The organism is Litchfieldia stipae (genome assembly GCF_014837155.1).
Classification (GTDB): domain Bacteria; phylum Bacillota; class Bacilli; order Bacillales; family Bacillaceae_L; genus Litchfieldia.
On the sequence record NZ_JACYHA010000001.1, the window covers coordinates 288,358 to 346,028 of the forward strand.

Consider the following 57,671-nt stretch of genomic DNA (forward strand, 5'->3'; position numbering starts at 1 on the left):
GCTAATGTACCTGAATATTGGCCAGATTTTGCAGTGCCCTCACTAACCACTCCCTCTAGCATCCTTGTCATATACCACGCTGTTTGTTTTGAGAAGACATCCTTTTCCTCAAGGGATGGTTTTCCAATTAACTTCTGATTTCTATCAACAATTTTTGAAATGACATGTGGCTGAACGATTTGTCCGTTTGCGGCAAATGCGCGGTAAGCTTTCGCCATATCAAGCGGAGATATTCCTTCTTCAAGTCCTCCTAAAGCAATTGAAAGTCCATTATCTGGGATCGTAATCCCTGATTTTGAAAGATATTTCTTCCCAGTATCAATACCTAATTGATCTAGCATCCAAACAGCTGGAGCATTGGAGGATTCGAGAAGAGCATCGTACATCGAAATTTTCTCTTTATAGATGTTGTTATAATTTTTCGGCTCATACTCTCCATAAGATAGTTTCTGATCAACTAACATTGAATATGGCTCAAATTTATCTTCTTCAAGAGCTGGACCATATACTGCTAATGGCTTCAAGGTGGAACCTGGCTGGCGATTGACCAATACCCGATTTAAACCCTTTTGCACATAATTCCTACCGCCTATTGCAGCAAGTACTCCCCCTGTTTTATTATCTAATAATACGAAAGCACCTTCAGCATGCTCATCTGTACCAGGAAAGTATGAAGAATCTTGAAAAAGCTGGTATGCTATGTCTTGAACTTCTCGATTAAGTGGCACGGTAATGGTATATCCACCCCTAAGCAGTTCTTCATTTGATAATCCGTAGACAGATTTAGCCTCATCAAACACCATATCAGTATAAGTCAATAACGCAGGATCTGCAGATTGCTGATGGACATCTAACTGAACCGTTTTCCCTTGATATCTTACGGTTTCCTCAGGAGTAACATATCCGCGAGTCTGCATTAGGTTAAGAATAAGATCACGGCGTTCCTTTGCCTTTGTCATGTTAGCGATTGGAGAATAGGTTGATGGTGCTTTAGGGATTCCTGCTAACAATGCTCCTTCATCAACCGTTAATTGATTAACGTCCTTGTTAAAATACAGCTTTGATGCAGATTGTATCCCATAAGCTCCATGCCCAAAGTAAATCTGATTTAAATACATCTCTAACAGTTTACTTTTGCTATATTTTTTTTCAAGGTTAATGGCAATGATTACTTCCTTCGTTTTCCGTAACCAAGTCTTATCATTAGTTAGGAAGACATTCTTAGCTAACTGCTGAGTGATTGTACTTCCACCCTCAACCTTACTTCCTGCAATAATGTCTTTATACAGCGCTCTGAAAACCGCCCTCACATCTATCCCATGATGCTGATAGAATCTTGTATCTTCAACAGCTACGAACGCATTCTGTACATGTTCAGGAACATCATCAATTGAAACAATCTCTCTATTTTCGAGATACAGCTTCGAGATTAACTGCCCCTTTTCATCTACAAGCCTTGTTGCTGAATTCATCACAAGCTTCTTTTCATCTATTACGTAATCCCCAGCATATAGGATGAGAATATAACCAAATAAGCTTAGTAAGATGGTAAATACAATTGCTGCACTAGAAAGTAATAGCTTCTTTTTCATAGTACATGCACCTCCCTTTCATTCGCTGTCCAAATCACTGTGATATCTGTTTCTACGAAATTACAATAGAGGTTGTTTCATAATCATATAGTAAATTCGACAAATTTTGTAGTCTTTTATCTCCTATAGATATTATGACTGTTAAACTTTCACAGTATGTATGATTAAATCAATTATTGTCTAATATTTCCTTAGTGAGAGCTGGTATAATAAATTAAAAATATAAGGAGTGTTAATATGAAGGTTTATATGACACAAGGGACTCCAGAGTATTTAATAAAGCTTGTAAATACCCATCCCAATGAAGCCATCTTTATTTTCCAAAATGATGAACGAGGATTGCTTATCCATGAAACGAGTGGACCTACTCTGTTCAGTGAACCGCGAACATATGAAGTGGTTGATTCAGTTGGAGAACTTATAAATGAGGCATTCGTTGTCTGTAATAATATACCTGTTACTGATGAAGGAAGACCCGTTTTTGAATATCGCTTTAAAAACAGAGCTGGTTCAATTGAAAAAGAACCGGGATTTATCGCCATACGTGTTCTACGTCCACTGAATAGTGATACCTATATTATTATGACTCTCTGGGAGAATGAAGAAGATTTTAAAAAATGGAAGCAATCTAAGGCATTTGAACATGCACATAAACAAAAAAAGACACCGAAAGAAGCTAGCATTGAAAAAACTCATTACCCACGCCCATCGTATGTAACCACTTTTTCAACATATATTGAAGAAAATTAAAATAATCATAGAAAACGGAGGGAATACCCTCCGTTCTTTTTTTCGACAATCTTCGTGACTATTTCCAAGGAAATGCCACATTCTGTATAGAAGTGATTTCGTCCATTTTTCAAGTTTTATGTTGTTAGTTTGTGAATATAATTCAGTGAAGACCCATAGTAAGAACATTTAATTGAGAGGAGGATATTAGTTGGTAAAAACAATTGAGCCATCATTTGTTGCTGAATGCGTGTCAACTTCTGTATCAAAGAAACACATATATGGTGCTGTATTATGTGTTGAAAGTGGGGACAATAATTTATCACTCCTATACGGAGCTGGGAATCTAACTAAAAATAAACCTTATTTTATTGCAAGTGTAACTAAATTATATGTAACAACTGTAATACTTAAATTAAGATCAGAAGGCCACTTACAATTAGACAATAAAATCTCCGAATATTTTTCAGATGAAACCCTACACGAACTCCACATATATAAGGGTAAAGACTACTCCAAAGATATAACTATCAAACATTTAATGTCCAATACGTCTGGAATACCTGACTACTTTTCCTCTGATGCGGTGAAGGAATTAGTGGCAGGAAAAGATCAAAGTTGGGGCTTTGATAGAGTAATAGAAAGTGCCAAACAAAAAAATCGTAAATTTGCACCTGGAAAAAAGACTCAATACTCTGATACAAATTTTCAACTTTTAGGTAGAATTATTGAAACAATAATAAAAAAAGATATCCATACGGTTTTCAAAGAATATATTTTTAACGAACTGAATTTAGTGGATACGTACTTATTTGAGGATGTGGATGACACTCAACCTGCCACTATGTATTATAAAGACAAGGAACTCCATCTACCCAAATATATGTCATCTATTGGACCAGAAGGCGGTATTGTATCAACTGCGAAGGAATCTATGGTATTTTTAAAGGCATTTTTTAATGGACATTTCTTTCCGAAAGAATATTTCATAGAACTTAAAGATTGGAAACTCCTATTTGGCCCAGGATTATTCTTTTATGGGGTTGGAATTGCAAATCAACCTATATCTATAAAAGAATTAAAAAGTGGTTTGATAGGGCATTGGGGGCAAACAGGAGCTTTTTCATTTTACCATCCAGGGACTGACCTATATTTTACAGGAACGACTAATCAATTTTTTGGGCAAAATGCCGCAGCGGGGATGATGTTAAAATTAATCAAAAATAAGAAGTGAAGAGTATATATCTAATTTGGATTAATCAGACCAAGACGCTTCCCAGCCGCTCTTCAGAACATAAATCCTTGCTAAATATAACAGCGGAAGGTGATAACACCTTCCGCTATGCTTTTTATTTTAATCGCTGTTCAATTACAGCAGTTGGAAAATAATCCCCATATTCATTTGTTTCTTTCTCCGAATGATTCATACTTATTGTACCTACATCTACAAATTCAACAGTCAAGGTTTCCCAATCATCACGTTTTAACAACTCGTCTGACAGCTGGCTATACCTATTTACTGCTAAAACATCAGCTTCAAACAACTCACCTGGAGCGATTTCTATCATTGCTTTAATTTCTCCATTTTCTACTTCTACACTTATTAATTTATCTTGTGCCCCAAGAGATGTATAATCAATCATTTCTTTAGCTTCCTCTAGACTGATACTCGTTTGTAGTTCCATAATTTCTTTATCTTGATCAGTCGTATCATTACAACCTGATACAACCATACTAAGAAAAAGCAAAACAAATATTCTCTTAAACATTGATTTCCTCCTACAAAATACATTGTAGGTATATTCTCTTATATTTCAATAGCTTAATCAATGAATAGTAGAGATGATACAATAAATTCTTATCCCCAAACCTTCACATAATTTTCACCTTTTTGAAATTGAGCGATTGGCCCCAATACACTCCTTGCTTCTCGTTGATTACCCAGAAAATCGATATCCAGAATTAATTCACTTCCATCTGGGTTCTCAAATTCCGCATCAACTATACGTACTCTTTTTAACGTTTTTGTGGATGGAATGTCTCCAAGTAATCTCTCAAAATCTTCGGGTAGATTAAGATGGAGATATACTTCATTTCCAGACTCCACAATTTTAATTTGCGGATTAAATTGATCTGCTTCGAGTTTCTCGTTTTCTCTTGCGAATGGTTTCGCACCATTGAAGTACGCATTACGGTTTATATACACTGGCTGTTCTACTTTATTAAAGGACTGATGATCTCCATCTTCTTGATGTACAGTCTCGATATATTCCTCAAGAGATGTTGGATAACCATTATAGTGAGAGGTACCAACATTTTCTAGATTCACATCACCAATAAAGATATTGTTATAGAATCGATCATCTCCCCCGTATACTGGAGCAAAACCAGCCACTTCTGTACTATGCGGCACATGATATGGCGTTGCACGATCAAGCATTTTACGATGAACCATTTTTCCGCGAATGATATTGTTAATATAAGCTCCACCTTGTGCATGGTTATCTAGCGCATAGTCTGCGGTTAATATATTATGATCAACAATATATGGACCACTGCTCACCTCGACAAACAAGTCACGGTTATTCCGATAATACAAATTTCTGCTTACTCTTGTACCTTGTGTCTGCCAATCTAGCCAAGTTCCTAACGAACAATCATGAATACGATTATCATGAATTTGCACATCAATTGCTGCATGCAACTTAATACCAGCTATCTCATGGCCATAGAACTCCCGCTTTAAAGCAATGTTATAAATATGATTATTATAAATTTCACTAAATACACAACCTAGGTGACCAACAATACCATTTTGACCACAATCATAAATCGTATTATTACGAATAATATGGGAGCCGATTTTTTCTTTACTCCATCCTATTTGTCTAGCAGAAAAGACGGATTCTAATTGATATTGATAGCCTGGCTTATCTTTACGGATCGTACGATAATTATGACCTGTCGAAGCCTCCTTACCAATACTAATCGCACTACATTTTGCATCATGGATAATGTTGTCCTCGATAATCCAGCCTTTACTCCAATGAGGCCCGATGAGTCCTGGCTGATCAGCTGTTGGTGGAGTCCAAGGAGTAGCTGCTTGAGCCATTTCAAAGCCTCTTACCGTAATATAATTAATGCCAACTTGTTCTGGATAAAAACACGCTTTTCGTACATTGATTTCAACTAATTCCTCATTAGGATTAGCGTCATGAAAATTTGCATAGATGGTCGTATACTTTTCATCTACTTCCGCATACCAAACGTATTTCGTTTGTTCTTGGTTTGATACAGGTACAACCGTATTCGTCCAATGATCTAACACCTGCATTTTCACTTCAGGATTTTTCAACTGTTCAAAGGTTTCAGCCTCATAAAAAGACATACCATTTAAATAAACATCACCAAGATGTCTTCCAGGATTATACACAACCCAGTCACCGAAAATCTCTTCTTTGTATGGATTAAATTCACCGAAAAACGTATTAGCTAATTTGACTTCCCAAATCGTTCCGTCTACTTGTTTCCAATCTTGAATTTGCTCTGAGCCTTTGATTACTACCTTTTCACCTACAGCTGCTTGATATGTAACTCTTCTATACTCACTTAATCCCGAATGCTTTGGTTTTACCCATTCACGATATTCTCCCTCATGGACAATAATTGTATCTCCTGCGACCGCAACAGAAGCGGCTTTATTGATCGTCAAGAACGGATTCTCTTTCGTTCCTTCAGCAGTATCAGAGCCATTCTTTGCAACATGATATTCAAAAGTCATTTTAGTTCCTCCTTCATATAATCACAGCTAGCTTTATTATAGGAGTAAAACTAAAGCTATTTCTATTCAAAACATAGTATAATGTAAGACAATATTGGTGTTTATTTTCAGGAGGGTGAAACTTATGTTTTTTTTCGAGCATCATGGTGTTGAGGAAAAAGAATCTTTTCAAACTTTTAAATCAGTTAATCAAACCTTTCCTTTACACTTTCACCGTGCTTACGAGCTTATCTTCGTCAATGAGGGAGAATTGATTGTTACGATTGACCATAAAGAGTATATAATGCACCAAAATGACATCGCTTTCATTTTTAATAATCAAATGCATGAGTTTAAAACATTGAATCAGTCCGATATTACAATTGTTATCTTTTCACCTGAATTAATTGGGCATTTTTTTATGAAATATAAGGGCTATGTTCCTGAAAATAATGTTATTCACATAAATGATATCCCCAATTTAACTATACTAGATTCGATATATCGTCAAAAAAGCTTTCTATATGATATTTGTGGAAGACTCGTCGATCATACATCATTCATTCCAGTAGAGCATTCATCTAAAACAAAAGTCTTACATAAAATTCTACTTTATGTTGATCAAAATTATAGTGAGGATTGCACACTAAAGGTAATTTCTAAACAATTACAATACGATTATGCTTACTTGTCAAAACTCTTTATTCAGATGGCAAACATGAGTTTCACTGAATACTTGAATCATTATCGAATATCACAGGCTTGTTATCTATTAAAAAATAGTCAGCAATCTATTAGTGAAATTGCATTAAATTGTGGTTATAATAACCTGCGATCGTTCAATCGTAATTTTAAAAGAGTAACTAACCACTCACCTAGTGGATTTAGAGAATTATCGTAATACATAGCTTACAGTGCGCCTGCATCACAATAACTAATACAAAATTAAATGAATCTCTTTTCCTTCCTTACCTACCTGACCCCCAAATACAGAATCTTATTTCCGTATTTTTATATAAACTACAGAAGGAGAGGAAGTTATGATTAAACGAACATTGAAGCTTGACCATGAAGAAATTGATAAACTCCTTGAATTCATTGATAAAGATCGATTTAAGGATATAAAATGGACATTTGTAACTGAAGAGGAAATGGAATCTTTATTAGATAACCCTCACGCATTATGAACGAACATCGCATACATGTAATACTTACTAATGATTTTCTCATGAAAACAATACCTAAATATCTTCATTTGGCTGAAGGTGAGTTCAAAAGCTCTCTTTCAGCCTTTTCTTTTCTAATCGTTATAGGGAGTATTTTTATAGTACCAGCTATTAATACTTGGTATTATTGTGAAAATTCAGTATAATATTAGTATTCCAGCTATTAGAAGGGACTGAAGAGTATATGGAAAGGAAAGTGGCTTTTGTAACAGATAGCACTGTATATTTATCAAAGGAGCTACAAGAACATCCTGATGTATATGTGGTACCTATTGTAGTAATATCAGAGGGGCGTGAGTACGAGGATGGGATTGACTTATCATCTGAACAGTTATATGACATCATCCGTAACAACAAAGAAGTCCCTAAAACATCGCAGCCATCAGTCGGACGATTTGTTCAATTATATGAACAACTACAAAAAGAGTATGATTATGTGATTTCAATTCATGTCTCGAGTAAATTAAGTGGCACTGTATCAAGTGCAGCTGCTGCAACAAATCATGTTGATTTAGAGATTGAAATCATTGATTCCCTTTCTATTTCATACGGAATGAGTGAACTTATTCTTAAAGGCATACAATTAATTGAACAAAATCTAGAAATAAAGGATGTAGTTACCCAACTAAAAAAACAAGTAGCAACCTGCAATAATTTTGTTTTAATTAGCCAATTAGAGCAATTATATAAGGGTGGAAGAATGTCAGGGGCACAATTTTTACTTGGTAATCTCCTTCAAATAAGACCAATTCTTACGATTAACCCTGAAGGAGAGCTTGGATTATTTGATCGTGTTCGATCAGAAAAGAAAGCGTTATCAAAAATAATCGAATTATTAAAACAATCTTGTGAAGAGCATCATGTGAAACAAATTGGCATCATGCACGGCCAATTTCTAGAAAAGGCAATGGAAATAAAGCAAAAAATAGAAGAAGTAATTCCAGAAATTCATATTGTTATAGGAGAGGTTAGCTCCTCCATTGCTGTTCATGCAGGAGAAGGAGCAATCGCTCTATTTTGGTATCAGGAATAGCTTAATGAAAACAAAAAGCGCAGGCTCAATTAAACTGAACCTGCGCCTTATCATTTCTAAAATAAATTCTCTATAAACACTCTTATGACATCTGCTCCACCAATAAATGTCCCTAGAGAGCTACCAATGTTCGCTAAAACAACAATTAACAGAATGCGACTCACCTTGTTTCTCCAAAATCCTTTTACACTAAATACATCCTCTGAAATGGTTTCAAAGTCCTTCACACTTGGTCTACGGATATAAGCCTGTGTTAGTCCAGCAAACCACCCCGCTGCTAGAAGTGGATTTAAAGACGTAATTGGCGCCGCCAAAAAGGCTGTAAGTATCGTAAGTGGATGCCCCATCGCAATTGCCGCTCCTATTGCAGATAAAGAGCCATTCCATAATATCCAGCTAATGGTTTGAGAAAGACCAGCAGATGGATTAGCAATAAATGTATAAGCAATAATCGCTAAAATCAGAACTGGAATACTCCACCCAATAATCTTAGGAAGCTTTGATTTAGGAGGTAACGTTGTTAAGCTAGCAATATCTTGTTCTTTTTTGATTTCTTCTTTAATCCCTGGTACATGAGCTGCCCCTAACACGGCAACTATTTTCTCCCCTGGTGCATGTTTAATTTTATGAGCTAGGTACTGGTCTCGCTCATCAATTAAAGGTGTTTTTAAACGCGGAAATGTTTCCGTGAATTCATTTAGCAGTGAGTTAATCATGTCCTGGTTTTTCATTTTTTCTAATTCTTCTTCTGAAATAGTTTCTTTACTAAATATGCTAGCAACAACCTGACTCAAAAGGATTGCCTTTCCCTTCAGTCCAATACTACCCCAGATTCTTGCAAATGTAATTTGAATATTTCGGTCAGCTAAGACAAGCTTCGCGCCTGTTTCCTTTGCTGATTCAATTCCCTGGATCATTTCTTGTCCAGCTTTGATATCTAATTGATTAGCCATTCGGTTTTGAAAGGAAGAAATGGCCAAATTGATTAACAGCAATGAAGCCTTTTTCTGTTTAATCACCTGAATAATATCCATGTCCTTCCACTTACTACCTTCAATAATCGACTGGTACCTTTGTTGATCTAATTCAACACAAACAGAATCAGGTCTTTCCGCTTCAATCACTTCTTTAACCTGTTCTGCACTATGTTTTGATACATGCGCAGTTCCAATAAGTATATACTCTTTTCCATCTAACTGAATTCTCGTAATGTTTTCCTCAACCATAGATACCTTCCTTTAATAGGCCAACATGCCATCTATTAAAACAATCATCATCAAATACTTTTTCATTTGTCTATTATAGCATGAACCATCATGTGAATGGACGACTATTATGATTTGTTCCTGGCTAATCCTTGCTTCAACATATTGATTTCCATTCTATAGTTGTTCAAGGCTTCCTCGTTGGACAAATCTTTTGCGAATCTCTCTACGAAATTTCGAAAAGTGACAGATGAGATAATTTGAATCACATAATATAATTCTTTCTCTTCATTTATATTTAAAGTATCTTTATTGATATAAGAGCTGATTTCCTGAAAGCTCCTACTTGCACTATGATGATCCCTAAAAATACCAGAAAACTTGTCTTCAACCTTGTAGGTCATATTCAAGAAGATATTCCTCAACAAGTAGAAGTTCTCTTCTTCTTCGATGATTAATGTAAACACTTCTATCATCGTTTCAAATAAATCCCCTTGATGCTTTTTCAATATGGTGACAAATTGGTTATTCAAATCAAATACAAATTCACTTATTAAAAAGTAATAGGCATCTTCCTTGTCCTCAAAGTATTGATAAAAACTCCCACGAGGTATTTTTGCTTGCTTGACGATATTGCTTATAGATGCTTCATAAAAAGGAACTCGAGAGAACTCTTTCTTTGCTGCTTGAATTAGTTTTTGTTTCTTATCGTCAGGTAAATTATGGAATGTTATTTTCGGCAAGATTGACACCTCCTACTTAAATGATTTATTTCATATTTAACTTATCAGTGTTTAGGTTTAAGAACATACTTGGAAGATTGAGCTTCATGTTATCAATTAGTAGCTCACCAAAACTCTCTTCATTACCTAATTCTGCTTTCAACGTGTTCATTTCCTTATGAATTTTCTCCATTTTTATATCAAGTAATGCCGCGGATTCTGCTGCTTCCTTCAATTCATCCTTCATACTCTTAGGTATTTCTTTGTTGTATTTATAATAGATTTTGTGTTCAAGACTCGCCCAAAAATCCATGGCAATTGTACGAATTTGAATTTCCACATAGATTTGCTCTTCTCGGTCTGACATGAAGATAGGAATTTCAATAATTAAATGGAGACTTCGATATCCATTAGGTTTTGGATTTTTAATATAGTCCTTGCATTCAATCACCTTGATGTCCTTCTGCTTCTCAAGCATATTTTTAATCTCGTAAATATCAGAAATAAATGAGCAGTTGATCCGAATCCCAGCAATATCTCTGACATTTTCTTTGATTGATGGTAATGAAAGGCCATATCCCTTTTTTTGAACCTTTTTCAAAATACTTTCTGGTGTTTTAAGACGTGAACTGACGTGTTCAATTGGACTATAGTCATGGATAAACTCAAACTCTTGTTTTAATATATCAATTTTTGTATTCACTTCATCAAGGGCAAATTTATAGGCCATCATGAATCTGATTAGCTCTTTTTTTAGTTCTTTAATATTCAATAATGGATTTGATTGTAGATTTTTCACTTCGACGGTTCTCCTTTGTCTAAATCAGTGATTTAGATATTATGAACAAATTGTGACAACGTGTCACCTTACACTTTTAATACTATATGACAATGTGTCATCTGTCAAGATTCCCCCGTTATTTCAGTAATCAACAAATCGTTTTATATTTAGAGTCAGACTACCTATCGTACAAAAAAAAACCTACCTTTTATGTATTCTGAAAAGGTAGGACCAAATATGTAATTTATAGAATAGGTGATAACAGTCTAGAAATCGCTTCTTTGAATTTTATGAGATATGAGCGCTTCCGATAGCGTTCTATTGTTAACTTCGAGCATACTTGTCTGTCTTTCTCAAATAATTCATAAAGCTGAGTAGCAACCTTCTGATCGTAAACGGTCGCATTCACTTCAAAATTCAATTTAAAGCTACGTGTATCAATATTTGTGGTTCCGACTGAAGCTACTTCTTGATCAACCACAATGGTTTTCGCATGCAAAAATCCTTTTTCATAAAGTAAAATTTTTGCACCATATGATAATAATTCACCAGCATATGCCCATGTAGCCCAATAGACAAACGGATGATCTGGCTTATTGGGAATCATAATATGTACATCAACGCCAGACAATAAAGCAATTTTGCAGGCATCCATAAAGCTTGAATCTGGTATGAAATATGGCGTTTGGATATATACACTTTTTTTAGCGGACAGAATTAATTTGATATACATATTCTTAAGGTGCTCTGTTTCTGAATGTGGTCCACTTGCAACAATTTGCACTGGACTCATACCTTTACTCTTCTCTGACTGAAAAGAGAATTGCTTAATATTTACCTTTTGTTGTTTCGTTGCTTGATTCCAATCCAGAATAAATCTTCCTTGAATCTCATTAACGGCACCACCCATTATTTTAAAATGAGTGTCTCTCCAATAACCAAATTTTCTTTTTAGACCTAAATACTCATCCCCAACGTTAAAACCACCAATATAGGCGATCTTTCCATCAATGATACAAAGCTTGCGATGGTTACGATTGTTTATCCGAAAATTCACTAATTTAAGAAACGAAGGAAAAAACACTCCTACCTCTCCATCATGAGCTCTGAGCTCTTTAAAGAACGAACGTGAAATGGTTCTAGATCCAAAACCATCATAGAGAATGCGTACTTTCACACCTTCTTTTGCTTTTTTGACAATTGCATCTCTCAACTTTTTCCCTAAAGAATCGCGTTTAATTATATAGTATTGAATATTAATTTCTTTTTTTGCTTGACTAATATCATCAAACAAAGAATTAAATTTGTCATGTCCATCATTGAAAATCACAATATCGTTATCCATTGAGACTAGTGAATTTGATGAACTTAAATTCAACTGGATTAAATCAGAATATTTATTGATTAATTCGTGATCACTTAATTTATTATCTTTTAATTCTTCCAATTGTTTATCGACAACAGATTGGAGATAGGCGCTTTCCTCACTTGATAATTTGTAGAAGTTCTTCTTTTTTAATTGCCTGCCAAGAAAAATGTATGCAACAAACCCAAGTAATGGAACAAAATAGATAATCATTAACCAAGCCCAAGTGGAGCCAATTGCTCTCCTTTCAAAAAAAACAACAACTGCAGCTAGCAAAATATTACCAAACGTAATAATCGAAATAATCATTGTAATTAAGTTACTTAGCTCCATACATACATCCTCTCGAACTCCATTTTAAAATCACTTATATCTTGATATTATATTACCACTAATTCATTGAAATAGACTAACAGTCCACACAAAAAACCCTACAAGATGAAATATCCTGTAGGGTTTTCAGATTTAATTTTCTACGACTTCTTTACGGTTTTTCTTAAATAACTTAGATAAAACTTCATATACGATTGGCACAACAATTAATGTTAATAATGTTGAGCTTGTTAATCCACCGATTACGGTAATACCTAGTCCTTTTGATATTAAACCACCACCACCAGATCCAATTGCCAATGGCATGAGAGCACCGATGGTTGCAATAGCCGTCATTAAAATTGGGCGTAGACGAGTTGCCCCAGCTTCAAGAACTGCATCACGCATACTCATACCTTCACGTTCCATATGAATAATCCGGTCTACAAGGACAATAGCATTCGTTACTACGATACCAATTAACATTAATAATCCCATCATTACAGAAACTGAAATCGTTTCACCTGCAATTAATAACCCTACAAATGAACCAATTACTGCAAATGGTAGAGAGAATAGAATCGCAAATGGTGCAACCCCTTCACCAAATGTAACTACAAGAATGAAATACACGATTGCAATAGCGGCAAGCATCGCTACTCCTAACTGTGTGAAGGTTTCTGTCATATCAGCAGCAGCACCAGCCACACCAATTGTTACACCATTAGGTAAGTCTAACTTATCAATAGCTGAATCTACTTCTGAAGTTGCTTTAGAAATATCATCACCAATGATTGTACCTGAAACGGTTGCGTAGTATTCACCTTTACTACGTGCAAGTGTATTTAACGTTGTACCTTCTTCTACAGTAACCAAATCAGACAGTGGCATTGTCGTACCCATTGCAGTCGGTACCTGAGTTGCCAAAATATCTTCAATTGATTTAGGTTGTTCTTCCTGCTTTTGTTGAACGATAACTTCTAAAGTATTACCGTCCTTTTCAACAGAAGTTAATACTTCTTTTGTTCTATTAGGGCTTAACATCATCACAATTTGTCCTGTAGTTAAACCATATTGTAATAATTCATCTTGTTCTACTTTGAAGGTATATTCAACATAAGCCTCTTCAGCACTAGAAGAAATATCCTTTAAGCCTTCATTTTCATGCATAATGTCTTCTACCATATTTACAGCCTCGTTTAGCTTATCTAAATCTTCACTGTAAAATGTGTAGCTTACTTCATTCGTAGGCATTGACATTGACGTAAAGTTCTGGCTTTTCCACTCACCTGATTGGTTAATGGTAAAGACATACTCTTCAATTTCATCACGAACCTCCGCAAAATTATCCATTTCTGGGTCAAAGATGAGGTACATTAATGCACCATCGCCTCCACCACCCATCATAGCTGCCATTGGATCTCCACTGTCATTGACAGATAATTGAACAATATCAATATCTTCATGCTTTAATAGCTCTTCTTCAACAACTTCAATGTTTGATAATGTTTCTTCTGATAATTCACCAGTCGCTGGAGTATATGTTAAGTACATTACTTTTTCTTCTTCACTACCCATGAAGCTAAAGCCAATGAAAGGTGTTAACACCAAACTACCAGCAAGCAGTAGAACAGAAATAATGGATGTTATTACCTTGTGATTTAATGTCCATTCCAAAATTCCCTTATACCAATTAGCTAACTTGCCAACTTCTTTATGACTGCTTTCTGTCTTTTCACTATAGAGTTTCTTCTTAAATAAGTAGTGAGATAATGCTGGCACCACTGTTATCGCAACAAGTAAGGAAGCACCAAGTGCAAATGTCATTGTTAATGCAAATGGCATGAATAATTCTCCAACCATTCCACCAACAAAGATTAATGGAGCAAATACAGCTACCGTTACCAATGTTGACGAGAGAATTGGTTTGAACATTTCAATTGTCGCTTCACGAACAAGTGCACGACCAGTCAACTTCTCTTCTTTTAAATGCAATCGACGATAAATATTTTCAACGACGACAATTGAGTCATCAATTACCCGTCCTATTGCAACGGTTATCGCACCTAATGTCATGATATTTAATGTAATACCCATCCAATTTAATAACAGTAACGCCATGAAAATCGAAACTGGAATAGAGATGATGGATATAATCGTTGATTTGAAATCACGGAGGAATAATAGAATGATAAGTACTGCAATTAATCCACCAAATAATGCTTTTTCAATCATTGTTGTCACTGACTCTTCGATCGGTGCACCCTGGTCAAGTGTTACATCAATAATTAAATCATCCACTCTAGCCTGCTCATCTTCTATTAATTCTTTCACACTATTTACAACACTAACTGTATTTGCTTGTTGTCCTTTGACTATTTGAATAGCAATTGCATCTTTCCCATTAGTACGAGAGACAGATTGTACTTTTCCAACAACTTCAATTGTTGCAATCTCACTAAGCTTTACAAATGGTGTTGGATTCGTTTCTGACGGTGTAATTGGAATAAGCATATCCTTTAGTTCATCTGCTGTCATGAACTTACCATCAATCGCTACAGCTTGTTCCCCTTCTTCAAACTCATACATACCTAATGAAACTGATAGGTCACTTGCTTGAATCATTTGTTTGACAGAGTCCTCTGTTAAGCCAAGTTCAGCCATCTTGTCTTCGTTATATGTCAACTCAACTTCTTCAATATGCTGACCTGTGATTGTTGCTGATGCAACACCCTCAATTTTCTCTATTTTCGGAAGTATTACCTCTTCTACTGTTGAAGTTAATTCAACAATATCCTCGCCCTCACTACTTACACTTAATGCTACAACCGGCATCATGTTCATGCTTATTGCTGTAATGACTGGGCTCTGTGCTCCTTCTGGTAGAGTCACAGAATCTAAAGCAGCCTCTAGTGAACGCTTTGCCTCATCCATGTCTTCACCATACTCATATTCCACTTGAATACTCGACATGTTTGAATATGAATTTGAATAAACAGATTTAACACCTTCTAAACCTTCAACTGCTTTTTCTAATGGTATGGATACATCCTCCATCACTTGCTCTGGAGTAGCTCCAGGATATACATCCATAACCATTAAATATGGAATAGAAATATTAGGAATCGTTTCCATGTTCATTCGTGTACCTGAATAAATACCAGATACTGTTATAATAATTGTTAGCAACCAAACCGCTAGTTTATTCTTTAGTACAAAATTTACTATAGCCTTCACATTTACACCTACCCTAAATTATCTTGTTCAACTCAATTACTTATATTAATGACTAGTCAGTCAGTTGTCAATCATTAAATTCCGGTACACATTGACCACGTAGTCAATATATTAATAAAAATAAACAGATAAACACATTTTAATTCAAAAATGTGTTTTTACTCTGGAAACTTTGTCCACTCACTTTCACTTTACTTTCATAACATATATTGTGCATTACAAAGTTACAGCCTGCTCATTACTCCTCTGATAGGAAGCACAATCGCCAGGTGCTTCCTTTTTTTCTTAATTTGAACAAGAAAAAGACTGTTGAGAAAAACTCAACAGCCTCATTTGATTTAATCACTCAGCATCTGTACTACTAGCATCAGTCGTAACTGGTAATGATTTATTCGTATAATTGAATTCAGTACGATCTACTGGACTAAACTCTTCTGGTGTATAGAAACGCAATAAGTCTCCTTCAACAAGGCGATCAGAGTATCTTAATTTCATCTCTGCAAATTCTTTTAATCGGTGAGCCTCTTCCGTTTCTTCTAATTCTATGCCAGTTGTTGAATCAAAGAATTTCCCAGTTGTATAAGTTATCTCAGGTCCAACAAAGTCACCATTTCTAAATGGAATTAATTCATCATGATCCTCTGATAATAAATCTGTACCAAATTGTACATACTGTTTTGTATCTATACCTAACAAGTGCATTAAAGTTGGAAGTAGATCAATCTGACCACCATATTGATGCATCTTGCCACCTTCCATACCAGGCACACGGATAAATAAAGGAACACGTTGTAAACCTGCACTTTCAAACTCAGTAATCTCTTTGTCTAACACTTTTGACATCGCACGATTATGATTTGCTGAAATTCCATAATGATCACCATACATAATAATCATCGTATTATCATACAAACCAGATTCCTTAAGATAATCGAAGAATTGCTTTAACGCCTCATCCGCATAACGGGCAGTTTGGAAGTAGTTATCTACAGACCTATTACCAGTTGTATGTGGCTCTATCGTTGTCAACTCTTGATCCATTGAATAAGGATAATGGTGAGTAACAGTAATGAACTTTGTATAGAATGGCTGTGGTAATGATTCAAGTAATGGAATAGATTGTTCAAAGAACGGCTTATCCATTAAACCATACTCAGCAAGGTCATCTGGATTCATATCGTAATAACTAGCATCAAAGAAATGATTGAAACCAAATGATTTATAGATTTCATCACGATTCCAGAACGTTCCATTGTTACCATGGAACACGGCTGAAGTATATCCCTCTTGTCCTAAAATCGCCGGGGCTGCTTGATACGTATTCATCCCTTTTGTAGAGAATGCAGATCCTTGTGGCAGACCATATAATGAATTTTCTAAGATAAATTCCGCATCAGCAGTTTTCCCTTGTGCTGTCTGATGGAAAAAGTTATCGAAATACATTGTATTCTGCTCTCTAGTTAATGAATTTAAAAACGGTGTTACTTCTTCACCATGTAGCTCATAATCAATCAAGAATGACTGGATAGACTCAAGGTGTAGGTAAATAACATTCATTCCTTCAGCTGCTCCAAAGTATTCAGAATTAGGCGCTGCATAATTTGAACGAGTAAAGTTCATGACTTCAGTAACATCATTACTATCAGCCATTGCACGTTTTGCAGATGCTTTCGTACTTTGTACAGCATCATAAATTGTGTAGTTATACATACCCAAATATTTCACAATATAATTTCGATCAAAAGTTCTTGTTAATAATTGTGGGCGATCTGCTTCAGCTAATCCTAGGTTAACAGACATAATAAGAATACTAGAAATAAACACGGCAGCAACGTTTCTACGTTTTACTAGTGAAATAGATTCTTTTCTTAGTCCAACACCTAGCACAATAATAATTAAAATCATAGTATCTAAGAAGAAAAGGAAATCATAAGGCTTTAAGAGTGATGTGACACTACCACTTACATCAGAAAAGTTCTGAGTCTGAGTCAAAGTTGGTAATGTAATGAAATCACTGAAAAAGCGATAGTAGACACTATTGGCAAATAATAGAAAACTCATAAATATATTAATTGCAATGAGCCAAATATATTTTCTTTTACCTTTTGCTAGTAGAGCAAGTCCAAGGAAAAATAAAGACGAGCCAAGAGGATTTAAGAATAGTAAGAATTTCTGCATACTATTATCAATTCCTAAATTAAATTCGTTCAGCTGAACTAAATAGGTTTTTATCCATAGAAAAATCACAGCTAGAAAGAAAAGGCTCATAAAATTATTTTTCGTTTTTATTTTGTTATACAAATTTTTCATAATTTTACACCTCTCCATATTATAGTGTTAAGAATTTGTAAATAGAATCTAAAGTTTTTGTATAAATTGTGATGACTAAATAGATATTAACTGTTTCTATGAAAAAGTCAAGATGCGCACAATTACCAATTTTGTTCCAATCTCTTTATTACTCTAAATGTAAACACTTACAAAAATATTTTCATAATCACTATAAAATCTTAAAAAAAATAACTCTTTTAAAAAGAGTTATTCGAGTTATTTTGTATTTTTAATAGGAGTGACAACAGCATATAAACTTTCGGTTGGATCTGAGACATTAAATTCGATTACTTTATAGCCAGAGATGGTTACTAGACTCTCTTTGTCATTAGTTATCTTTACTTGAGTTTCACTCATTGCTTCTCATCCTTTCTATATTATGACCAAAGTCACTATATGCAAATTGAAACCAATCTGTGACAGTAACCTTATTATTTTTTAGTCAATAAAAAAAAGACCTGATAAAGGCCTTCTTAGATAAAGAAAGTAACAATAATCATTAATGAAAATACAATCATTAGGTAATTAATTGAGTAAACAAACATCCTTGTCGCCCATTTGTGGTCAGAAATTTTTCCGAATCCTTTTAGAGCTATAACCATCCATACAAGCGTAAGGATGATCGTTGCAGTTATAAAGAAGAACCCCAACTCCAAAAAGAAAAACGAAGAAGCTAAAAGTGGAATTAAATAAAGAAAGGATTGTATTTTTGTTCTTCTTATACCAGCTACAACAGGAAGCATTGGTACTCCTGCTGCGCGATATTCCTCCACTCTTCTCGTTGCAAGCGCATAAAAATGCGGAGGTTGCCAGAATAACATCATCAAAAATAAACCAATTGCGATTGGATGTGTTAAATCTCCTGAAATCGCACCCCAACCAATTAATGGCGGAACTGCACCAGATAAACATCCTACCTCAGTGTTCCAAACCGTCCTTCTCTTTGTTAGCATTGTATATGCAAACACATAAAAAATAAAACCAAGTAAACCCATCACACCAGCTATTGTTGAAACAGTAAATAAGATAATCAACCCTACAGTCGTAAATAAGATTCCTAGCCATAAGGCGTGCAGCGGGTGTACTGTACCATTTACAGTTGGTCGTTCTAGCGTCCTAGACATTTTCGAATCAATGTCCCGATCATAATAATTATTTATTGCACATGCTCCACCAATCACAAGGCCAGCACCAATTAAAGTGAAAATAGCTGTCAAAATGTGATCAAGAAACATCAATTTATTTACATAAAGAGCTAAATAAAAACCTACAAACACCATAAATACATTGGAATTAATAATTCCTGTTTTTATTAGTTTGCTAAAGGCTGCCCAAGAAATCCTTTCACTTGTCACTATTGTTTTGTTGATAGAGCTATTCATATCACTCATACAGACTCTCCTTTAGTAGTAGTAAATAAGAAAATACTCGTGTCTTGTTGTCTATACCTCTAAATGTAGAAACAAGTGAATCATGAATATTACCCTAGTACATTGTACCTCAAACATATGATAACATCCTAGTTCTATCTATTGAATGACAAACTTTTGTCACATTTAAACTCCAAAATAAGGTAGCTTATTTAACTATACTAATTAAAATAGGTAGCACAATAAACGAAGCAATTGTACTCCAAAGAATCGTTTTTGAAACAAGTTTTGGTGAAGCATTAAATTCCTCTGCTAACACAACCGCATTTACAGCAACCGGCATACAAGCCAAAATAAATAACACGGTGAAAAGAGAACCCTGAATTTGTAGGATTGATAAACAAATCCATGCCATTATAGGGGCAATGATTAATCGAATGGTCAAGCCCGTCCAAAATGCTAGCTGAACCTTTGATTCTAATCTGTCCGTCTTCACCTTCATCATTTGTGCACCTAATATCGCCAACACAACAGGAGCATATGCACCTGCAATCATTGACATTCCTGATTCAAGTCCACTTGGCAGCTGTATATGAAACCCTTTTAGAATTAGAGCAGTCATAGCAGCATAAATAGCTGGTAGGGAAAACACTTTTTTTATCGCACCTTTAATGGTAAATTCGGATCTGGCTGCGAAATAGATTCCAATTGTATTGACAATAATCATTTGAAGGATGACGTACACTGATGCCTTTTCCAAGCCAACTTGACCTAATGTTAACAAAATAAGCGGAAGTCCATAATTGACACTGTTTGTAAAAGTAGAAATCAGTGTCATTCCTGCCCCTTCAGCTGGAGACAGCCTTAACGCCTTACTTAATAGTACAGCTACTCCCCAAAGTAGTAACAGATTAAGAATGGAGAATGCAACTGTTTTATATACATCATCCATTACTATATCTACTTTATATAACGTATCAAAAATAAGACCAGGAATTAAATAATACAATAGTAGAGTTTGTAGGGGCTTTGTATCTAGGTTTTTATAACGAGTTAAAACGGCACCGACAATTACTGGAATTGAAAGGGGAATAATTGCTTGCAATAGAATCGAAATCACAGATTGAAACACATATAGGACCTTCTTTCAAAATAGATTCATAGAGTCATATTTATTCTAACAAAAATAAGATGATTTCGAAAATTATACGAATTCACCTCAAATAGTCCTATGGATCACAATCACTATGTGATTATAGGACTATCATAAAAATTATGAATGAGCTATGAATAAGTTATTTCTAGATCGGTCATTATATCTTTTCATCTTTAGCAAATCGACAAACAGAATATCTCCTTTTTCAAGTGGACCAATTTCTTTGTATTTCTCATCATTCAATTCAACTTCAAAAAATTCTCCTGTATCCAGCCTTTTAAGTTCAATTCTCATAATTGCACCAATTGTATATACATGATAGACCTCTGATTTCACTTCATCATGCTTCAGTTGATTTTTACTTACACTAATTTCATGTGGGCGTATATAACTTTCAACCTGATTATTCTCATCCCCTTTAAACGTATTTACTCTTCCTAAGAAGCTGTAGACGAACGCGTTAACTGGGTGTTGATATATTTCCTCAGGAGAACCAATTTGCTCAACCCTTCCCTTATTCATCACTACGACCGTATCAGCCATTTCTAAGGCTTCCTCCTGGTCATGTGTGACAAAGACTGTCGTTATATTCAACCTCTCATGAACTTCCCTTAACCAATGACGTAATTCTTGACGTACCTTAGCATCTAACGCTCCAAATGGTTCATCTAGTAACAATACTTCTGGTTCAACTGCAAGTGCTCTAGCCAAAGCAATCCTCTGCCTTTGTCCTCCAGATAATTGAGAGGGGTAACGATCGGCAAGCTCTTCTAGCTGAACAAATGATAATAATTCACGTACCTTCGCTTCTATTTGCCCATTCGATGGTCGGATTTTCCTAGGACGCACTCTTAATCCAAATGCAATGTTTTCAAAGATGTTCATATGCTTAAATAATGCGTAATGTTGAAATACAAACCCCACCTTTCGATCCTTCACTGATTTATTTGTTGAATCCATCTCCTTAAAAAAGATCTTGCCATGATCAACCTGTTCTAGTCCTGCTATCATTCGTAAGAGTGTTGTCTTTCCAGATCCAGAAGGTCCTAAAAGAGCAACAAACTCTCCTGTAGGAATGTCTAAATTAATTTGATCGACTGCAGCAAATGAACCGAAAGACTTTGATACATTTTTTATGGTAATACTCATGTCACTAAACCCCTTCTATATTAATTAACTTGCTCTAAGTTTGTCAGTTTTCCATTCAACAACACTTTTCAGGATCAATGTAACAAGTGCCAACATAGCTAAAATGGATGCAACAGCAAAAGATGCTGTAAAATTATATTCGTTATAGAGGATTTCTACATGCAACGGAATCGTATTTGTTAAACCTCTAATATGGCCTGATACAACGGATACGGCACCAAATTCTCCCATAGCTCGTGCATTACAAAGAATGACACCATATAAAAGTCCCCATTTAATATTTGGGAGTGTCACTCGAAAGAACATTTGCCACCCATTTGCACCCAAGGTCATTGCTGCTTGCTCTTCCTCTGTCCCTTGCTCCTGCATAATTGGAATCAGTTCTCTTGCTACAAATGGAAATGTGATAAAGGTCGTCGCAAGAATGATTCCTGGTATAGCAAATATAATCTTAATATCATTTGCAGCCAGAATAGGTCCTAATAGACCATGAGCACCAAATAATAGAACAAAGATTAGCCCAGATATCACAGGTGAAATGGCAAATGGCAGATCGATTAACGTAATTAAGATATTTTTTCCTTTGAAATCAAACTTGGTAATCGCCCATGCCGCCATAACACCAAAAATTGTATTTAAGGGAACGGCAACAGCTGCGGTTATTAATGTTAACTTTATGGCAGATAAGGCGTCCTTCTCCACTAGTGATAAATAATACACCTCTACCCCTTTTTTAAATCCTTCTATAAAAACCGCAAGTAAGGGAAGAACCAAAAACACTCCTAAGAAAAGCAATGCAATAACGATTAATCCCCACTTTCTAAGTGAAGCAAAGTTCATTAGCTTATTTTTAACAGATGTTATTTCTGTTTTAATTTCTACCATTTCGCATTTCCCCCTCTACCCTACTTGATGTTTTTTTGCATGCTTCCACTGTATGAAGTTAATCATAAACAACAAAATTAAAGAAAAGACCAACATGACAGATGCAATGGCAGCAGCACCTGCATAATCGAACTGCTCTAATTTTGTGATGATGAGCAATGGGACAATCTCTGTTTTCATCGGCATATTTCCAGATATAAATACGACTGACCCATATTCCCCAAGTGCCCGCGCAAAGGCTAGCGCAAAGCCTGTTATTACCGCTGGAAGTATTGCTGGAAAGATAATTTTGAAGAAAATTTGAACTGAAGTTGCACCAAGAGTCGATGCTGCTTCTTCATATTGAATATCTATATCCTGCAAAACAGGTTGCACCGTTCTAACGACAAAAGGAAGTCCAATAAATGTTAATGCAATAATAATCCCCAGCTGTGAATAGGCAATCTTAATTCCTAACGGTTCAAAATATTGACCAATCCAGCCATTAGGAGCATAAATAGCTGTTAGTGCAATTCCTGCTACGGCAGTAGGTAAAGCAAAAGGTAAATCCACTAAAGCATCAATTAGCTTTTTTCCAACAAACTGATATCTGACAAGAACCCAAGCGATTAAAGTTCCAAAAATCGCATTAATTAATGCTGCCACAAAGGAAGTAATGAATGTCACCTTATATGAAGCAATAACCCGATCAGCAGTTACAATCTTAATAAAGTCATCCCAGCTTAATGAAACTGTTTTTAAAAACAGGATGGCTAATGGAATGAGCACAACCAAGCTCAAGTAAGCAATCGTATACCCCATAGATAAGCCGAATCCTGGTAATAGACGATGTTTTTTTGTTTTTCTTAACACGTGCGCCCCTCCCCTTGCCTCACTCTTACGGTTGATAAATCTCATCAAATATCCCACCATCACTGAAATGTGTTTGTTGTGCGTTAGTCCATCCACCAAACACTTCATCAATTGTAAATAGGTTAATTTCTGGGAAGCTCTCTTTATATTTTTCTACTATTTCTGGTAATCTAGGACGATAATAATGTTTTGCTGCAAGCTCTTGCCCTTCCTCACTATATAAAAAATCTAAATATGCCTTTGCTACCTCTGCTGTACCATGTTTTTCCGCAAATTGATCCACAACAGTAACTGGTGGTTCAGCAAGTATACTTTTCGATGGAACGACAATTTCAAATTTATCTTTTCCTAATTCATTGATGGCAAGAAATGCTTCATTTTCCCAAGCTAATAACACATCTCCAATGCCTCGCTCAACAAAAGTTGTTGTTGAACCTCTCGCACCTGAATCTAACACAGGAACATTCTTAAATATACGTTTAACAAACTCTTTTGCCTTCTCTTCATCCCCATTGTTCTCCTCTAGTGCATATCCCCAAGCGGCTAGATAGTTCCACCTTGCTCCACCTGATGTTTTAGGATTTGGAGTAATGACAGATACGTCTTCTTTTATAAGATCATCCCAATCCTTTATTCCTTTTGGATTTCCTTTGCGTACTAGAAAAACAATCGTTGAGGTATATGGTGAACTATTATCCGTAAGTCTTTCCTGCCAATCTGTGGCTAGTATACCCGCTTCACTAATTGAATCAATATCATAGGCAAGTGCTAACGTCACAACATCTGCCTCAAGGCCATCAATAACAGACCTTGCCTGTTTTCCAGAGCCACCATGTGATTGATTGATTATTACTTCTTGACCATATTGTTCTAACCAATGCTTAGCAAAGCTTTTATTGTATTCATCATAAAATTCTCGTGTTGGGTCATACGAAACATTTAATAGTTCAATTGTATCTTTTGTAGTCGTTTTAACTTCACCATCTGTTTCTGTCGATTGATTTGCACATCCTAAAGTTCCCAATAGTAATACAAGTGTGAGTAATGTACCAAGAGCTTTTTTCATCATTCCTTCTCCCCTTTTCGTATTTTTTTGGGTCTTTTAAAAAATTAAAAGACCCCATAGTTTTTGTACATGAATGTACGAAAAAAACTAATAGGGCCTTCGGCTGTCCGATCGGCAATATTCAACTAATAATATATAAGTCATTTCTTTTTTACGGTCTTACTATGTTCAATGTTTTTCTGTAATGGAAATCGATGCTTCTCGACTTTTTCAATTTGTGTAATTTGCGAATCGTGAATCGTTATATGAACCGTCCCATATTCCAAGCTTTCTATTGAACTAATAATCTTTTCAAGCACTTCATGATCTATTCGTGGTTTTGATGACAAGTAAATCCTCTCCTTCTACTAAACTAATCCTATTTTCAAGTAAATCCTCAAGTGATGTACGCTCGAGAACATAAGCAATTGTATCTCGAACTAATGACCAAAGTGGTTTTAGTTGACAACCTTCCTCCAGCGGACATGCTTCATATTTGGTAATAGACGCACACCCCATAGGTGAAAGTGGTCCCTCTAAATCTCTAATCACTTCTCCAATATTAATTTCATCCGGAGACTTATATAATAAATATCCTCCTTTAGCTCCCCTTTTACTTTGAAGATACCCTAGTTTCTTTAATTGCAGCAGCAGCTGTTCAAGATAATGAACTGTTACAAGTGTCTTTTCAGAGATTTCTTGAATCGACATTACTTTCCCTTGATTTTGACCTAATAAAAGTAATGCTCGCAAAGCATACTCTCCTTTACTTGAAACCTTCATCGTTTTCACCCTCCTATTATTGTTGAGTAAAACAGTCAACATTTGTTGAAAGAAGCCCATCCATTTTCTATGAAAGGTAATCTATTAATGGTTTCCCAAAGCCTTTTATTTTTAATTTAAATTATGTTAAAAGTCTAAAAAGGCTACTGTAAAAAGAATTTATTTTTTAACACTTGAACAAAAACCAACTATACAGATAGGAATTGTTTATTTTCCATTTTTTCTTATCTTAATATGTTGAATTCTAAAATGCAATATAAATTTTCAGCAATTTCATGTTTTTTTACAAACTAAAAAAACCTCCATATTAGGAGGCATCTATCTTTAAGACTATACTTTTTTTACAAACTCTGACTTTAAGCTCATTGCACCAAAGCCTTCAATTTTACAATCAATATCGTGATCTCCATCAACTAAGCGAATACCTTTAACCTTCGTCCCTATTTTGATTACTGAAGAGCTCCCTTTCACCTTCAAGTCTTTAATAACAGTAACTGTGTCACCATCATTTAAGACGTTTCCATTTGCATCCTTAACAACCTTCTCATCTTCATTTGTTTCAGAATCAGCTTGTGTCCACTCATGGGCACATTCAGGGCATACAAATAGATGACCATCTTCATATGTATAAGTTGAATTACATTTTGGGCAATTTGGTAAATGTTCCATCCTAGCATTCCTCCATTCTTCTCAATATCTTGACATAGTCCATCTCTATTGACAACTTGAAAAAGACTGTCTAAGTATAAACGAAGACAGTCTTTTTGAACATCTATATTGTTAGACTTCAATAATGATAGGGAGAATCATCGGTTTTTTCCTTGTTTGCTTAAAAATATGTTGTCCTACTGATTTCCTTACATTTTGTTTAATCTCGTTCCACTGGTACTTATTTTCCCCTTTAATTTCACTCACTGTTTTTTTAATTAAGCGGTTTACATCCTTTAACAAGTCCTCAGACTCTCTAGCGTAGACAAAACCGCGTGTAATTGTATCAGGCTCAGAAACCAGTTTCCGCCCCTTTTTACTCATTGTAAGGACGATTACAAGCATTCCATCCTCAGAAAGTTGCTTTCGATCACGTAATACTATATCACCCACATCATTAGCTCCGACCCCATCTACATACGTATTACCTGTTGGTATACTTCTAGTTTGCCGTGCAACCGAATTTTCAATATCGAGTACATCCCCATTTGTCATAATAAACGTATTGTCTTTTTCTACGCCCACTGATTCAGCCAAATCCCTATGAATATGTAGCATTCTATATTCTCCATGGATTGGCACAAAATAGGTCGGTTTAATTAGCGTAAGCATTAGCTTTAAATCCTCTTGATATCCATGACCAGAAACATGCATTCCCTTTCCAGATCCATAAATCACTTTCGCCCCAAGTGAGAATAAATTATCAACAATCTTCGTTACATTTCTTTCATTACCTGGAATTGGACCTGCTGCAAAGATTACCGTGTCCTCTGGCAAAATTTCTACTCCACGAAAATTCCCAGTAGATAATCGTGCAAGAGCAGCATTTGGTTCTCCTTGACTACCTGTACATAATACTGCAACTTCTTCTGGAGGTAACTCACCAATTTGATCTTGTTCTATTAACATTCCTTCTGGTACTTGTAAATAGCCTCTTTCCATAGCAATATCTACAACATTGACCATGCTACGGCCTAGTAAAGCTAGCTTCCGCTTTGTTATTTGACAGGCATCTACTACCTGCTGAACACGATTAATATTGGAAGCAAAGGTTGAGAGTATTACCTTTCGATCTGCTTTTCTAAATGCTTCAAGTACATGGTCGCCTACCATTTGTTCTGTTGGTGTTAGACCAGGTCGTTCGGCATTAGTACTTTCTGAGATAAGCAGTAAAACACCTTTATTACCGATTTCCGCCATTTTATGGATATCAGAATTCTCGTTTCCTGCTGGGGTTAAATCAAATTTAAAGTCTCCTGTGTGTACAACATTTCCAGCGGGAGTGTGAAACACAATACCTAAACAATCAGGAATACTATGAATTACTTTGAAAAAAGTAACCTTAATGTCACCAAAATCAAGCTCTGTGTCTGAGTTAATTTCAATCAACTCAGAGTCCCTAAGTAATTTATGCTCCTCTAGCTTTAATTCAATCAACCCTAAAGTAAACCTCGTCGCATAAACAGGAACATTCATTTTCTTTAGAAAATAGGGAATTCCCCCAATATGATCCTCATGCCCATGGGTGACAATTAAGGCGGTAATCCTATCCTTATTGTCATGTAAATATGACATGTCAGGAATGATGAGATCGACACCTAATAAGCTTTCATCTGGAAATTTGTTTCCACAGTCAATCAAAAAGATTTGATTTCCATATTCGATTGCATACATATTTTTACCGATTTCGTGTAAACCACCTAAAGCAAAAAAGGACAATGTAGTTTCATTCGTACTCAACGTAATTTCCTCCTACTTTTATAAGCTATCTGTAGTATGCCCTTTTCATTTTATAGACCATACGATATCTAGTAAGATTCTTTTAATTAGCGTATATTATAAAAAAATTTTGACATACTGAGAAAAAAAATGTACCGTACCATATGGTGGCATTTTTTATTAACTAGGGGGATTTAACTGTGGAAAATGTATTTGATTATGAAGATATTCAATTAATTCCGGCAAAAAGCGTGGTAAATAGCCGTTCTGAGTGTGATACATCTGTAACATTCGGAAAGCATACCTTTAAATTACCAGTCGTTCCAGCAAATATGCAAACCATCATAGATGAGAATATTGCAATTTATTTAGCTGAAAATAATTACTTTTATATCATGCATCGCTTTCAACCCGAAACAAGACTAGATTTTGTCAAAAATATGCATTCACGTGGATTAATAGCGTCAATTAGTGTAGGGGTCAAGGAAGAGGAGTATCACTTCATTCAACAATTAGCAGATGAAGGTCTAACTCCTGAATATATCACAATCGACATTGCACATGGACATTCCAATGCAGTAATAAAAATGATTCAGCACATTAAACAATACATACCTGAAAGCTTTGTGATTGCTGGAAATGTCGGAACACCAGAAGCTGTTAGAGAGTTGGAAAATGCTGGTGCAGATGCAACTAAAGTTGGAATCGGTCCTGGGAAAGTCTGTATCACTAAGATTAAAACTGGATTTGGAACTGGTGGATGGCAGTTAGCAGCTCTACGTTGGTGTGCTAAGGCTGCTAGCAAACCTATTATTGCTGATGGCGGAATTCGTACTCATGGCGATATTGCTAAATCTGTACGATTTGGAGCTTCTATGGTAATGGTTGGTTCACTCTTTGCAGGGCACGAGGAGTCACCAGGAGAAACGATTGAGAAGGACGGTAAGCTCTTTAAAGAGTACTTCGGTTCAGCATCAGAATTTCAAAAAGGTGAAAAGAAGAACGTTGAAGGTAAGAAAATGTTAGTAGAACACAAAGGCTCACTAGCAGAAACATTAAAAGAAATGGAACAAGATTTGCAATCCTCTATTTCGTATGCTGGTGGAAATAAATTAGAAGCCATTCGTTATGTGGATTATGTTGTCGTTAAGAATTCAATTTTCAACGGTGATAAGGTTTATTAATATTTAGAAAAAACAAAGGCACCTCAATGTAAAATAATGTTGAGGTGCCTTTGTTTTATCTTGTTAATTGACTCTCGATTCTAAGTGGATCTTTTCTTGCAACTTCTGTTTGATAGGCCGCCTTTACAACTGCCGCCCTTACCTTCTCAACTACCTTTTGGTTAAATACGCTTGGAATGATATAAGAATCACTCAACTCATCGTCAGAAACGACATCCGCAATGGCCTGGGCAGCAGCGATTTTCATTTCTTCATTGATGACACGCGCCCTACAATCAAGTGCCCCTCTAAAGATTCCTGGGAAGCATAGAACATTATTAATTTGATTAGGATAATCTGAACGTCCTGTAGCAATCACCTTTACATATGGTTCTGCTAAATCTGGATCTATTTCAGGGTCAGGGTTGGCCATTGCAAATACAATCGGATCTCTTGCCATCTTTTTAAGGTGCTCAACCGTTAATATCCCAGGTGCTGATACCCCAATAAAAACATCTGCTCCTTCAATTACATCTATCAAACTTCCACTTAAATTATCAGGATTGGTGAATTGGGCAAATTCATTCCAATTATCGTTGCTGTATTTTTCTTTTCGAGAAATGGCACCATGACGGTCAACACCAATGATGTTTTTTACTCCAGCCCCGGTTAGAATTTTTGCACATGCTGTTCCAGCTGCCCCAATTCCAGTTAAAACGACTTTAATTTCATGTAACTTTTTCCCAGTTAGCTTAAGTGCATTAATCAAACCAGCAAGAATGACAACTGCTGTTCCATGCTGATCATCATGAAACACCGGGATGTCTAACTCTTCTTTTAAACGTTGTTCAATTTCAAAACATCTAGGAGAGGCAATATCCTCTAAATTAATACCACCAAACGCAGGAGCAATCGATTTGACAATTTGTATGATTTCTTCGGTATCCTTCGTATCTAGACAAATAGGAAAAGCATCCACTCCTCCCATTTCTTTAAATAACATCGCTTTCCCTTCCATGACAGGCATAGCAGCCAAAGGTCCAATATCTCCAAGACCTAGAACCGCAGTACCATCAGAAACTATCGCGACTGTATTTCTTTTAATGGTTAGTGAATAGGCTTTACTTGGTTCTTCAGCAATGGCTGTACACACCTGTGCAACACCAGGAGTATATACTCTTGAAAGATCATCACGGTTTTTTATAGGATTCTTAGATTGCATTTCAATCTTCCCACCAATATGTAGAAGGAATGTTCGGTCTGATACGGAAACAACATGTACACCAGCTAAGCTCTTAATCTTGTCTGTGATTAACTGAGAGTGTTTTTGGTCATTTACGTTGATTGTGATGTCTCTGATTGTGTGTGTTTTGCTTGATGAAATGACATCGATCCCGACAATGTCTCCCCCTATTTCACCAATCTCCTTAGCTATATCACTGAAAGTGATAAGCGTTTTATCAATTTGCATCCGAATAATAATGTTCATGCTTGAATTCTTCAAATGCGACATCTATCTTTCCCCTCCCTTGGTTTGAAATCGTTTGCATAACGTTTCAAATGTATTATATCCTATCAATCTACTTCTCGAAACAACTATAAATATATTTTTTCAACTTTTCAAATTATTTCATTTTGTTTACGAAGAATCCTATATAAGATGATACAACAGAAGGAACATAATAAGGCTAATATGCCAATAAAGCTATATCCTGCTTTTAAGCCAATGATTTCATTTCCTACACTTCCATATTTATTAACTAAGTCAATGATTAGACCAATTAACAGATTTCCAATAACACTTGCAATTCCCATTAATGTTACGGTAAAAGTAATAGCAGTACCTGTCCCTTTAGGGTAGCGGAGCGCAAGTAATGCCATGACTGTTGGATAAATTAATGCAATTCCAATACCCGAAATCGCAAATAGAATGGCACCCTTTTCACCTATAAATATAGCTGCTAAACTACAAATTCCTGAAAACGCAGAAAAGAGCATAATCGAAACGGTAAAACCAATCTTATCAGTAACCGGACCAAGAAGCAGTCTTGCAAGCATAAAGAATAAGAAAAACAATGAGAGCATGTTTGAAGCATCCTGAATACTCCATCCATACGCCTTAACCAAATAATTAACAAGCCATCCTCCAACTGAAAGCTCCGATACAACCCCAAACGAAAGAATCGCTACGATTAGCCATGCAATAGGATCTCTCGTTAATGTCCGAAAAGAAATCTTATCTTCTTCGTCTTGGCTTTCTTTGGCAAATTTACTCAATAAAGTTGGGATAATCGGCAAAAGAGAAAACAACAATATCATAAAATACATACCTCTCCAGCCTAACTCACCGCCCATTACATTCCATCCCATCATTGATGCCGCAAAGATAGGAGCAACCGTAGAACTTAATCCATAAAAGAAATGAGAGAGGTTCATCATCGTCCCGGTATTCTTCGTAAAAATTTGCGCGGCCATAATTCCTAAGCCAATTTCAAGCATTCCATTTCCTATGTATAAGAAAAAAAAGGAAGCAGATAAATACGTAAAGCTCGTAGATATGTAAATCGCAACACCTGATAAGGCCATGGATAAAAATGCGATGACTCCAGTCCATTTAATACCAATTCTATCACTCATAAACGAAGTAAAAGAACAGGCTAATAAATAACCAAAAGAATTTAAAGCTAGTAATATACCAAGCTGTGTTTCACTTAAGGAGAAATCTGATTGAATAACGGGAAGCGCTGGTCCTTTAACATTTTCAGACAATCCAAATATAAAAAAACCACCAAAAACAACACATAACGCAACATAATAATGATACTTTGTTTTTCGATGAACCTTTGAAGTCAATGAACGATTATTAGATTCGAAATTATTCATGAATGAACCTTCTCTTTCTTATTTATATATTTAATATTATACTACCTTTTCAGTATTATGTTATTATTGTTTGATGAACGAAGCAAGGAAGGAGAAATGCACATGTTTGAGGAACTTTTTACCTCCTATGAATCACTAGAAAGCTTAGGTATATCGATAGGGATTCTATTAATCTTTCTACTATTTCGAAAGCTTTTTACTAAATATGTTTTTCAATTAATTTTAAGAATCAGTAAAAAAACTCCCACTGATTTTTTCTCACATTTATGTCTCTCATTTGAGCACCCATTACGATGGCTATTTTTAATTATCGGAATCTATGTTTCGGTTGGGTATTTCCCTTATTTAAGCCAAAACAACCCAATATTCCTTGATATTATACGTTCATCTATCATCGCGTTGATCGCCTGGGGCTTATATAACCTTTCAAGTGTATCATCATTTCTATTTACGAAAATGAACGAACGAATGAAAACGGGAATAGACCCTATTCTAATCCCTTTCGTGTCCAAAGCCATTCGATTTATTATTATCGCCATTAGCTTTAGTATCATTGCTCAAGAATTTGATTATGATGTAAATGGTTTTGTAGCTGGTCTTGGCTTAGGTGGCTTAGCATTCGCTTTAGCCGCTAAAGATGCCATTGGAAACCTATTTGGAGGCATTATCATCATTACTGAAAAACCGTTTTCCATCGGTGATTGGATTATGACCCCAAGTGTAGAAGGTACAGTTGAGGATATTAACTTTCGAAGTACTAAGGTTAGAACATTCACCCAGGCACTTGTAACCGTCCCTAACGCAACATTAGCTAATGAGAATATCACGAACTGGAGTCAAATGGGAAAACGACGAATTTCATTTCACTTAGGCGTCACCTATGATACACCTAAAGTGAAGCTAGAGAATACAGTAAGTCGAATCCGCTACTTGTTAAAGAATCACGAGGACGTTCATCCAGATACAATTTTTGTCACTTTTGATCAATATAATGATAATAGCTTAGATATTTTCCTTTATTTCTTTACGAAAACGACGGTATGGGAAGAATACTTATTGATCAAAGAAGAAATTAACTTTGCAATCATGGAAATTCTTGAAGAAGAAAATGTATCTGTTGCATTCCCAAGTAGAACACTCTATTTTAATTCTCAAAACGACGCCATTTCAAAAGTTGCTGCCTCGTTAGAGACAGAAAAGCTACGAGGATAATCAATGTCATTTCATATGGTCAAATTATTAGCGATTTAACGAAAAAGATTGTAAAATCAAATAGTAAACCAATCAGGAAGGAGAACATCATGCTTATTACAAATGAAGCTCGTGACTTAATAAAAGATATGTTCCGGGAACAAAATGCAAATAACATTCGCATCTATTTTGCAGGCTTTGGCTGAGGAGGTCCCAAAATTGGACTAGCTCTGGATGAGCCAGCATCAGAAGATATCATAGAAACGATTAATGAAATAGTTGTAGCGTTTGACCCAGATATTAAATCTGATACAGCAAGCCTTACTTTAGATATTAGTGAGGATAAAAAAGAACTTTCATTAATTGGAAATACAAGTATTTGTTAATCCAAATATAATGAAGCGAGGAACCTAATGGCTCCTCGTTTTTTAAATAGTTTTTTGCTTATGAGCGTTCTCTAGGCTAAAATGACTAATGAGGGATATTGAGCCAATTGATTATCTCTTGAAAATTTGTTATAATACAGTGTTTTTAACATTATTAAGGGGGAACTTTTTTTGTCAATCGAAGTAGGCAGCAAAGTACAAGGTAAAGTAACAGGGATCACTAATTTTGGCGCATTCGTAGAGTTACCTGGTGGCTCAACAGGACTTGTGCACATTAGTGAAGTAGCAGACAGCTATGTAAAAGATGTGAATGACCATCTAAAAGTTGGAGATCAGGTAGAAGTTAAAGTCATTAGTGAGAAAGACGGCAAAACTGCCTTATCCATCAAAAAAGCGATAGACAAACCTGAAGGACAAACATCATCTTATCCACAACGTCAACCACGCCAAGGAAGAGATGATAGAAACTCCAAAGACTTCCGTTCAAAAGGTAATTTCAAGCCGAAGGAAAGCTTTGAAGATAAAATGGCTAAGTTCTTAAAAACTAGTGAAGAGAACCTATCAACACTTAAGCGCAGCACTGAAACAAAACGTGGCGGTAGAGGTGGAAGACGCGGATAGTCTCTTATCTTTAGGGAAAACTTCATTTTATCAATAATGGCGAGTCAGGTTCTGGCTTGCCTTTTTCTATGCAAAAAACCCCTTAACAGTAATCGTTAAGAGGTTCTTTCTTCTTATTTCCCGATATAAACTCTTGCTTCATACGGACGTAATGTAAAGGATGCTGCATCCTCAGCTGAATCCACATCATAATTACCAATTAGTAATTCATTTGCAGTGAATTCAACTTCTTCTGGCTTCTTGAAAGTAAGCTCTTGATCACTGAAATTAGTGACAATTAGTAATTTCTCTCCATTATATGAACGTGTGTATGCATAGATTTGTGGATGATCCTCAAGGATTAAATCATATGCCCCATACACAATGATTTCATGATTCTTACGTAATTTTATTAGCTGCTTATAGTAATTGTATACTGAATTCGGATCTGATACAGCTTGTTTTGCATTGATTTCCTTGTAATTTGGATTTACTTTAATCCACGGCTCACCAGTTGTGAATCCAGCGTGTTCACTGTCATCCCATTGTACTGGAGTTCTAGCATTATCTCGCCCTTTTACATAAATCGACTCCATCACCTTAGCATGATCCTCGTTACCCTCAATTACTTTTTCCTTGTACATATTATGAATTTCGATATCCTTGTATTCGTCAATCGAATCGAAGCGGATGTTCGTCATTCCTAACTCTTCCCCTTGATATACATAAGGCGTACCTTGAAGCATATGAAGGAAGGTTGCTAGCATTTTAGCTGACTCCACTCGATAGGTTGTATCATTCCCAAATCGAGACACCATTCGAGGTTGATCATGATTATTTAGATAGAGACTATTCCAGCCTTTCCCTTCTAAGCCTTTTTGCCATTTTGTTAAATTCTGTTTTAAATCCACTAAATTTAGAGGCTTTAGGTCCCACTTCCCATTAGGACCAGAATCTAAATCGACATGTTCAAAGGTAAACACCATATTTAACTCTTCTCGTTCTTCATCCGTGTACAATTTAGCATCATCAACAGTAGCACCTGGCATTTCCCCAACGGTCATGATGTCATACTTTGATAGTACTTCCTTGTTCATTTCATGAAGGAATTCGTGGATTCGTGGCCCGTTCATGAAGTGCTCTCCACCCCATCCATACTCACCTTCAGGAACGTTTGTCGCATCTGGTAAACCGTCTACCTTAGAAATGAAGTTAATAACATCCATACGGAAACCATCGATTCCTTTATCTAGCCACCAAGTCATCATATCGTATACTTCCTTGCGAAGCTTTGGATTTTCCCAGTTCAAATCAGGCTGTTTTTTACTAAAGATATGTAAAAAATACTCACCAGTTGTTTCATCATATTGCCAAGCTGGCCCACTGAATGCCGAGGTCCAATTATTTGGCTCTTTGCCATCCTTACCTGGTCGCCAGATATAGTAGTCACGATATGGATTATCCTTTGACTTCTTAGACTCAACAAACCAAGCATGCTCATCAGAAGAGTGGTTGACTACTAAGTCCATGATTAACTTCATTCCACGCTTGTGCATTTCTGCTAGGAGCTCTTCCCAGTCCTGCATCGTTCCAAACTCATCCATAATATCCTGATAATCGCTAATATCATATCCGTTATCATCATTAGGTGATTTGTACACTGGTGATAACCAAATCACATCAATTCCAAGTTCCTTAAGATAATCTAATTTTTCTGTAATCCCTTTTAGATCACCAATTCCATCCCCATTACTATCATTGAAGCTTCGTGGATAGATTTGATAAATCACGCTTTCCTTCCACCATGTCTTTTGCATGAAGAACACTCCTCTATACTGATTTTATTTAATGGCTGTTTCCCAAAAAGTTTGTTGTTTTTAGCTATACATTATTTAAAAGATAGAATTCTAGCAGACTGAATACGCTCAAGACTCCCGTGGGATGCGTGAGCCAAAGTGAGACCTCGCAGAAGCCAGACGAGGAGGCTCACCGCTCATCCCACAGGACGCGGAGTGTATTCAGGCTGCGACTATAAAAGCAACAATTTATACAAAAACAGCCTATTTAATTGATCCTTTCATTACTCCACTAATAACCCATTTCTGTGCAAAGATGTAGACAATAACCATCGGTGCAAGTGCCATTAGATAAGAAGCAAAGGCTAAATTATAGTTCGTGCTAAATTGAGATTGGAAGATATACTGAACCAATGGTAAAGTTGCAAAATCACGATCACTTAAGATAACAAGTGGTAGCATGAAATCATTCCAAGCTCCTAAGCAAGTAAGAATCGCAACAGTCGCATTCATCGGTGCTAATAATGGGAAAATAACCTTCCAGAATACTCCCCATGTTGTCGCACCATCGACAATTGCAGCTTCTTCTAATTCTTTCGGAATTGATCGGATATATCCTACATAGATGAAGATGTTGAACGATAAATTGTAAACAATGTATAAAATAATTAACCCGACTAAGTTATCCATACCCCATGCAGCTGTTTGCTTAACAATTGGCAACATGATAATTGGGAACGGGATAAACATTGCACTGACAAAATAATAGAACAAGAACTTATAAAATCGTTTATGGAAATTACGCGCGACTGCATAAGCGACCATTGAGTTAGTAAGAACCGTAAAAATAACAACAAACACAGTAACAAATGCACTATTTCCAAATGCATTGAAAAAGTTCGTCATTTCAATAGCTCTTGTGAAATTTTCAAACTCCCAAGATTTTGGTAGAGCTAATAAATTCCCTGCCATTTCCTGTGGGGTTTTAAGTGCAATCGTAATTGTTAAATATAATGGGAACAAAATGAGTAAGGACGCTAACATTAACAAAATGGTGACCGTCCAATTGGTTTTTTTGTTAGTCATTATTGTCCACCCTCTCTTCTTTCTAAAAATCTTAATTGAATAACTGATACGACAACAATAATGATGAAGTAAATGACAGCATTTGCTGATTGATATGCAAATTGTCCACCTTCAAATCCACCACGATAAATCAATAATGAAATCGATTCTGTTGATTTACCTGGTCCACCACCAGTTAGCGCGACGATTTGATCAAAGACCATCAAGAAGCCCTTCATCGCTAGGACCATATTGATTGTGAAGAATGGGGCAATTAATGGGAAAGTAATGCTCCAGAACTTTCTCCAAATGCCTGCTCCATCAATGCTAGCCGCTTCATATAAATCTTCAGAGATCGTTACAAGTCCAGCTAGATAAAGAATGGTATTGAATGCTACTGCCTGCCATACTGCAACAATAACAATTCCCACCCAAGCTAGGTTCGGATCCCCTAGAATATTTTTTGATAGAAATTCGATTCCTAAGTTTTGACCCATCGTCGGAAGTAAATGAGTAAAGATAAAATTGAAGATAAAACCAACAATTAAAATACTTAGGATATAAGGTAAGAAAAAGACCGCTCTAAGTGTTTTTTGAAATTTAATCTTTGAATTTAATCCAATCGCAATTAACAAACTGAAAATGTTAACTAAAATGGTTGAAATGATTGCAAATTTAAATGTAAATATGTACGCATCAAGTGCACGGTCGTCCTTAAAGACGTTAATATAATTCTTAAGCCCGACAAAATTCCAATTTCCGTACCCCTTCCAATCAGTGAAAGAGTAAAAAATCCCTTGCAAGGCTGGATATGTATGAAAGATGAAGAAAAGGATGAAACCTGGAACTGCCATGAGTAAGAATGCATTGTTTTTCTTATTCAATTATTACATCTCCTTTAGAATGAGGAATCGATTCCATATGTTTTTGTCACATTAATTCCTCAATATCTTTCATTCTGACTCGCTAGAAAGATATTGAGGATATTGTGAACACTTCCTTAAGGAAACCCTCAAGTCTTCTTGTACATTAACGATTAATTACTTTATCCCATTCGCTGTCCATCTTCTTCAGGAATGCTTCTTTGTTTTGTTCAATTAAGAATTCTTGAACGATGTTTTCAGCACCCAAACCAGCTGGATAATAGTGATCAGGGAAGCTTGTAATTAAACCTGATTCAAAGTTTGTTTTGATTCCTTCAAATACTGGATCCTCTTGGAATACATCTTGAATAGCAGAGAATGCTTTTTGTTCCTCTACATATCGAGAAGCTGTTTCTTTACTCATCATAAATTCAATAAATTTCATTGCTTCTTCTTTATGCTCTGTATCTTCATTCATTGTTAATAGAACGTCTACACCAGATACTAATCTATTTTGAGCTGGGTCATTTGTAACCGGCATCGCAAATACTCCAAGCTCGATATCTGGATTTGCTTTTTGAATTTCAGGAATTGCCCAGTTTCCTTGGATATAGAATACTGCTTCACCTTTTGCGAATGCGTTATTACCATCACCGTAAGCTACACCAAAGTTATCTTTGTGACCATAGTCTAGAAGCTGTAGCATTTGATCTGCTGCTTGATCATAGCTTTCAACAAATGTAGTTTCGCCAGCATTTTTTCTTTCAGCAAAATCTTCACCTGCAAGATTTCCACCTAATGAATTCCAAGAAATCATTCCTGTCCATGCATCCTTTAATGTAAAGTAAATTGGTGTTTCACCAGCCGCCTTTACTTCTTCTAAAGTAGCAATGAACTCGTCCCAAGTTGTTGGAATTGTTAGTCCAAGCTCTTCAAACTTTGTCTTATTATAAATTACTGTGTTTGCATTTGTTGCATAAGGTACTCCGTTAACTCCTTCTCCTTCTGGTCCAACAAGGCGGTTAATCATATCAACATAAGAAGGCTGTACGTTTTCTAGAATGGCATCATCAGCAAAATTGTGTAATACACCTGCACGACCTAGCTCACCATAAGTAGCATTACCTGCAATTGACATAAGATCTGGCATATCATTTTTCGTAAGTCTTGTTTTCAGAACTGTTTCAGCTTCAGGTGGTGCATCGAATTTAATTTTGATGTCTGGGTTTTGTTCCTCGAATTCAGCAATTAACCCTTTATATGTTTCAATACTCTCAGTCTTATTTGAGAAAAGCTCTAATGTTACTGTGCCATCAGCATTCCCTCCACTACTACCACAACCAGCTAATAATGAAGCGCTTAATGCAACAGTTACAATTCCTGTAGATATTTTTTTAAACATAGGATAACCCTCCACAATTTTTTATTTTAGTATTGCTCATAAAATGAGACATATACTACCTTTCACAACGTAAACGTTTACGTAAATGACCATAAAAGCATGATCAAATCTTATTCTATCTATCTCACTTGAGTAAACGTTTACGTAAAAAGGTAGAAAATACGGCAAAGCCGTAGGATACCTTAAATAGATCTTACTGTACCTCTTTCAATAATTCGATGAGGCATAATCTTACTTTCAACTTGTTCCGGATTCTCTAGCATATCGAACAAAAGCTTTGTCGCCGTTTCTCCCATTTCCTCTAACGGTTGTGCAACCGTTGTCAATGGTGGAACTGACATTTCTGCGATTTGTATATTATCAAAACCAATAATTGATAGCTCTTCTGGAACACTGATTCCTAACTCATATGCTGCTGAAATCGAACCAATTGCAATTTCATCACTAGCACAAAACAATGCGGTAATATCTGGGTCTTGCTTCATCAAAGAATGGAAATTGGCTTTTCCTTCTTCATATAGAAAGCCGGTACCACAAAAAATAGCGTTTTCAACAAAAGGCAAATTGTAATCTTCAAGTGCTTGCTTATACCCTTGGATCCTTGTCTTTCCAGCAATCGGGTCAAGTGGGTCACCACTAATCATCCCAATTTTCTTATGTCCTTTTTTTATCAAATATTGGACAGCACTATAGGAAGCATGAAAATCATTCACCTTAACGTAAGGAAGTGGAAATGCATATGATTCTGTTGCAAGAAGAACAACTGGAATATTCATTTTTTCGATATATTCATAGTATTCCTCTTTTAATAGTTCACTAGTGAAAATAAGTCCATCAATTCGCTTTTCATTTAGCATTTGCAAATAATTTAGTGTCCTCGATTTCCCTTGCATTACCGTATGACAGGCAATGACACTTGACTCTTTAGAATGTGCAATTTTCTCAACACCAGTTAATAGTTTTCCAGTAAATAGACTTGAAAGACTCGGGAACATAATCCCAATTGTTTGTGTTCGTTTTTTAATCAAGCCTCTTGCTACTGCATTTGGCTGATAACCCAAATCCTCTATCGCTTGTAGAACCTTCACCTTTGTTTTCTCAGAATAACCTGTTTGATTATTCAGTATCCTGGAGACGGTTGCAATTGAAACATTTGCTCGTTTAGCAACATCCTTTATAGTGTAAGTCATATCCCCCATCTACTTTCTTTTACTAAAACGTTTACGTAAGACATCATATCACCATATGAAAGCCTTATCAATAGTTTTTTTAAATTTTTTTATACTAATTAAAAACGCCGCTAAAACTTGTTCAGCGGCATATCTTTTCTTACGCTTGGATTAAATAAATTCTTGCTTCATACGGCTGTAGATCAAGCTTATCATTCTCTTCTGCTTCACCATAATTACCAATTAGTAGACTTCCTGTCGTTACGTTTATCTCTTCTGGTAATTGAACTGACTGTGTTTGCTCTGAGAAATTAGCGATAAATAGAAGTGCCTCTCCTTGATAACGGCGAAGATATGAGTACAATTCTTGCTTCTCCTCAAGAATCGCTTGATAATCACCATATACAAAGACCTTATACTTCTTTCTTAACTCAATTAGTTTTTTATAGAAATAGAACACTGAATCTTTATCCTTTAAAGCATCTTCCACATTAATTTCTGTATAATTGGGGTTAATATTAATCCATGGTGTGCCTGTTGTAAATCCTGCATTCTCCATTTGATTCCAGTGAATCGGTGTTCGACTATTATCACGACTTAAAGGCTGTAAGGATGTCAGCACCTCATCTGGATTCTGTCCCTGGCCAACCAATTCCTTATACTTATTTCTCATGGCTATATCATTATAATCATCAATAGAGTTAAAACGTACACCAGTCATTCCTATCTCTTCGCCTTGGTAAATATAAGGCATTCCAGGTAATGAATGTAGCATAGCTGCAAACAATTTAGCAGATTGAACACGGTATTTCCCATCACTTCCATATCTTGTAACTAATCTTGTATGGTCATGATTATTTAAGAATTGTGAGTTCCAGCCCTTACCCCAAAGTCCATCATACCAACGTTTTTGAATTTCCTTGAATCGCTCCAAATCCCAAGTTGGCATTTCATCACAAACCTCGAAGTGGAATAATGTGTCTAATTCCTTTCGCTTTTCATCTACATATAGTAACCCTTCTTCTGGTGTCACAAATGCCACCTCACCTACTGTTAATGCATCATAGTGGCTAAATACCTTTTCATTCATTTCCTGTAAATACTCATGAACACCAGGGTTATTCGTAAGATAGCTTATATCAGACGGATCTGCTGCATCAGGAAATCCTTCTGGTTTTGCAAGTAATGCGATGGCATCCAAACGGAACCCATTAATCCCTTTTTGAAGCCAATAATGCATCATTTTATAAATTTCATTACGGACTTCTTCATTTTCCCAATTTAAATCTGGCTGTTCAACGGCAAAGGAATGAAAATAATACTGGTCTGTTCCTTGATCATATTCCCAGGTTGAGGGACAGAAATAAGATCGCCAGTTATTAGGTGGTGAGTTGCTATCCTTTCCGTCACGCCATATGTACCAATCTCTCTTTGGATTGTCCTTACTTGATTTTGATTCTTGAAACCAAGGATGTTGGTCAGAGGTATGATTTACCACAAGGTCCATGATCACCTTAATGCCTCGTTTATGTGCTTCTTTCATCAACTCTTCAAAGTCTTCAATGGTTCCTGCCTTTGGCATAACAGAATAATAATCAGAAATATCATATCCATTGTCTTTATCAGGAGAAAGATAAAATGGATTTAGCCAAATCACATCCACACCGAGATTGCTTATGTAATCTAATTTTTTTGTGACACCACGTAAGTCTCCATATCCATCTCCATCTGTATCAAGGAAGCTTCTCCAATATACTTGATATACAACACTTTCATTCCACCATTTCTTTTCCATTTGAATCCTCCACTTTCTAGAATTGTTCATGAAAGGGGCTTTTGCCCCTTCTTTTAATTCATAATATATACTCTTACCTCATAAGGTCTAAGTGTCATTCGCTTTGGAATTTCCTTTTCCTTCTCCTCATAGTTACATAAAAGTAGCTCTGACGAAGAAGGAGTTAAACGATTGGGTATTTTGAATGTGTTCTTCATGTCACTAAAATTACAAATAATGATAGCTTTATCATTCCCCAAGGTTCTTGTGTATACAAATAATTGAGGATGATTTTCTAGAAGTAACTCATACTCTCCATAAACAAAGACATCATGTTCTTTCCTTAATCGAATCATTTCTTTATAAAAATTCAAAATGGAATCTGAGTCTTGTAACTGTTGCTCTACGTTAATTTTGTCATAGTTTGGATTTACACCAAACCATGTTTTATCACCTGTAGAAAACCCACCCTGGTTACGTGAATCCCATTGCATCGGTGTCCTAGAATTGTCTCTTCCCTTTGTCCAAATGATATTCATGATTTCTTCATGTGAACGCCCTTTTGCTGTTTCAATATTGTAGTAGTTCACCATTCCAACATCATTGTACTCGCCGATCGTTTGAAATTTAACATTGGTCATTCCAATTTCCTGCCCTTGATAGATAAATGGCGTTCCTTTCATGAGGAAATACATGACAGCTAACATTTTCGAGCTTTCTTTCCAATACTCCTGGTCGTTTCCTAATGTAGAAACACTTCTTGGTTGATCATGGTTTTCTAAGAACAAAGCATTCCATCCTCTACCTTCAAGCCCTACCTGCCATTTTGATAATGCTTTTTTTAGTGCACGAACATCAACAGAGCTCTTTGGACCTTTGTCCCAAAGCCCTAAATGTTCAAATTGGAATATCATGTTGAAGTAACCATTTTCTTCTCCAACCCATCGATCAGCATCATCAATCCCTACTCCACTAGCTTCTCCAACCGTCATAATGTCATAGTTCTTCGTTGTTCTTTGAGTAAATTCCGACAAGAGCTGATCGATTCCTTCCACATTCATCATATAATCGAAGCATGGGACATAATCTAATCCCTTGGGATTTGGCATATCAGGAAAACCTGAGACTTTTTTGATATGACTAATCGCATCTACTCTAAATCCATCGATCCCTTTGTCTAACCACCAGTTGACCATATCAGCTAGTGCATCTCTAACGTCGGGATTTTCCCAATTTAGATCCGGCTGACGTGTCGAGAAGATGTGCATGAAGTATTGCTCTGTCTGCTCATCATACTTCCAAGCTGGGCCATTGAAGATTGATTCCCAGTTATTCGGCTCTTTCCCATCTTTTCCATCACGCCAAATATACCAGTCACGTTTTGGATTGTCTTTTGATGAACGAGACTCAATAAACCACGGGTGCTCATCACTTGTATGATTAATAACTAAATCCAAAATCAGCTTCATACCTCGCTTGTGTACTTCTTCAAGTAATTCATCGAAATCAGCCATTGTTCCAAATTCATCCATGATATCATGATAATCTGAAATATCGTATCCATTATCATCATTAGGAGACTTATACATCGGACAAATCCAAATAACGTCGATGCCTAGTTCTTTAAGATAATCTAATCTTGAAGTAACCCCTTTCAAATCTCCGATGCCGTCACCGTTACTATCCATAAAGCTACGAGGATACACCTGATAAGCTACACTTTCTTTCCACCATTTTTTCTGCATTCTATATCGACTCCTTTTAAGTTCTCATCATGTTAAGTAAAAAATCACTAGCTCTCTAGGAAAATATTTTCTTAATAACTGTAGTTTAAGCGATATCATTTTCCCGGTCAACTAATAATTGGATTTCAATCCGAACCATGATATGATTGGTTTATAGCATAATTTTAATAAGAATTCCTTGAAAATCCATTATAAATACAGGAAAATATTTTCCGATTAAAATAAATTAATGTAAACGTGGTGATTAAGTTGAAGCTTACAATAAAAGATATTGCTAAAATGGCGGATGTTTCAATTTCAACTGTGTCGAGAGTAATCAATGGAAGTAAACCAGTCAATGAGGAGATAAGAAAACGTGTATTAGACGTAATCAACCAAACGAATTATCGTCCAAATTCATTAAATAATCAACTAAAGAATAATCACGCCTCCCTTATCGGAGTGATTATCCCTGAATACTCTAATACCGTTCTAACTGACTTCATAGACGGTATTAACAATATTTCCAAGCTCTACGGCTATGACATTATCATGAGCTTGACAGATGGTACAGTAGATAGTGAACTTCATTATTTTACCTTATTAAAAAAAATGAATATCAGCGGTCTAATCTTTGTAGGGTCACCTCTAGCATCTAGACATATTGAAATTGTAAAGAAAGCAAAGATCCCTTGTGTCATTGCAGGACAGATTTCTCCAAATCAAGCTATCCCTTCTGTTCATGTAGATAATATAACTGCATCCTATGAAGCTGTTACTTTTCTAATACAGGAGGGGCACAAAGAGATTGCCATGATCAAAGGATTAGGCGAAATGGCTGTAGGTGGACATCGATTGCAAGGATATAAGCAAGCGATGAAAGACGCAGGTCTCTCAATTAGGGAAGAGTGGATTGTTGAAAGTGGGTTTTCGATAGAGGATGGGATGAAAGCTATGAAGCAAATCATTGACAATAAGACCCTTCCTACTGCGGTATTCTGTGCAACAGATGCGATGGCGATTGGTGCAATGCACTTTCTATTAGACAAAGGCATTGATATTCCGAACGATATTTCCATTATTGGCTTTGATGGGAGCTTAATGTCACAAGTTGTTCGTCCAAAGCTTTCAACAGTAGAATATTCTGCACGAGAGATGGGAATGACCGCTACAAGGAATTTAGTCAAACTAATAAAAGGAGACAATGAAGGTATCGCACAGCACTCAAATGTTACCCATCATCTGGCCATTCGTGAAAGTACTAAAAGGCGTAAATAGAAATTAGCCCCCTAGTTTTAGGAGGCTATTTGTCTAATCTTTAGTTAGATCAATGTGCTGGAAAAAAAGCCATTTGAATAGCAAAGATCACAGCAAATAGATAAATCAATGGATGAACTTCTTTTCCTTTTCCACTAACAAGCTTAAGGATTGGATAGGTGATAAAGCCCATCGCCATTCCTGTAGCAATACTAGCAGTTAACGGCATTGTAAGGATGATGATAAATGCTGGAAAAGCCTCATCAAACTCCTTCCATTTCACCTTCGCTAATCCCTCCATCATAAAACACCCTACAATAATTAACACAGGAGCTGTAATTGCTGAAAGTGAAGAAATAGCTGCCATTAGTGGCGAGAAAAATAACGATAATAAGAACAATAACCCAACAACCAATGCAGTTAATCCAGAACGACCGCCAGCTGCTACTCCAGAAGTTGATTCAATATAAGCAGTTGAAGGACTTGTTCCCATTGTTGCACCAACAGTAGTCGCAACAGCGTCAGCTGCTAAGGCAGATTTCGCTCGAGGAAATTCACCATTCTTCATGAAACCAGCTTGCTCCGCCACTCCAATCATCGTTCCAGTCGTATCAAAAATGGTAACAAGTAAGAACGCAAATATAACCGTATATAACCCATTTGTGAATACACCTGCAACATCAATATCGAAGAAGACGAAGGCTGGAGGAGCTGAAACCACCCCATTAAATTCAAGTAATCCCATGAAATACCCTATCACTGCTGTAATAAGCATTCCGATAAATAGCGCACCCTTAATTTTGCGAGCAAACAGAATCAATGTAACTAATAATCCAATAATCGATAATAATGTAACAGGTGAGGTTAAATCCCCAATAGTTACAAATGTCTCTGGGTTTGAAGTAATAATTCCAGACATTCTTAATCCAATAAAAGCAATAAATAAACCAATCCCCGAGGTAATTCCGTATTTCAACGAAGCAGGAATTGATTTAATAAGAACTTCACGAAATTTCGTAAACGATAAAAGCAGGAATAAAAGACCAGCTAGAAAAACAGCCCCTAAAACTGTTTGATAACTTACACCTTGGGTTGCCACAACACTTGTGAAATACGCATTCAACCCCATCCCTGGTGCAATCGCAATCGGATATTTCGCAAATATCGCCATAATTAATGTTCCAACAGCCGCTGAGATAATCGTAGCTGTAAATACTTGATCAAATGGTACACCCGCTGCTGAAAGAATCGCTGGATTCACGACGATAATATAGACCATTGTTAAAAATGTCGTAATTCCTGCTAATACTTCCGTTCTAACATTTGTTCCTAATTGTTGTAAATTAAATAAGCGTTCCATAAATCCTCCTAAAATAAAAAATCCCCAACTATAAATGGGTAGATTTATCCACCCATTCGTAGTCAGGAATTATCGGTACCCGGTAGAAACTCTCAGACCTTATCACTGAGAATATACGAACGAAATGATTGTTTAGTTCAAGCTCCAGAACATAGAATACCCGAACTTTATTGCATTGTCAACACAAAATGTTCGTATTTATTTGTTAGATTCAGCCATTCCTTAATGCTACACGACGAATCTTACCTGAATCGGTTTTTGGAAGCGTATCAATAAATTCTATAATTCTAGGGTACTTGTAAGGAGCTGTAATATTTTTGACGAATTGTTGAAGATTAATACTTAATTCCTCAGAACGTGCTACTCCATCTTTTAGCACCACAAATGCTTTGACCACATTTCCACGAATTGGATCTGGTGAAGCGACGACCGCACACTCCTTAACAGAGGTATGCTTCATTAATGCATCCTCAACTTCAAACGGTCCAATCGTATAACCGGAGCTGATAATCACATCATCATTTCTACCTTGGAACCAATAGTAATGCTCTTCATCTCTTGACGCTCTATCTCCAGTTAAGAAATACTGCCCAACATAGGAATGATTTGTTCTACTTGGGTCCTTATAATATAGTTCAAAGAGAGCAGGGAAATCCTTTCTTACTGCAATTGTACCGACTTCATTAACCGGCACTGGCTTCCCATGTTCATCAACTATTTCCATAAATTCCTTAAGTAATGGCTGACCCATCGAGCCAATTTTTTCAGGATTTTCATTTAGATTGGCGATAAGTAGAGTACTTTCAGTTTGTCCATATCCATCACGAATTTGAATATCAAAGGTAGTAGAAAATACATCGATGACCTCTCTATTCAAAGACTCACCTGCTGATACCGCTGTATGTAAATGAGAAAGATGATAAGATGAGATCCCATCAAATTTTGCCATCATTCGGTATTCAGTTGGAGTACAGCATAATACATTTATTTGATGGTCCTGTAATAACTGTAAATATGTTTCCGGCTGAAACTTCCCATGATATACAAATCCAGTAGCACCTGAACCTAATATTGATAACAATGGACTCCAGACCCATTTTTGCCAGCCTGGTGCAGCCGTTGCCCAAACTGTATCGCCCGCACTGATATTTAGCCATTTTTCTGCAGCAACTCTTAAATGTGCATACCCCCAGCCATGGCTATGTACTACGCCTTTTGGCATTCCTGTTGTCCCAGAAGTATAGGCAAGGAAAGCATAGTCATCCTTGGATGTATCAACAGTAGTGAATGAATCCGGCTCAGTTTCAGTAAGTTGTTCCATTGAAAGCCAACCTGAAACTTCTTGTCCAAATGCAATCTTATATTGTAAATAAGGAGTCTCCTCTTCAATGTTTTCAAATTCAGCTACGTAAGAATGATATGTAATCACAGCTTTTGCTTCTGAGTGATTTAAGCGATATACCAAATCCTTTGCTCTCAGTAATTCAGAGGATGGGCTAATGACAATACCTGATTTCAAACATGCTAAATAAATACAATAGGATTCTATTAATCGAGTAGTCATTACAACGACACGATCGCCTTTTTCTAAACCTAATGTGTTCAATCCATTTGCTAGTTTATTAGCTTTCTTTATTAATTCTGAATAAGTAATACTCTTTTTTTCACCAGTTTCGCTTTCCCATATTAAAGCCGTTTTCTCATCTGAAAAGTGCCTATCAATCTCATTTGCTATATTATAGTGTTCTGGTGATAATAATGTTTCCAGATCCATTCGTATCCACCCTCGATTCTAAGTCATTTGCGACTTTTATTTAATCCTTACGATACGTATTCAATGATATGTTATTTGCCAAAAAGATGTAAAGTTAAAAATCTTCAAATAATTTATCGTAGTATACTTTCATCAATAATTCAGACATTTAAGTCAACTTGTTGCCCGCTTTGGATTTCAATTATATGTTTATCGTCAACATTTAGCCATATAGAAATAGCTGTTGGATTATAAACAAAGCTACAATCAGCTGCAAATTTAAGCTGTGAAAAGGCTTTTGTATAATCGACGATTTCAATATTAGTAGCATACCAAATATCATCTTTCTTTCCTATGTATGCACAAAAATTCTCTATTAAGTCCCAATTTTGATCAAGATCAAACTCATAGCTATGTCCCCAAACATACATCATATAGAGGTATTGAGTCTTGTAAAGGTTTACAAAATCCTCCGCTAAGTTTAATAGATTCCCTTTATGATGACAGGTTGGATTCCACTCTAAATAATCATCAGGCATATTGAAGGTACCAGTACTATGAACCGTTCGCGCATATTCAATGCCCAAATACGGCAATGTATCTTTTAGATTGTTATTAAATGATCCATTTGGATAAGATAAGCCTCTGACTGTATAACCCACTGTCTGCTCAAGATTTTTTCGGTCCTCGATTATTTCTGTAACAATTCGTTCTTTAGGGACCCGTGCAATTGTTGGATGCATCAATGTATGGGCTGACACTTCGTGCCCTTGGTAAAGCTGTTTCATTTCTTCCTTGTCAATTCGTTCTCCAGTTCCAGCTAATCCAGAATTCACATGAAATGTTCCTTTAATATCATACTTATTAAATATCTGAACTAACTTTCTATCAGCTAGCACACCATCGTCATAGCTCATTGTTAATACTTTATGCTTCCCCTCAGGAAATGTCATGACTACCTTTGGCATTGTCTCTCCTCCCTTTCTATAAATAATAAATTCTATGTATAATCTAGTTCCCCTTCTAAATCAATTTTAAAAAACCACTGTCTGCTCTATTAAAATATTGAACATCAGTGGTTTTTATGTGAACATTATATAATTTTTATATTCAATGGATAGATATATGGTTCATCTGGTTCCTCTATTGTGGACCAATTGGTAATCTTAAGCATAGGTAACTCCATCCCTTGATAGGTGGTCATTTCTATCGTACCTTCAGCTTCGATCCACGAGTCCTGATCAAGTGATGATGCTTCCGAGAATTCCGACAAATACCCAACAATACTTGCGTCTGCTATACAATGAGTAATCGCAAATCTAGAAATAACTAATTGGTCACTAGAAAACCCTTCCTCTTTATAGACAAATCCCTTTAACTTAATCGTTCTTCCCTTATATTTGTCGATGTTTTTATGCATTTCTTCATAGTAATCAAAAAAGACCTGTTCATCCATTTCTACCGTTTGACTTTGTTCTAATTTTTGAATGAGTACATTATATTCCTCTTTTGAAATGATATTTTCATTCAAAATCGCACTGTCGTCGAAGGAATGATCAAGATAATCATCCTGAATCTCTATCTCATCTAAGTCAATCTCCACTTGTTCTGAATCCTGATTCACCTGCTGCTGATTTGTAATCACGGCCATTCCGCCTTTTTTTCCTACAATATCTGCTCCAAGTGTCTTCGGTGGCAGTACAAAACCTGTTGCAATAGGAAAAATAATAATACTATATGACACTAGTTTCTTGAACGTAAATATCGTATTACCATGATCATGACTACACGAATCCTCTCCACAGTGATCATGCACGTCCTTATTTACCGACCATATCCTAGTTGTTTGAATAAAGAAAAGGATTAAGAAAATAACGGAAGCAATCTGACTTAGATTCACGTATTTCGGATTAATAAATTTTGTTATTTCTCCAGTATAATGTAGCTTAAAAATCAACAAACAAAACAATAATAATACTAATGCTCTCAGCGCCTGTTGGAAGTGAAATTTCATCATTGTCCCCCCTTAGACAAAATATTGAACTACTAACATCGCAAAAAATATGACAGCAACAACAAGTGCTAATAATAGCATGACAAACCTAACTTTAAATACACTAACCATCATAAGCGTGTTCTTCAAATCTAACATAGGGCCGATGATAAGAAAGCCTAAAATCGAATGGGTTGGGAATAAACTTCCAAATGATGCTCCAATAAATGCATCTGCCTCTGAACATAGTGACAAAACAAAAGATAAGCCCATCATGACAAGCAATGACGCTACAACTCCGTCTCCTATTTCCAGTAATGCCCTAGTCGGCACATACGTTTGAACAATTGCAGCTAACAACGCACCTATGATCAGGTACTTCCCCATATCAAAGAACTCATCAATTGAGTGTGTTAACATAGACCACAGCTTTTGTGTAAATGGTTGTTTAGATGGTCCATGTGTATTTACATTCATATGTTTCACTTCTGTTTTTAATTGTGTTCCTTTGACAAGCATACTTATGCTAAATGCTATGATTAATGCAATAACAAACCCTAAGCCCATACGTAATCCTGCAATTTGAAAATCATTTCCAAAAGCCATGAAAGTAGACGCAATAACAATTGGATTGATTAAAGGTCCTGTTAACATAAACCCAATCGCTGCGTATATTGGTACTCCTTTGGATACAAGTCTACGAACTATTGGCACAATCCCACATTCACAAGCAGGAAACAGCGCACCAATTACACAACTCATTATCACAGCTAATACCTTATTTTTCGGGATCCATTTCTCAATATGCTCCTCTGTTACGAAGATCTGAATGAGACCTGCAATGAGAACCCCGACAAGGATAAAAGGTAGAGCCTCTATGATTATACTTAGAAAAATGGTGTTTAGACTTAATAATGAATCAGGTATTTTTATTGCAGATGTATTCTGTGGGTTCATGCTTATCAGAAATAAACCTACCGCTACTATTAAAACCCCTGTTATTTCAATGATACTGTTTCGAAAGAACTTAACCATTTCTTCCCCCTTCAAAGATACACGTTGTTAATCGTAACTATTACGTTTTATAATAAACTATCCTCTCCTTCTTGTAAATAAAACATTGGACACAAAAAAGACCTAAAGAAATTCTTTAAGTCTTTTAATGATTAATATTCTTTTTCAATCACTTTTGTACTTCTTATTGTATCAATTGGTCGTACGTAATTTTCAATCGCTTCACGTTTTGGCTCTAAAAATGGTGGTAAAGATAATTTTTCTCCAAGTGTTTCGTATGGCTCATCTCCCATAAATCCTGGGCCATCAGTTGCAAACTCAAATAAGATTTGAGGTGCGACTCTTGCATATAGTGATTTAAAGAAATAGCGATCGACATACCCAGACGTTTGGAATCCAAAAGCCTCTAATCTTTGCTGCCACTCATCTAAAACAGCTCTGTCCTCAATACGAAATGCTACATGATGAACGGTGCCAAACCCTTGAGAAGCTAACGGTAACACCTCATTATGCTCTACAATAACTTGAGCTCCATTTCCACCCTCACCCACTTCAAATAAGTGGATAGAGCCATTTTGATCAATTTCTTTAAATAGAAGAACCTTTTCCATCACTTCTTTGAAATAATCAAATTGAGAAATACGAATAAAAATAGGTCCTAAGCCAGTAATCGCATATTCCAGGGGAATCGGCCCATTTTGCCAAGGAGTTCCTGACTTAACCCCCTTGTTATGCTCATCTGAAATCAGTTGATACTGCTGATCATCGAAATCTACAAATGAGATCGTCTTTTTCCCAAATTGTTCTTTAATTCCTGTATGCTTAACTTCTAAACGATCAAAGCGTTTAACCCAATAATCTAGGGCTGCATCACTTGGTACACGAAATGATGTTTTTGAAATTTCATTTGTGCCATGAGTCCCCTTAGGAATACCTGGGAAATCAAAGAAAGTCATGTCTGTCCCTGGACTCCCTGTATCATCTGCGAAAAACAAATGATAAGTTTGAATATCATCCTGATTGACTGTCTTTTTAACTAATCGCATGCCTAATACATATGTGAAAAATTCATAATTTTTTTCAGCACTACTTGTTATCGCTGTAACATGATGTACTCCCTTTAATTGGTTCATTTTCTTTCCTCCAGTAAAATCAAGATTGTCTCGCTTATTTAAACCTTATTGTACCAATACACTAGTTCTTTTATCATTTTAAATGAATACTCTTAATTAAAATATCTTTAATTCGAGATAAATATATCATGGATAAATTTCACTGTCAATTAAAACAAGGTTGATTTCACTAAGACAACAAAAGCTGCATATATTGTTTGATATATTGTCGAAGGAGGGTTCCTTTATGTATTATTATCAGCCAGGCTACTACCCACCATATATTCCGCCCAGATATTATCCATGGATGAGGCAGCAGTTGCCAGTTGTTGATCCAAATCTCTTGTATCAATCTGCTAACGCATCAAAAAAGCTCATGAATGACGCAAGTATTGTTCTTAACAGATTATCTGTTTCAAAAGAGTTCGACTCTTCATTAATGGCTGCTGCACAAGCTTCAAATAAAAATGAAGTAAAACGTTTAATTCAGTCTACAGGAGTTACATCAGATGTAGATGTAAAGTATTCCCCTGATGGTATCACTTTAGAATTTAATTCAGCGGAAGATCCACAAGATTGTTGCAAATTAACTATTGCTCTACGGTGGCGTTAGTGCATCTCTATTCTTCGTCTCATCACAAAAAGGAGTCCCTTAATCGGAACTCCCTCTTTTCTACTTTTCACATAAGACAAGCAAGTTTAACTAGTAGCTGCCTTTCCTTTTTCTTCAAAATATATTTGTTTTGAAGGAATTAAAACGGTAATCAATAAAAAGATTGCAAACAATACACTTACTGCCGAGAAAATGATACAGACAAGTTGTAAAGAAAAAATCTCTGCTGCTAGACCAAGGACCAATGTTAAAGCTATTTGTATAATTCCTTGTACCATTTCCGCGACACTGCCAAATCTCCCCATAATATTAACAGGAACATTATTTTGAAAAAAAGTGGCATATCCTGCATTCGCAAAAGCCATAAAGAAGCCTAGGAACACAAATGCAAGAGTAGCTGTTATAAAGTTAAAAGAGGAATAAAATAATAAATAACCCACTGAAGTCAATAACATTCCTATACCAATATACAGTTTTAAATGGACCTTTTTGGAAATGATTGCTGCTACTGATGCACCACCTAATGCTCCTAACCCTGTAATACTAACAATTAGACCATAATCTTGATCATTTAATTCTAGGTGATGTTTGATGAATGTCACTTCCTGTGAATCTAACGCAAATCCTAGTAACATCGCTGCCTGAAATAATAAATAGACTGCAATAAAATATCTCGATTTTTTGGCAAATCCACTAATGATTTTCCAATCAGCCACTAATGTTCTCCATTTGATTGGTTCCCTTACTTCATTCCCCTTCTCATCAACATTAGGTAATAGATAAATGAAGAATGCGCAAACGAAGAAAGTGATGGCATTAATTAATATACAAAGCTCGGTACCAACATACATAATCAATAAACCTGCAATCGCAGGTCCAAGTAAAAACGCACCAGAGCTTATCATACTCATTAAGGAATTGAATCTTTTTCTATTCTCTGCGGGTACTAGCTTTGTTATGTACACAGAGGCGCATGGCCCAAAGAATGCTCCAGCAATATTAATGAGCAGGATCACAGAGTAGATGATCCAAATCGTTGAAATAAAAGGAAGTACGAAAACGAAGCAACCACGAATTAGATCAACATATATCATTAGTTTTCGTTTGTTCAATCGGTCAATTAAACTACCAGCCCATGTATTCGTTATCAACATCGCGATAGGCCGTATCATGTAAAGACCTGCTACGGCTGCTGCTGATCCCGTTAAATCTAAGATTGAAAGATTAAGTGCAATTAAATAGATCCAATTTCCAAGATACGAGATCCCGATACCCGCAAGTAAGAGAATAGGATGTTTCCATTTCATCATAACTCTTTTTGCCCTCCCCTTACTTTTGTTAACCTTCAATATGTAGTAATTAGAATAAGTATAACGATTTATCACCTTACAAGAAAGATAATTTCTTGAAGAATCTGATTACTGAGATTCTTGACGAGAAAATGAAGTTACTATATAGTTACCTAGGTAACTAATAATACTTAGGAGTATTCTTATGAAGAATCATGACTTATTTCATTCCATTCATCAACTCTCTCGGCAATTAATCAAACATTTAAATGAAGCGTTGGAACCATTTGGTTTATATAACTCACAATGGTCTGTTTTGTATGTGTTAAAAACAAAAGGAACCTTAACACAAACAGAGCTTTGTCAATATTTAGCTGTGGAAGCCCCGCCAATGACACGGACAATCCAAAGACTGATAAAACTAGGACTCGTAGAACAAATTCCTGGGAACGACCGAAGAGTTAAATATATTCACCTTACTGATTTTGCAATGGATAAGTACCCAGAGTGGGAACAGGCCGTTCTACAAAAGAATCAAAAGCTAATAAATCAGTTCCCTTTAGATTCACAGGAAGAACTTTTATCATTAATCACCAGTTGGCTTAACAGCTTTCCAGATAATAATTAAAGGAGATTGATCATGGTCAAACCAAAATTATGGACGAAGGATTTCATCCTTGTTTCAACAAGTAACTTATTTATATTTTTAACGTTTTACGCTTTACTTGTCACACTTCCTATTTATGCACTTCAAGAGATGAAAGCAAAAGCATCAGAAGCAGGGCTACTTGTCACAATATTTCTTGTTGCGGCGATCATTATTCGACCTTTTGCAGGCCAAGCAATGAAACGGTTCGGAAAACGAATCATCTTTTTTATTTCATTAGTTATCTTTTTAGGATCTTCAGTTTTATATTTCCTGCCAGATACGATTCTTACATTGCTTATCCTTCGTTTTTTCCATGGAATTGGCTTTGGAATGGCCACCACGGTTTGTGGAACCATTGTAGCAGATTTAATTCCTGATTCTAGAAGAGGAGAAGGGATGGGTTATTATATCATGTCATCTAATCTAGCGATGGTTCTTGGACCATTTCTAGGATTGACAATTATGAACCAATGGGGAGAAGGACCCATGTTTACCTTTAGCGCACTCTTTGCTCTTTGTGCATTAGCTTTCTCACTTTTTATTAAACTACCAAAAGAACAAGTGGCACAAGAGACTAAGGCAAGGTCCAAAGAGAGCTTTAATATCAAGGATTTCTTCGAATTATCAGCGGTTCGCATTTCAATTGTCGCTGCATTATTTGCCATCGTCTATTCTTCTATCCTTTCATTTGTTTCTGTCTATGCAAAGGATTTAGGATTACTATCTGTCGCGAACTTTTTCTTTGTTGTATATGCATTTGTACTACTGCTTTCACGACCATTTACAGGTAAATGGTACGATCGATTTGGAGCAAATGTTATTATTTATCCTTGTATCGTTTGCTTTGCAATTGGCATGTTCTTATTAAGCCAAACAACGACAGCATCTCTCTTTTTAATTTCTGCTGCTCTCATTGGTCTAGGCTGGGGAACTTTATTCCCAAGCTTCCAAACCATTGCAATTGAGAAAGCTGCACCAGAACGAAGAGGATTAGCTACTGCTACCTTCCTGTCTATTTTTGACCTTGGGATTGGACTTGGTTCATTTATCATCGGGTTGGCTGCTGCAAATGTTGAGTTTAACTCACTCTATTTTTATTGCTCATTATTTGTCTTAGTTGGTATAGCTATTTATTATCTATTACATGGTAAAGGACATACAGTTACGTATAAGAAAAGCGAAGCAACTTATTAAATGACTTCAACACAAAAAGATGGGATGTTTTCTTCAAACACTCCATCTTTTTCGTTATAAAACCCGCAGACTGAATACACTCCGCGTCCGGCGGGGTGTCTGGTGGGCCTCCTCGTCGCAAAAGCTCCTGCGGGGTTTCACTCCAGCCACGCATCCCGCAGGAGTCTACATGTATTCAGTCTGCTCAGATCTAATTCTTTTAATATATAGTGGTCATTAACATTATGCAGCTTTTATAATTGTGTTGTCTTTCTTTTCTAGCCCAATCCAAATGAGGCCAAGTATAATAATAACCGCTCCAATAATTTGAGTAATCATGATTTTTTCATCAAAGAATAATGCACCTGCTGCGGCTGCAGCAGCTGGGACAAAATATCGATAAAAATTTGATTTTGCAGCACCTACTTTTTTCATCGAAGCATTCCAAATCACAAAAGAAGCAACCGTACAAAGAATAACATTATAACCAATCGCACTCCAAACAGTTAACGAGAGATCACTCCACACGATCCCCTGCCAACCTGTTAAAGTAAGCGGAAATAAGAATATACTCCCGAATAATACATACCAGCTCGTCACTCGCATCGGTGAATATTTCTTCATTAGAGGCATACAGGCTAAATTAAACAACGCACCTATTAAACTAATAGATAGGGCAAGTAGGTTTCCAAGCATATATTGAGATCCTAGCTCAAAGCCTTCCTCCCCTCCTAAAATAATCAAAGAAACCCCAATTAGTGCAATAAATCCTCCAGTCGCTACTCTTACTGTGAATTTCTCTTTGATAAATAAAGGTGCAAAGAGAGCCGCGAAAATTGGCCATGGTGCAACATTTAATAAAGAAGCATTAGCAAGAGTAGTATATTTAATAGAATACATCACAAGAATCTCTAAGAGTGTGACTCCAAAAAAACCAATGACGGCTAATTTAACTAAATCCCGCTTATGGACCTTTATAGTACCTTCTGTCATCTTAAGAATTCCAAAAAGAATCGGTAATGCTAAACCAAACCGTAAAAACACAAATACCTCTGGCGTAAATACATCCATCCCAAAGCGAGAAATCCCAAAATTCGCTCCCCAGATCACTGATACAAAAATAAGGCCTATATAATACTTAACATTAGATCCCATATTATCTCCTTTTTGTTTCATGTTAGCCTCTAACACTTCTTACTTTTAAACGTTTTCAACATACGCTTCAAAAATTAAGATATGTATATTTTACCTATAAGGACTTTAATAGGATAGTGAATATTTTAAGTATTTGTCAGAACTAGCTAAAGAACGACAAAAAAAGAATGAAACTGATGAAGGAATCGACACGGTCAATCTATAATATCTTTACTAAGTAACTAAACAAAGGAATAGGGTGATAGGATTGTCAAAATTATTAACGAAATTAATTTTAAGGGACTTTGATATTACCATTTTTCAAACTCCTTCGTTTAAGCAAAGAA

50 protein-coding genes and 1 riboswitch (2 of these 51 only partly in view) are annotated in these 57,671 nt (G+C 36.0%); of the genes, 13 read left to right on the top strand and 37 right to left on the bottom strand.

What is annotated here, in order from left to right; genetic code table 11:
* A protein-coding gene (locus F7888_RS01405; RefSeq protein ID WP_191776506.1) for a transglycosylase domain-containing protein crosses the window boundary here: on the bottom strand, nt 1-1,592 show its 5' portion. The gene continues 547 nt to the left of window position 1, outside the view; the window shows 1,592 of its 2,139 coding nt (coding positions 1-1,592); its start codon is at nt 1,590-1,592; the stop codon falls past the left edge of the window.
* A gap of 237 nt (nt 1,593-1,829) precedes the next feature.
* Here F7888_RS01405 and F7888_RS01410 point away from each other — a divergent pair, with 237 nt between their 5' ends.
* Complete coding sequence (locus F7888_RS01410; RefSeq protein ID WP_191776507.1) at nt 1,830-2,342, top strand: antibiotic biosynthesis monooxygenase family protein; 513 nt, start codon at nt 1,830-1,832, stop codon at nt 2,340-2,342.
* 190 nt (nt 2,343-2,532) lie between these two features.
* Complete coding sequence (locus F7888_RS01415; RefSeq protein WP_191776509.1) at nt 2,533-3,555, top strand: serine hydrolase domain-containing protein; 1,023 nt, start codon at nt 2,533-2,535, stop codon at nt 3,553-3,555.
* Between the two features lie 115 nt (nt 3,556-3,670).
* Here the strand turns inward: F7888_RS01415 and F7888_RS01420 are convergent, their stop codons facing one another.
* Together F7888_RS01420 and F7888_RS01425 are read right to left on the bottom strand one after the other, a co-directional pair.
* Nucleotides 3,671-4,090: a hypothetical protein gene (locus F7888_RS01420; protein WP_191776511.1), complete on the bottom strand. Its 420-nt coding sequence runs from the start codon at nt 4,088-4,090 to the stop codon at nt 3,671-3,673.
* Nucleotides 4,091-4,179: 89 nt separating this feature from the next.
* On the bottom strand, nt 4,180-6,102 hold the full coding sequence (locus tag F7888_RS01425; RefSeq protein ID WP_191776513.1) for a right-handed parallel beta-helix repeat-containing protein: 1,923 nt from the start codon (nt 6,100-6,102) through the stop codon (nt 4,180-4,182).
* A 124-nt stretch (nt 6,103-6,226) separates the two neighbouring features.
* Here F7888_RS01425 and F7888_RS01430 point away from each other — a divergent pair, with 124 nt between their 5' ends.
* The 3 genes from F7888_RS01430 to F7888_RS01440 all read left to right on the top strand — a co-directional run bounded on the left by F7888_RS01430 (nt 6,227) and on the right by F7888_RS01440 (nt 8,340).
* Nucleotides 6,227-6,982 carry an AraC family transcriptional regulator gene (locus tag F7888_RS01430; RefSeq protein ID WP_191776515.1) on the top strand — a complete coding sequence of 252 codons (756 nt, stop codon included), beginning with the start codon at nt 6,227-6,229 and terminating at the stop codon, nt 6,980-6,982.
* A 139-nt stretch (nt 6,983-7,121) separates the two neighbouring features.
* Nucleotides 7,122-7,268, top strand: coding sequence for a hypothetical protein (locus F7888_RS01435; protein ID WP_191776517.1), 147 nt, complete (start codon nt 7,122-7,124; stop codon nt 7,266-7,268).
* 223 nt (nt 7,269-7,491) lie between these two features.
* Nucleotides 7,492-8,340, top strand: coding sequence for a DegV family protein (locus F7888_RS01440; protein ID WP_191776519.1), 849 nt, complete (start codon nt 7,492-7,494; stop codon nt 8,338-8,340).
* 56 nt (nt 8,341-8,396) lie between these two features.
* Here the strand turns inward: F7888_RS01440 and F7888_RS01445 are convergent, their stop codons facing one another.
* The 17 genes from F7888_RS01445 to F7888_RS01525 form a co-directional block, all read right to left on the bottom strand.
* A complete protein-coding gene (locus F7888_RS01445) occupies nt 8,397-9,566 on the bottom strand; it encodes a TraB/GumN family protein (RefSeq protein WP_191776521.1) in 1,170 nt (389 codons plus the stop codon).
* Nucleotides 9,567-9,673: 107 nt separating this feature from the next.
* Nucleotides 9,674-10,297 (bottom strand): TetR/AcrR family transcriptional regulator, encoded by a 624-nt coding sequence (locus F7888_RS01450; RefSeq protein ID WP_412095973.1) that lies wholly within the window; start codon nt 10,295-10,297, stop codon nt 9,674-9,676.
* Between the two features lie 16 nt (nt 10,298-10,313).
* A complete protein-coding gene (locus tag F7888_RS01455) occupies nt 10,314-11,000 on the bottom strand; it encodes a GTP pyrophosphokinase (RefSeq protein ID WP_191776779.1) in 687 nt (228 codons plus the stop codon).
* Between the two features lie 292 nt (nt 11,001-11,292).
* A complete protein-coding gene (gene cls, locus F7888_RS01460) occupies nt 11,293-12,747 on the bottom strand; it encodes a cardiolipin synthase (RefSeq protein ID WP_191776524.1) in 1,455 nt (484 codons plus the stop codon).
* 132 nt (nt 12,748-12,879) lie between these two features.
* Nucleotides 12,880-15,963 carry an efflux RND transporter permease subunit gene (locus tag F7888_RS01465; RefSeq protein ID WP_191776526.1) on the bottom strand — a complete coding sequence of 1,028 codons (3,084 nt, stop codon included), beginning with the start codon at nt 15,961-15,963 and terminating at the stop codon, nt 12,880-12,882.
* Between the two features lie 342 nt (nt 15,964-16,305).
* Nucleotides 16,306-18,273, bottom strand: coding sequence for an LTA synthase family protein (locus F7888_RS01470; protein ID WP_191776528.1), 1,968 nt, complete (start codon nt 18,271-18,273; stop codon nt 16,306-16,308).
* A gap of 237 nt (nt 18,274-18,510) precedes the next feature.
* Nucleotides 18,511-18,651: a hypothetical protein gene (locus F7888_RS01475; RefSeq protein WP_191776530.1), complete on the bottom strand. Its 141-nt coding sequence runs from the start codon at nt 18,649-18,651 to the stop codon at nt 18,511-18,513.
* A 116-nt stretch (nt 18,652-18,767) separates the two neighbouring features.
* Nucleotides 18,768-19,685 (bottom strand): heme o synthase, encoded by a 918-nt coding sequence (gene cyoE / locus F7888_RS01480; RefSeq protein ID WP_225228529.1) that lies wholly within the window; start codon nt 19,683-19,685, stop codon nt 18,768-18,770.
* 187 nt (nt 19,686-19,872) lie between these two features.
* Nucleotides 19,873-20,796 carry an AEC family transporter gene (locus tag F7888_RS01485; RefSeq protein WP_191776532.1) on the bottom strand — a complete coding sequence of 308 codons (924 nt, stop codon included), beginning with the start codon at nt 20,794-20,796 and terminating at the stop codon, nt 19,873-19,875.
* A 141-nt stretch (nt 20,797-20,937) separates the two neighbouring features.
* Nucleotides 20,938-21,969 carry a sulfate/molybdate ABC transporter ATP-binding protein gene (locus F7888_RS01490; protein WP_191776533.1) on the bottom strand — a complete coding sequence of 344 codons (1,032 nt, stop codon included), beginning with the start codon at nt 21,967-21,969 and terminating at the stop codon, nt 20,938-20,940.
* Nucleotides 21,970-21,993: 24 nt separating this feature from the next.
* A complete protein-coding gene (gene cysW, locus F7888_RS01495; RefSeq protein ID WP_225228554.1) occupies nt 21,994-22,809 on the bottom strand; it encodes a sulfate ABC transporter permease subunit CysW in 816 nt (271 codons plus the stop codon).
* A gap of 60 nt (nt 22,810-22,869) precedes the next feature.
* Nucleotides 22,870-23,706, bottom strand: coding sequence for a sulfate ABC transporter permease subunit CysT (cysT, locus tag F7888_RS01500; RefSeq protein WP_318246211.1), 837 nt, complete (start codon nt 23,704-23,706; stop codon nt 22,870-22,872).
* Nucleotides 23,707-23,731: 25 nt separating this feature from the next.
* Nucleotides 23,732-24,775 (bottom strand): sulfate ABC transporter substrate-binding protein, encoded by a 1,044-nt coding sequence (locus F7888_RS01505; RefSeq protein ID WP_225228530.1) that lies wholly within the window; start codon nt 24,773-24,775, stop codon nt 23,732-23,734.
* Nucleotides 24,776-24,912: 137 nt separating this feature from the next.
* Nucleotides 24,913-25,101, bottom strand: a complete 189-nt coding sequence (locus tag F7888_RS01510; RefSeq protein WP_191776539.1) for a YezD family protein — start codon at nt 25,099-25,101, stop codon at nt 24,913-24,915.
* Entirely contained in the window at nt 25,073-25,534 is a 462-nt protein-coding gene (locus tag F7888_RS01515) for an RrF2 family transcriptional regulator (protein WP_191776541.1), read from the bottom strand. The genes F7888_RS01510 and F7888_RS01515 overlap by 29 nt, the downstream gene beginning before the upstream one ends.
* 330 nt (nt 25,535-25,864) lie before the next feature.
* The gene (locus F7888_RS01520; protein WP_191776543.1) at nt 25,865-26,203 is read right to left on the bottom strand and encodes a zinc ribbon domain-containing protein YjdM; all 339 of its coding nucleotides are present in this window, start codon (nt 26,201-26,203) and stop codon (nt 25,865-25,867) included.
* Between the two features lie 111 nt (nt 26,204-26,314).
* Complete coding sequence (locus tag F7888_RS01525) at nt 26,315-27,982, bottom strand: ribonuclease J (RefSeq protein WP_191776545.1); 1,668 nt, start codon at nt 27,980-27,982, stop codon at nt 26,315-26,317.
* A gap of 179 nt (nt 27,983-28,161) precedes the next feature.
* On the opposite strand from F7888_RS01525, the gene guaC reads away from it, so the two are divergent.
* A complete protein-coding gene (gene guaC / locus F7888_RS01530) occupies nt 28,162-29,145 on the top strand; it encodes a GMP reductase (RefSeq protein ID WP_191776547.1) in 984 nt (327 codons plus the stop codon).
* A gap of 55 nt (nt 29,146-29,200) precedes the next feature.
* Here the strand turns inward: guaC and F7888_RS01535 are convergent, their stop codons facing one another.
* Nucleotides 29,201-30,637: an NAD-dependent malic enzyme gene (locus tag F7888_RS01535; RefSeq protein ID WP_225228531.1), complete on the bottom strand. Its 1,437-nt coding sequence runs from the start codon at nt 30,635-30,637 to the stop codon at nt 29,201-29,203.
* A 107-nt stretch (nt 30,638-30,744) separates the two neighbouring features.
* Complete coding sequence (locus F7888_RS01540; protein ID WP_191776549.1) at nt 30,745-32,007, bottom strand: MFS transporter; 1,263 nt, start codon at nt 32,005-32,007, stop codon at nt 30,745-30,747.
* Between the two features lie 102 nt (nt 32,008-32,109).
* On the opposite strand from F7888_RS01540, the gene F7888_RS01545 reads away from it, so the two are divergent.
* The gene (locus F7888_RS01545; protein WP_318246212.1) at nt 32,110-33,219 is read left to right on the top strand and encodes a mechanosensitive ion channel family protein; all 1,110 of its coding nucleotides are present in this window, start codon (nt 32,110-32,112) and stop codon (nt 33,217-33,219) included.
* A 536-nt stretch (nt 33,220-33,755) separates the two neighbouring features.
* Nucleotides 33,756-34,205 (top strand): S1 domain-containing RNA-binding protein, encoded by a 450-nt coding sequence (locus F7888_RS01550; protein ID WP_191776553.1) that lies wholly within the window; start codon nt 33,756-33,758, stop codon nt 34,203-34,205.
* 113 nt (nt 34,206-34,318) lie between these two features.
* Here F7888_RS01550 and F7888_RS01555 read toward each other — a convergent pair whose 3' ends face one another.
* The 7 genes from F7888_RS01555 to F7888_RS01585 form a co-directional block, all read right to left on the bottom strand.
* On the bottom strand, nt 34,319-36,001 hold the full coding sequence (locus tag F7888_RS01555; protein WP_191776555.1) for a glycoside hydrolase family 13 protein: 1,683 nt from the start codon (nt 35,999-36,001) through the stop codon (nt 34,319-34,321).
* Nucleotides 36,002-36,244: 243 nt separating this feature from the next.
* Complete coding sequence (locus F7888_RS01560) at nt 36,245-37,066, bottom strand: carbohydrate ABC transporter permease (RefSeq protein ID WP_191776557.1); 822 nt, start codon at nt 37,064-37,066, stop codon at nt 36,245-36,247.
* Nucleotides 37,066-37,929 (bottom strand): carbohydrate ABC transporter permease, encoded by an 864-nt coding sequence (locus F7888_RS01565; protein ID WP_225228532.1) that lies wholly within the window; start codon nt 37,927-37,929, stop codon nt 37,066-37,068. Before F7888_RS01565 ends, F7888_RS01560 begins: the two co-directional genes overlap by 1 nt.
* 145 nt (nt 37,930-38,074) lie before the next feature.
* Entirely contained in the window at nt 38,075-39,310 is a 1,236-nt protein-coding gene (locus F7888_RS01570; RefSeq protein WP_191776559.1) for an ABC transporter substrate-binding protein, read from the bottom strand.
* Nucleotides 39,311-39,492: 182 nt separating this feature from the next.
* Nucleotides 39,493-40,500, bottom strand: a complete 1,008-nt coding sequence (locus F7888_RS01575) for a LacI family DNA-binding transcriptional regulator (RefSeq protein ID WP_191776561.1) — start codon at nt 40,498-40,500, stop codon at nt 39,493-39,495.
* Between the two features lie 139 nt (nt 40,501-40,639).
* Nucleotides 40,640-42,274 carry a glycoside hydrolase family 13 protein gene (locus F7888_RS01580; RefSeq protein WP_191776563.1) on the bottom strand — a complete coding sequence of 545 codons (1,635 nt, stop codon included), beginning with the start codon at nt 42,272-42,274 and terminating at the stop codon, nt 40,640-40,642.
* Between the two features lie 53 nt (nt 42,275-42,327).
* The gene (locus F7888_RS01585) at nt 42,328-43,998 is read right to left on the bottom strand and encodes a glycoside hydrolase family 13 protein (protein WP_191776565.1); all 1,671 of its coding nucleotides are present in this window, start codon (nt 43,996-43,998) and stop codon (nt 42,328-42,330) included.
* Between the two features lie 249 nt (nt 43,999-44,247).
* Between F7888_RS01585 and F7888_RS01590 the strand changes: the two genes are divergently transcribed.
* The gene (locus F7888_RS01590; RefSeq protein ID WP_191776566.1) at nt 44,248-45,255 is read left to right on the top strand and encodes a LacI family DNA-binding transcriptional regulator; all 1,008 of its coding nucleotides are present in this window, start codon (nt 44,248-44,250) and stop codon (nt 45,253-45,255) included.
* A 49-nt stretch (nt 45,256-45,304) separates the two neighbouring features.
* Here F7888_RS01590 and F7888_RS01595 read toward each other — a convergent pair whose 3' ends face one another.
* The 6 genes from F7888_RS01595 to F7888_RS01620 all read right to left on the bottom strand — a co-directional run bounded on the left by F7888_RS01595 (nt 45,305) and on the right by F7888_RS01620 (nt 52,487).
* A complete protein-coding gene (locus F7888_RS01595; protein WP_191776568.1) occupies nt 45,305-46,594 on the bottom strand; it encodes an NCS2 family permease in 1,290 nt (429 codons plus the stop codon).
* A gap of 39 nt (nt 46,595-46,633) precedes the next feature.
* Nucleotides 46,634-46,733, bottom strand: a riboswitch (purine riboswitch).
* A 72-nt stretch (nt 46,734-46,805) separates the two neighbouring features.
* Nucleotides 46,806-48,368, bottom strand: a complete 1,563-nt coding sequence (mbcS, locus tag F7888_RS01600; RefSeq protein WP_191776570.1) for an acyl-CoA synthetase MbcS — start codon at nt 48,366-48,368, stop codon at nt 46,806-46,808.
* A 140-nt stretch (nt 48,369-48,508) separates the two neighbouring features.
* Entirely contained in the window at nt 48,509-49,315 is an 807-nt protein-coding gene (locus tag F7888_RS01605; RefSeq protein WP_191776571.1) for a polysaccharide deacetylase family protein, read from the bottom strand.
* Nucleotides 49,316-49,440: 125 nt separating this feature from the next.
* A complete protein-coding gene (locus tag F7888_RS01610) occupies nt 49,441-50,361 on the bottom strand; it encodes a TIGR03943 family putative permease subunit (RefSeq protein ID WP_191776573.1) in 921 nt (306 codons plus the stop codon).
* A gap of 12 nt (nt 50,362-50,373) precedes the next feature.
* Nucleotides 50,374-51,375 carry a permease gene (locus F7888_RS01615; RefSeq protein ID WP_191776575.1) on the bottom strand — a complete coding sequence of 334 codons (1,002 nt, stop codon included), beginning with the start codon at nt 51,373-51,375 and terminating at the stop codon, nt 50,374-50,376.
* A gap of 131 nt (nt 51,376-51,506) precedes the next feature.
* A complete protein-coding gene (locus F7888_RS01620) occupies nt 51,507-52,487 on the bottom strand; it encodes a ring-cleaving dioxygenase (RefSeq protein ID WP_191776576.1) in 981 nt (326 codons plus the stop codon).
* A gap of 226 nt (nt 52,488-52,713) precedes the next feature.
* Between F7888_RS01620 and F7888_RS01625 the strand changes: the two genes are divergently transcribed.
* A complete protein-coding gene (locus tag F7888_RS01625) occupies nt 52,714-53,079 on the top strand; it encodes a hypothetical protein (RefSeq protein WP_191776578.1) in 366 nt (121 codons plus the stop codon).
* An 86-nt stretch (nt 53,080-53,165) separates the two neighbouring features.
* Here F7888_RS01625 and F7888_RS01630 read toward each other — a convergent pair whose 3' ends face one another.
* Nucleotides 53,166-54,389: an MFS transporter gene (locus tag F7888_RS01630; RefSeq protein ID WP_191776580.1), complete on the bottom strand. Its 1,224-nt coding sequence runs from the start codon at nt 54,387-54,389 to the stop codon at nt 53,166-53,168.
* Between the two features lie 184 nt (nt 54,390-54,573).
* Here F7888_RS01630 and F7888_RS01635 point away from each other — a divergent pair, with 184 nt between their 5' ends.
* Both F7888_RS01635 and F7888_RS01640 read left to right on the top strand, forming a co-directional pair.
* Nucleotides 54,574-54,996 (top strand): MarR family winged helix-turn-helix transcriptional regulator, encoded by a 423-nt coding sequence (locus F7888_RS01635; protein ID WP_191776582.1) that lies wholly within the window; start codon nt 54,574-54,576, stop codon nt 54,994-54,996.
* 12 nt (nt 54,997-55,008) lie between these two features.
* On the top strand, nt 55,009-56,211 hold the full coding sequence (locus F7888_RS01640; RefSeq protein WP_191776584.1) for an MFS transporter: 1,203 nt from the start codon (nt 55,009-55,011) through the stop codon (nt 56,209-56,211).
* Between the two features lie 222 nt (nt 56,212-56,433).
* Here F7888_RS01640 and F7888_RS01645 read toward each other — a convergent pair whose 3' ends face one another.
* Nucleotides 56,434-57,366: a DMT family transporter gene (locus F7888_RS01645; protein ID WP_225228533.1), complete on the bottom strand. Its 933-nt coding sequence runs from the start codon at nt 57,364-57,366 to the stop codon at nt 56,434-56,436.
* Nucleotides 57,367-57,592: 226 nt separating this feature from the next.
* On the opposite strand from F7888_RS01645, the gene F7888_RS01650 reads away from it, so the two are divergent.
* Nucleotides 57,593-57,671, top strand: partial view of a hypothetical protein gene (locus F7888_RS01650; RefSeq protein ID WP_191776586.1) — the 5' portion only. The gene runs 230 nt beyond the window's last position; the window shows 79 of its 309 coding nt (coding positions 1-79); its start codon is at nt 57,593-57,595; its stop codon lies beyond the right edge, outside the window.

What these genes read in the sequence shown, in the direction of transcription:
- F7888_RS01410 (WP_191776507.1), top strand. Translation starts at nt 1,830, where the DNA reads ATGAAGGTTTATATGACACAAGGGACTCCAGAGTATTTAATAAAGCTT.
- F7888_RS01420 (WP_191776511.1), bottom strand. Translation starts at nt 4,090, where the DNA reads ATGTTTAAGAGAATATTTGTTTTGCTTTTTCTTAGTATGGTTGTATCA.
- F7888_RS01425 (WP_191776513.1), bottom strand. Translation starts at nt 6,102, where the DNA reads ATGACTTTTGAATATCATGTTGCAAAGAATGGCTCTGATACTGCTGAA.
- F7888_RS01430 (WP_191776515.1), top strand. Translation starts at nt 6,227, where the DNA reads ATGTTTTTTTTCGAGCATCATGGTGTTGAGGAAAAAGAATCTTTTCAA.
- F7888_RS01435 (WP_191776517.1), top strand. Translation starts at nt 7,122, where the DNA reads ATGATTAAACGAACATTGAAGCTTGACCATGAAGAAATTGATAAACTC.
- F7888_RS01440 (WP_191776519.1), top strand. Translation starts at nt 7,492, where the DNA reads ATGGAAAGGAAAGTGGCTTTTGTAACAGATAGCACTGTATATTTATCA.
- F7888_RS01445 (WP_191776521.1), bottom strand. Translation starts at nt 9,566, where the DNA reads ATGGTTGAGGAAAACATTACGAGAATTCAGTTAGATGGAAAAGAGTAT.
- F7888_RS01455 (WP_191776779.1), bottom strand. Translation starts at nt 11,000, where the DNA reads ATGATGGCCTATAAATTTGCCCTTGATGAAGTGAATACAAAAATTGAT.
- cls (WP_191776524.1), bottom strand. Translation starts at nt 12,747, where the DNA reads ATGGAGCTAAGTAACTTAATTACAATGATTATTTCGATTATTACGTTT.
- F7888_RS01470 (WP_191776528.1), bottom strand. Translation starts at nt 18,273, where the DNA reads ATGAAAAATTTGTATAACAAAATAAAAACGAAAAATAATTTTATGAGC.
- F7888_RS01475 (WP_191776530.1), bottom strand. Translation starts at nt 18,651, where the DNA reads ATGAGTGAAACTCAAGTAAAGATAACTAATGACAAAGAGAGTCTAGTA.
- cyoE (WP_225228529.1), bottom strand. Translation starts at nt 19,685, where the DNA reads ATGAGTGATATGAATAGCTCTATCAACAAAACAATAGTGACAAGTGAA.
- F7888_RS01490 (WP_191776533.1), bottom strand. Translation starts at nt 21,969, where the DNA reads ATGAGTATTACCATAAAAAATGTATCAAAGTCTTTCGGTTCATTTGCT.
- cysW (WP_225228554.1), bottom strand. Translation starts at nt 22,809, where the DNA reads ATGAACTTTGCTTCACTTAGAAAGTGGGGATTAATCGTTATTGCATTG.
- F7888_RS01505 (WP_225228530.1), bottom strand. Translation starts at nt 24,775, where the DNA reads ATGATGAAAAAAGCTCTTGGTACATTACTCACACTTGTATTACTATTG.
- F7888_RS01515 (WP_191776541.1), bottom strand. Translation starts at nt 25,534, where the DNA reads ATGAAGGTTTCAAGTAAAGGAGAGTATGCTTTGCGAGCATTACTTTTA.
- F7888_RS01520 (WP_191776543.1), bottom strand. Translation starts at nt 26,203, where the DNA reads ATGGAACATTTACCAAATTGCCCAAAATGTAATTCAACTTATACATAT.
- F7888_RS01535 (WP_225228531.1), bottom strand. Translation starts at nt 30,637, where the DNA reads ATGTCGCATTTGAAGAATTCAAGCATGAACATTATTATTCGGATGCAA.
- F7888_RS01540 (WP_191776549.1), bottom strand. Translation starts at nt 32,007, where the DNA reads ATGAATAATTTCGAATCTAATAATCGTTCATTGACTTCAAAGGTTCAT.
- F7888_RS01545 (WP_318246212.1), top strand. Translation starts at nt 32,110, where the DNA reads ATGTTTGAGGAACTTTTTACCTCCTATGAATCACTAGAAAGCTTAGGT.
- F7888_RS01555 (WP_191776555.1), bottom strand. Translation starts at nt 36,001, where the DNA reads ATGCAAAAGACATGGTGGAAGGAAAGCGTGATTTATCAAATCTATCCA.
- F7888_RS01560 (WP_191776557.1), bottom strand. Translation starts at nt 37,066, where the DNA reads ATGACTAACAAAAAAACCAATTGGACGGTCACCATTTTGTTAATGTTA.
- F7888_RS01570 (WP_191776559.1), bottom strand. Translation starts at nt 39,310, where the DNA reads ATGTTTAAAAAAATATCTACAGGAATTGTAACTGTTGCATTAAGCGCT.
- F7888_RS01575 (WP_191776561.1), bottom strand. Translation starts at nt 40,500, where the DNA reads ATGACTTACACTATAAAGGATGTTGCTAAACGAGCAAATGTTTCAATT.
- F7888_RS01580 (WP_191776563.1), bottom strand. Translation starts at nt 42,274, where the DNA reads ATGGAAAAGAAATGGTGGAATGAAAGTGTTGTATATCAAGTATATTGG.
- F7888_RS01585 (WP_191776565.1), bottom strand. Translation starts at nt 43,998, where the DNA reads ATGCAGAAAAAATGGTGGAAAGAAAGTGTAGCTTATCAGGTGTATCCT.
- F7888_RS01595 (WP_191776568.1), bottom strand. Translation starts at nt 46,594, where the DNA reads ATGGAACGCTTATTTAATTTACAACAATTAGGAACAAATGTTAGAACG.
- mbcS (WP_191776570.1), bottom strand. Translation starts at nt 48,368, where the DNA reads ATGGATCTGGAAACATTATTATCACCAGAACACTATAATATAGCAAAT.
- F7888_RS01605 (WP_191776571.1), bottom strand. Translation starts at nt 49,315, where the DNA reads ATGCCAAAGGTAGTCATGACATTTCCTGAGGGGAAGCATAAAGTATTA.
- F7888_RS01610 (WP_191776573.1), bottom strand. Translation starts at nt 50,361, where the DNA reads ATGAAATTTCACTTCCAACAGGCGCTGAGAGCATTAGTATTATTATTG.
- F7888_RS01615 (WP_191776575.1), bottom strand. Translation starts at nt 51,375, where the DNA reads ATGGTTAAGTTCTTTCGAAACAGTATCATTGAAATAACAGGGGTTTTA.
- F7888_RS01620 (WP_191776576.1), bottom strand. Translation starts at nt 52,487, where the DNA reads ATGAACCAATTAAAGGGAGTACATCATGTTACAGCGATAACAAGTAGT.
- F7888_RS01625 (WP_191776578.1), top strand. Translation starts at nt 52,714, where the DNA reads ATGTATTATTATCAGCCAGGCTACTACCCACCATATATTCCGCCCAGA.
- F7888_RS01630 (WP_191776580.1), bottom strand. Translation starts at nt 54,389, where the DNA reads ATGATGAAATGGAAACATCCTATTCTCTTACTTGCGGGTATCGGGATC.
- F7888_RS01635 (WP_191776582.1), top strand. Translation starts at nt 54,574, where the DNA reads ATGAAGAATCATGACTTATTTCATTCCATTCATCAACTCTCTCGGCAA.
- F7888_RS01640 (WP_191776584.1), top strand. Translation starts at nt 55,009, where the DNA reads ATGGTCAAACCAAAATTATGGACGAAGGATTTCATCCTTGTTTCAACA.
- F7888_RS01645 (WP_225228533.1), bottom strand. Translation starts at nt 57,366, where the DNA reads ATGAAACAAAAAGGAGATAATATGGGATCTAATGTTAAGTATTATATA.